The sequence below is a fragment of the Barnesiella sp. genome (assembly GCF_022723415.1).
Taxonomy (GTDB): Bacteria; Bacteroidota; Bacteroidia; order Bacteroidales; family Barnesiellaceae; genus Barnesiella; species Barnesiella intestinihominis.
The window spans coordinates 1-57,671 of record NZ_JAIJHU010000008.1 but is presented as its reverse complement, the minus strand read 5'-3'; the positions used below and the strand labels follow the sequence as shown (position 1 = coordinate 57,671).

Sequence of the window (57,671 nt, the reverse complement as noted above, 5' to 3'; positions counted from 1 at the left end):
GCAGGTTCAGTCAGAGGAATCACATGACGTTTGTTTGTTTTTATCATAATCTTCCGCAACTTTTTCCGGGCAAAATCGATATGTTTCCATTGCAGGGTCATCACATCCACCACACGAAGTCCGCAAGCGTGGAACGCAAAGAAAAACATTTCTAAAAATTCCCTTCTACGTGGTTCCTGACAGGTTTTGTAATATTCTAAAAGAGCAGACATTTGCTCTTTAGTCAGGCTTTTCCCGTCAAACTCAGCCTCTTCCTCTGAAAGTGAAACTTTTGTAACGATACGCATATCCTGAATCCTTGCATTCACGGCTGGATCTATCATGCTCATTTCACTCGCGTATGCACACGCTTTCAATATCGGTGTCAAGGCATGATTAATTGTCGCATCGCTATTCTGTTTGATTTCTTTGCGCCAAACGATATAACTGTCCAATAGTTCTGGTGTCATATCACCTACATATATTGCGTCCGAACGGTATGTGCCTTGTTTGGTTGCCCGTAAAAAAGCCTGAAAAATGTTCATGCAACTCTTTCCGTTCTCGTATCGGCTTCTACCGATTCTGTTCCTTGAATAATCCGAAGAAAGACGTTCCAATGTGAACTCCACAAAATCTTTTCCCTGATCACGACGTGCAAGAGGCTTGTCTGCAAGAAAACCGGAAACGACATCCGCTGTAATTTGGTTCGGATGTTTTTCGTTATACTCGGCAAGCTGCGAATCTATACGTTCGACACGTGCAAGCAGAAGTTGGTTCAGTCGTTTGAACTCACCACCATAGCTTGCACGGATTTCACCCCGTCCCTGATTGCCGTTCTGATTCCAGTCTGCAACCTTGACAAAGACATTTGTAGTCTTACGGATTATCTGCCTGTTCCAAGTATATTCCAACTCGACAGGATAGGCTTTATCTTTATCAACTTCTTTTGGTGTACGAAGTCGATATTTGCCCAACGGATATAGTCTTTTCGGTCTTCCCATACGCTTTTTCCTCCTTTTAGCAATATTCCTGAGGAGAAACAAAGATATGGAATTTTAGACAAACAAACTCCGTTTTTGAGAAGAAAAACCGCAATTTAGACAAACAAACCGCACTATCAAACACCCTAAAACACCAGCGCGACAAACAAATTTTCATTGTTTATCGCGCTGATATTTAATTGTTTAATCTATTCGAAAAGCGTCAATACTCCTCCTCGTTAAAGAAGAAGTCTTCTTTGCTGGGGTAATCGGGCCAAATATCTTCGATGCATTCGTAGGTTTCCCCCTCGTCTTCCATCTCTTGCAAGTTTTCAATAACTTCGAGAGGCGCCCCGGAACGCATAGCGTAGTCAATCAATTCCTCTTTTGTCGCAGGCCAAGGTGCGTCTTCGAGTTTCGATGCTAATTCTAATGTCCAGTACATAGTGATAAAAATTTAACGTTAAGTCCTCCTATAAAATTTTCGCAAAAGTAATTTATTTATTTTCATTTACAATCTTTATCCCAGAAAATTTCGTCTTGTTTTGCAGTGTAATTGTTAAATCTTGCTAAAACAAAAAAGTAGTCTGACAGACGATTGATGAATTTCATGATGTTTTCATCGACTAAAACTTCTTGAGCTACTTGGCAGATGCGGCGTTCGGCTCGACGGCAAACGGTTCGACAGATGTGTGCTTGGGCGGCAGCGGCGGTTCCGCCGGGTAGGAGGAATGCATGGAGCGGAGGAACGGTCGCATCCAATGTATCGATACGGTCTTCTATCCGAGCGATGTCTTCGGGACAAAGGCGGCTGGCTTCTCGGAGTTGTGTGAAGGACGTGTCGGTGGCGAGATAGGAGCCGATGACAAAGAGTTTATTTTGAATGAAGAGGAGCAGGGCATCGTCTTCGGACCGATTTCCTGTTTGTCGAAGGAGACCTATGTGGGCATTGAGTTCATCGACGGTTCCATAGGCTTCGAGCCTCGGATCGTTTTTGGTGGTACGTTGTCCTCCTACTAACGATGTCGTGCCTTTATCTCCGGTCATTGTGTATAGGTTGCTTTTTTTCATATCTTCGTTTTTGGGTATTAACGGTTATATCGTTCGAGAAGTTCGCAACAGGTTTTGGCATCCGGTACGATGTGGTAAAGATCCGGACGGTCGTATCGCAAGAAATTTTCTTTGCGCAGCAGTTCTATTTGCTGAATCAATGGGTTGAACAGACCTTGTGTGTTACAGATGATAACGGGTTTGTCGTGTGTGCCGAGCATTTTTGTCGTGAGGGCGTCGAAAAGTTCGTCGATAGTCCCTATTCCGCCGGGAAGGGCCACGAGTATGTCGCCTCGCTCGATGAGCAGCCGTTTACGTTCACCCATGCTGTCGGTTGTGACGAGGTCGGTGGGTTGTTGACTGGATCGACCCATTTCGGCGATATGCCGGGTGATGATGCCGAGTACTTGGCTTCCATTGTCGCGGACTTCCTTAGCGACGATTTCCATGAGGCCTCCGTTGGCCCCTCCGTATACTAATGTCTTGTGGTGTGTTCCTATCCATTGTCCTACTGTTTCGGCTTCGTTTTTATATATCGGAGCGACCGTGTCTGATGCAGAACAGAAAATGGTAATGTTTTGCATGTGTTTCTGTTTTTCTTTCAAAGGTAATGAAAATTCGGTATAACTCAATAAACTTGTTTCTCTTCTCGACTTGCACTATTTTTGCATGCTGCGAAAATAGGCTGCGTCTCGGTATAATCAAGTGAACTTGTTCTTACTCTTGACTTGCGCTATCTTTGCACCTCTTTAATACAGGGATATTTTATGGAAGAATTTCAAACACATACTTTACCGAACGGTCTCCGTCTGATTTACCGACCGACGCAATCGGCGGTTTCGTATTGCGGATTTACTGTCAATGCCGGGACTCGCGACGAGGACGAGGGTTACAGCGGATTGGCTCATTTTGTGGAACATACGATTTTTAAGGGGACGACTCATCGGCGTGCTTCGCATATTTTGAACCGCATGGAGGTTGTCGGCGGTGAGTTGAATGCTTATACGTCGAAAGAGGAGACGGTGGTGTATTCTGTTTTCCCCGGCGCTCATCTGGCTCGTGCCATGCAGTTACTCGGCGACCTTGTCGCAGATTCTCAGTTCCCGGAGAGAGAGTTGTGCAAGGAGCGTGAGGTCGTCGTCGACGAGATAAACTCTTATCGGGATACGCCTTCGGAGTTGATTTACGACGAGTTCGAGTCATCTCTTTTCGAGGGGTGTTCTTTGGGCCGGAATATTTTGGGAGACGTGGATTCTTTGACTCGAATCACATCGGACGTCGCCCGTCGTTTCCTGACGGATTATTATACGCCCGAAAATATGGTATTCTTTTTTATGGGTTCGACATCTTTCAATCGGGTGAGGGGGCTGGCGGAGCGCTATTTCGGTCATTTATGCCGTCCTAAGAAAGAGTTGTCTCGTGAGTTGCAACCGTTTGTCGAATCTTTTTCCCGGACGGTGAGCCGTGATACTCATCAGTCGCACGTCATTATAGGGGCGAGGGCGTATGATTTGTTCGACAAACGTCGCCGTCCGTTGCTGTTGTTGAATAATTTATTGGGTGGCCCGGGCATGAACAGCGTGTTGAATGTGAGCCTCCGGGAAAAGAGAGGGTATGTCTATACGGTGGAATCGTCTGTAACTTCGTATACCGATACGGGACTTTTTACAGTTTATTTCGGGACGGATCATCGTTATACTCAGCGATGTATCGATTTGGTGAAGAGGGAGTTGAAAAGGGTTAGAGAGCAAAGGCTTTCGCCGGCAAAGTTGGCTGCGGCCAAACGTCAGTTTATGGGGCAGATAGAGGTTTCTACCGATCATTCGGAGAATGTGGCGTTGGCTTTGGGAAAGAGTTTCCTCCGTTACGGTCGTTTCGATTCTTTGGAGGAGATTGCGTCTTTGATGGAGCGGATTACGGCCGATGATATTTTGGAAGTCGCTAACGAGTTGTTGTCGGAGGATCGTTTGTCTATGTTAATTTATGAGTAAGGCGTGGTTAATTTTTACAATTTCGGGCAGATGAAGTGTGGAGTTTTTGTATATTCGTATTTTCAAATATTATATTTTGAATGAAAATAGGTAATCTCGATTTTGGCAAGTATCCTTTGTTATTGGCTCCGATGGAAGATGTCACGGACGAGTCTTTCCGTTTGATGTGTAAGGAATTCGGAGCCGATATGGTCTACACGGAGTTCGTGTCGAGCGATGCTTTGGTAAGGAATATCAACAGTACCATGCGAAAATTGAGCATACAGGATGCGGAGAGACCTGTCGCCATACAGATTTACGGACGTTTTGTCGATGCGATGGTCGATGCGGCTCGTCGTTGCGAGGAGGCTAATCCCGACGTATTGGATATAAACTTCGGCTGTCCGGTAAAAAAGGTAGCCGGCAAAGGCGCCGGAGCCGGTATGTTGAGGGATATCCCGTTGATGTTGAAAATTACCCGAGCCGTGGTCGATGCCGTGAAAATACCGGTGACGGTAAAAACGAGGTTGGGTTGGGACCATGATTCGAAGATTATCGTCGATTTGGCCGAGCGGTTACAGGATTGCGGCATTGCTGCTTTGACCATACATGGACGTACGCGCAGCCAAATGTATACGGGCGAAGCCGATTGGACTTTGATCGGAGAGGTAAAAAACAATCCTCGCATGCGTATCCCCATTATCGGAAACGGAGATGTGACGACTCTCCAAATTGCCAAAGAGCGATTCGATCGTTACGGGGTCGATGCCGTTATGGTGGGTCGGGCGAGTTTCGGTTGTCCGTGGATTTTCAAGGAGATGAAATATTATTTGGAGACGGGCGAGCTTTTACCTCCTCTTTCGATTCACGAGAAGATGTCGGTTTTGAGGAGGCAGTTGCGTGAAAGTGTGGCTCGGTTGGACGAACGCCGGGGCATATTGCATATTCGCAGACATTTGGCGGCGACGCCGTTGTTTAAAGGCATTCCGAATTTCAGGGATACTCGCATAGCCATGTTACAAGCGAATACGGTCGATGAATTGACTGCTATTCTCGATAAGATAGAATGTGATATTTTACCAGAACAAATATAAAAAAGAGAGATATGAAAAAGGTATGGAGTATATTGGCGGTTTTATCGATGTCTCTTACCGCATTGCAGGCAGTAGAAACTTCTGTGAAACAGCTTTCGGTAGATGATTTTTATAAGATGAAGGTATATAACAATTTCGATGTGTCTTATCGTCAGAGTGCCGATTCGGCCGGTGTTATCGTGATAATGGCATCGACCGAGGATATTTCTCATGTCGAATGTGTATCGAAAAAAGGTCAGTTGACGATTAAGTATAAAGGCTCGTCGGATAAAGAGCAGATGCAGGGTGCTATTATCGTTTATTCCACGGCTTTGGAGTATGTTGAAAATAACGGATTGGGATCGATACAGATTGTTTCGCCTATATCGGGAGCGGCGTTTCAGGCCAAAGTACTGGGAAACGGTTCTATTTCGGCTCCGCAAATCGATTATGGCATTGTGAAAGCATCTGTATTGACCGGCAAAGGAAAAATTTCGCTGACGGGTAAATGCCGAGAAGCTGAGCTTTCTGTGACCGGGGCAGGGCAGATAGAAGCCGATAGATTAACCGCTCGCGATGTAACCTGTCGAATCCGGGGGGTAGGAGTAATCGGGTGTCATGCTACCCAGAAATTGACGGCAAAGGCTACCGGAAACGGTGAAGTGTATTATCGAGGGACCCCCGAAATCAAGAAACTTTCTCTGGGAGAGTTATCTGTCCGTTCGTTGGAGGGAAAATAAGTTGCGAAGGTTTTATTTGTATCGGGCGTGATCGCTTTCTACCAGTGTGAATGCCGAGCCTTTCCCGATCGATTGATAAATGTAGTCTTCGGAAATACGGTCGTATTGAGGGTTGATTTGGAAATGTCCGTCCGGGTCTATTAACCCGTATACTGTGCCGGTTTGTACCACGGCCAAGCCATCGAAAAACGGAAATGCTTTGGAAAATTGCCGTTTTATTTTCCATTCGCCTTTACGGTTTATATAACCCCATTTCCCTCGTATTTTGACAGGGGCCAAGTCTGTGTTTCCAAAAGATTCACTGTCTTCGAATCGTGGTTCGATAAATATGTTTCCTTTGTTGTCGCACCACCCCCATTTTTTATCTTTCTTTATCCGAAAGGTATTCCCGTCGGAGATGAGAGCATCGCATTCGATCGTCCACAGAGTATCGCCTTTGGTATCGATGACTTGAAACAGTCCCGATTTGGCGGACCGGACAACCGCATGCCCTTCTTTTGAGAAAGACTCGGCCGACGAGAATTGCGCCGGTATTCGTTCAATCCCTTTGGAATCGATATACCCCCATAGATTTTGCTCGTTTTTAACTGCGGCAAGACCCGATGAGAGCGGTTTTACATCTTTATAGAGCGGTTTAATAACGGGTGTTCCCGATTTGTCGATAAATCCCCATCGTTCTCCTTTTTTCTCTTTTTGGGCGAAAGCTGCCATTCCTTCACAAAAAATCATGACCTTCGAAGCACGGGTGAGAGTTAGTTGCAGTCTCCCTTTCGTATCTATGGCGCAAGGGGCTTCGTCGGGTCGTACTACCCAAGCCCGGTTTTCGTTGAAGATAGTTGCCCGGGTATATACCGCCGGATATTGAAGTTCACCGGAATCGTCGATATATCCCCATTTTTTATCCGATTGATTGCATATTAGCGCCATATTGTCGTAAAACAGGGAGGCATCGGAATATGCTCCGGTAAAATGCAAATTGTCTCCGTGGTCTATGTATTGACAGGAATCTTCGCTAAACACAGGTATGTATTTGGTATCGGACAGGAAATGAGAATCTTGTCCTCCGCATTGACAAAACAAGAAAATGCATGCAGCAGGTATGAAATGGAAATATTTCATGGCGAATATGTTTATTCACCGATTAAGTATAATATCATCTATGATATTTTTATCGGCGGAAGTTTATCGTAGGTTTCGATATATCGGCTTCTCTTTTCTGCGATAATATCTTTTATCGCGATGAGGATACCGGACTCTTCAACGTTTCCGAATTCGTCGTTAATGGCTGTACCAAACATTTTCATCGTGGGAGATAATCCCATATAGGCGTTGACTAACGGCGGAATGTTATACCCGAGTTTGCGTACTTCTTGATTTAGAATTTTGTAGTCTTCTTTAAAGTCGTCATAAATGAACAATTTGCTCATTTTTTCTTCGTCGGTGTCGGTTTGTAACGGGTGTTTAGGCCAAACGAGACGATCGGGGTCGGGAAAATGTTTGTTCAAAAAATAGAGTATCATGTTTCGTCCCTCTTGAGAGTAAGTGGGGTACATGGTTACTTTCCCGAAAAAGTATTCTATTTGAGGATAATCTACGGTCAGCGCTCCTAATCCGTCCCAAAGGTTATCGAGAGCGAATAATCCTTTCGCACCGGCTCTCGAAGATTGGTATTCGAGCGTAACGAAAGAACGGCCTAACTCGATTGTATGGGGCAGATAATCCTGTAAGAACTTCTGAGAAAATTCAAACAAATGAGATGTTGCGATACGGGGTCGCCCCATTTCGTCGTTACGAATATTTTCTCCTACGATGAAACGGTATCCTCCTATGATTTCTTCGGCATCGGGATTCCATACGATGAGTTGTTGGCAAGGCGGGTCCATAGTATCGAATTCGTCTATGTCGAGCGGTAATCCAGTGCCGCCTCCGGGGTAACGGAATGCTATTTCGCGCAACCTCCCGATTTCTCTCATAACATTGGGAGCATTATTGCAATCGATGATATATATTTTATTTCCGCCCTTGCGAGTATCCCGCATAAATCTGTCCGGGGTTAGTTCTGCTTTGATAAGTTCTTTATCAACGGGCGCAATAATGGGTTCCATGCTATTGATTCTTTTTTATCTGGTAGACTTTTTCTTTAACGATTTGGGCCCATTCTTGCAAACTTTTCGATTTATCGAAAGTTTGCCACGGGATAGGTTTGCCAATGTATATGTCGAATGTCTTGTTTTTGCTGTTAAACATTTCGTCGGGCAAATATATCAATTCTATATTAAATTTTAATCCGATACATTTACGTATTTGCGCAAATCGATAAAAAAAAGTGGAATTTCGTCCTTCGAAGTAGATGGGAATGATGTCTCGTTGAGATTGAACGGCCTTGGCGATAAATGTTTTTTTCCACTCCAAATCTTTTATTTTCCCGTGTTGCAGCCGAGAGCACAAGCCTGCCGGGAAAATGAGCATCTGCTCGTCCGATTCATAAGCATTATTGATTTGCAGACTGGATTCTTTGGCTTGGGAACCGTATTTGTTGATCGGTAGAAACACGGGCGCCAAAGGTTTGATATGCATGAGAAGATCGTTGACGAGAAATTTAATTTTTCCGCTGTAAAAATGTCCGAAGAAACGAATGAGCGCGACTCCGTCAAGGGCTCCCAACGGGTGATTCGATGCAAAAATGAAACGACCTTCGGGCGGGATATTTTCTTTCCCTATCACATTGATATGCACGTTCATATAAGAAAGCAAATCGTCGGCGAATTTTACACCGGTACTGTCTTTATATGTTTTGAGAATATAGTTTATTTCGTCTTGGTGGATTGTGCGTTCAAGGTAGCGAAAAAGAAATCCCGGAATTTTTTTTGCATATTTCGGAGCTTTCTCCTTGACGACTTTTTCTATGTCGATTTTTAAAGGCTCAGAACTCATATCATTTGTAAAAAGTGCATACAAAATTACTGTATTTTTTTTTGTTTTTGTGAGTTTGCGAGATGTTTTTGTTTGAGAGTCGAATCGCAGAGTTGTTTCTGATGATTGCGAGAGCCATGTCGATTTAAAGAAATACAGAAAAAAAGTCAAAAAGAGCACCTTTGGATTAGGGATTAATTTCTATCTTTACCCTGCGAAAAAACAAAGTTGAAGAACGATAGATAAATGGAGTTGCAATCGGCTGTATATCATGTGCCCGCACTGCTTGAAGAATGTATCGACGGATTGAATATCCAGCCGGGTGGAACTTATGTCGATGTTACGTTCGGCGGGGGCGGTCATTCTCGTGCCATTTTAGGACATTTAGGCGAATGTGGACGTTTGTTTTCTTTGGACCAAGATGAAGATGCCCGGCAGAATAGCCTCGATGATCCTCGATTTACGTTTGTCCATAGCAATTTCCGGTTTTTGAAAAACTTCATGCGTTATTACGGGGTGGAGCGAGTCGATGGAATTTTAGCCGATTTGGGAGTTTCTTTTCACCATTTCGATGATTCGGACCGGGGATTTTCCTTTCGTTTCGAAGGGCCTCTCGATATGCGAATGAATCGACGTTCGGGACAGACGGCGGCTCAATTGATAGCTACATGTAGCGAGGAAAAATTGGCCGATTTGTTTTTTTTGTATGGTGAATTGAAGAGCGCTCGGCGTATAGCGGCCGCAGTTGTTGCCGCTCGGTCATCGGCTCCCATAGAAACGACGGAGAGATTGTTGGAGGTAGTGCGGCCTTATATCAATCGGAAGCAGGAAAAAAAGGAATTGGCTCAGTTGTTTCAGGCTTTGCGGATAGAGGTAAACCAAGAAATGGAAAGTCTGCGCCGGTTGTTGGAACAGTCGGTAGAGTTACTTCCGCAGGGCGGCCGATTGGTGGTTCTTACGTACCATTCGTTGGAAGATCGCATGGTCAAGAATTTTATGAAGACGGGTAATGTGGAGGGGCGTGCCGAACAGGACTTTTTCGGTCGGATAAATGCTCCTCTTCGGCCGGTCAACAATAAAGTAATTGTTCCCGATGAAGCGGAAATAGAACGGAATCCGAGGTCGCGGAGCGCTAAACTGAGAATCGCAGAGAAGGTATAGATATGGCTAAAAAAGGGAAAAACGAGAAAGGCGGATTTATCAAATATCTGAAATTGCTTGTACAGGGGCGTATATTCTCTTTGGATTTTTTCAGATCTCATTGGGTATTTATCGCTTCGGTCGTTTTCCTTGTTTGGTTGTCGATCGCTAACCGATATGTTTGTCAGACAAAGGTCGAGACCATTAAAGATTTACGTTTTGAATTGTCTAATGCCAAGACGGAGCGAGTGCGTGCCACAGCCCGCTATATGGGGCTGGTGCGTCATTCCAGAATTATCGCCCTTGTCAATGAAAATAAATTGGGACTTGAAATACCAGATACTCCTCCCGTAAAATTAATACCGCAAGATGGAGACAAGGAATAGAAATCACATATTGTTGCGGTATGCTCTGGTGATTGTCGGGGTGCTCGTGTTCAGTGTCGCTATTGTGAAAAAAGCGGCCGATACATGTATTATACATGCTGATAAATGGAACGAGAAAGCCGCACGTATGCTTTCTGTCACTCATGAGGTAATGCCTGAGCGGGGCGATATTTTGGCTCAAAACGGCGAAGTGATGGCTACGAACATGACTTATTATCGTGCGTTAATCGATTTCGGCGTTCCCAAATTCAAGTCCAGAGAGTTCAATGACAGTCTGAAAACGTTGTGTAAACTATTGGGAAAATATTTCCCCGAAAGGACTCCTGCCGCTTATGAAAAGGCTATGCGAACTGCTTTTTTAAGAAAAAAACGTTATTTCGTATTGGTTCGGGAAATTACGGGAAGGGATTACGAACTGTTGAAGACGTTTCCCTTTTTACGGCATTCGACTCAGTATTCGGGATTTCATATAGACCCCGAGCGGGAGAAAATAGTCAAACGAGAGAAGCCTTACGGAACGATGGCTTCGCGTGCCATCGGAGGGCTGGACGAGACTTTTCACGGAAACAGCGGATTGGAAAAAGCATTGGATTCTTTGTTATATGGTATTCCGGGTAAAACCGTGAAAAAACAGATTCCGTCGGGTATGGTCGATTGGGTGGCCGAACCTCCTCGGCGGGGACTCGATGTGAAGACGACTATCGATGTGGATATACAGGATATAACGGAGCAGGCTTTATTGCAGACCATCGAAGAGACACAGCCGGAGTTTGCCGTTGCCATAGTGATGGAGGTGGCGACGGGTGATATAAAGGCCATGTCGAATTTGTCGAGATTGCCCGGAGGGGAATATGTAGAAACTGTGAATAATGCCGTGCAAGGTTATGAACCGGGTTCGGTGGTTAAACCTTTGTCGATGATGGTAGCACTCGACGACGGAGTTATCCGTCCCCATGATGTCGTAAACGGGCATGATGGAGTTTTCCGTTATCCGGCGGGAATGAAAGTCCGACCCATAACCGATACGCACGGTAGGGCTTCGATGACCGCTACCGAAGCGATGAAATATTCTTCCAATATAGGTCTGTCGGAAATTATACTGCGAGGATATGAACGTAATCCCGATGAATTTGTACAGCGCATTTATAAGTCGGGTTTTATGGAACCGTTCGATCTTTGCATACCGGGGGCGGCCCGTCCTACGATACGACATTTGAAATCGACGGTGCAAGATCGTATTAACCTGACTCGTATGTCGTATGGATATACGACAAAAATACCTCCCATTTATACGTTGGCATTGTATAATACCATCGCTAACGACGGGCAATTCGTGAAGCCCCGATTGGTAAAAGAGTTGATTCGGGACGGGGTAACCGATACGGTCTTCGATATTAGTTATATCCGAAAACAGGCATGTAAACCCGAAACGGCAAGAGCATTGAGAAATATGTTATATGCGGTCGTAAATGACGATGACGGGACCGGTCGTCGGGCTCGTTCGAAAAAAGTGACCATAGCCGGGAAGACAGGAACGGTGAGAACGATAGGTTCCGACGGGAAATACGAGACTCGTTATCGAATCACTTTTTGCGGTTTTTTCCCGTATGAAAATCCGCAGTACTCGTGTATCGTTCTTTTAGGAAAGCCCAATTTGCCGGGTATGCCTTCGGCCGGTTACTATTGTGGCGGCGTTTTGAAGAAGATAGCGGAGACGCTTTATTCCATGGGTCGCCTCGATGTGCCTATGGATATACCTTCGGATTCGACGAGCGTTCGGAGTCCGGCTATTTTAAAGGGGGATATTGCAGAGACAAGGCAAGTATTGCAGCATTTGGGAGTTCGGGGAGATGTGACCCAATGTCGCGATATGGAGGTCTATTGCGACAGTATGCCCGATGTCTGCGGTATGGGTGCGCGAGATGCATTGTATATATTGGAGCGTGAAGGATTGAATGTAAATATACAAGGTCGGGGAAAGGTGGTAGAGCAGTCTATCCCTTCGGGAAAAGTCATACAACCCGGTACGACGGTAATTTTAAAATTGAAATAGAAGGATATCGATGATATGAAAAATGTGGAATGTTTATTGTCGGGAATTAAGGTGGTGGAACGCAAAGGGGCGGTCGTGACAGAAGTCTCGGGAGTGGAATCGGATTCTCGTCAGGTAAAGAAAGATAACTTATTTGTTGCGGTGCGGGGAGCTTCGGTCGACGGTCATGATTTTATCGGCCAAGCTATTGCACAGGGGGCTGTTGTCGTTGTTTGCGAAGAGTTTCCCGAAAAGTCGGAGCCGCAAGTGTTGTATGTGAAAGTGGAAGACAGTGCGGTCGCATTCGGTTTGTTGGCAGCGGCATGGTATGGAAATCCTTCGAAAGAGTTGGTACTGGTGGGTGTCACCGGGACGAACGGGAAGACGACTACGGCGACATTGCTGTATGAAATGTTCCGTCTGTTCGGGTACAAGGTCGGTCTTTTATCTACCGTTTGCAATTATATAGACGACATCGCTGTTCCTGCAACTCATACGACCCCCGACCCTTTACACCTGCATCGTTTACTTCGTGAAATGGTCGATGCCGGCTGCGCATATGCGTTTATGGAGGTAAGTTCGCATTCGGCTGCGCAACATCGCATAGTCGGTCTCGATTTCAACGGGGCGATTTTTACGAATCTAACGAGAGACCACATCGATTATCATAAAACCGTCGAGGCTTATCTGAAAGCTAAAAAATCGTTTTTCGACGGGTTACCCAAAGGAGCATTCGCTTTGACTAACATCGACGATAAGTCGGGGTTAGTTATGTTGCAGAATACCAAAGCTGAAAAGCATACTTATTCGTTGCGGACTTTGGCCGATTTCAGAGTGCGGATCATAGAAAGTCGTATCGACGGCATGACTCTGGAAATAAACGGGAAAGAGGTGGAAGTGATGTTCGTCGGTAAATTCAATGCTTATAATTTACTGGCGGTTTATGGAGCGGCTTGTTTGTTGGGACAGGAGCCGGAAGAAGTTTTACGAAAGATGAGTTTATTGATTCCTGTCGCCGGAAGGTTCCAAACTCTTCATTCTTCAAAAGGTTATACCGCTATCGTGGATTATGCTCATACTCCCGATGCCTTGAACAATGTGTTGAGTTCCATTCGTGACGTCTTGGGAAATAGAGGACATATCATTACGGTTGTGGGAGCCGGTGGAAACAGGGATAAAGGGAAACGACCCATGATGGCTCGGGAAGCGGTGAATTTGAGCGATCGGGTAATATTGACATCGGATAATCCGCGGTTCGAAAACCCGAACGATATATTGAACGATATGTTGGAGGGCCTCGATGCCGAACAGCGTCGTAAAACTCTCGCTATCGTCGATCGCCGGGAAGCGATTCGCGCGGCTACGCAGTTTGCCCAACCGGGCGATGTCGTTTTGATTGCGGGCAAAGGGCATGAAGACTATCAGGAGATAGAGGGGGTGAAACACCATTTCGACGATAAGGAAGAAGTGGAAAAATTGTTCGCGGAAGAGAGAATTTAATAATAACTGTGAAATAGAAAGAGTATGCTGTATTATTTGTTTCAATACCTTGAATCTTCATTCGATTTTCCGGGGGCTCGATTGTTTTCCTACATATCTTTCCGGTCTGGGGTCGCTTTTATTTTGGCTTTGTTTATTGCTACCATTATCGGCCGGCGTATTATCAATAAGCTGCAAATTTTGCAAATCGGAGAGCTCGTGCGTGATCTCGGGTTGGAAGGACAAATGTCCAAGAAAGGCACGCCTACGATGGGTGGGATTATCATTATTATCGCTATATTGATACCTTGTTTGTTGGTCGGGAGACTGGGAAATATCTACATGATATTGATGTTGATTACGACCGTTTGGCTGGGAGCCATAGGTTTTTTGGACGACTATATCAAGGTGTTCAAGAAAGATAAGGAGGGGTTGCACGGGCGATTTAAAATAGTCGGACAGGTGGGACTCGGTCTTATCGTGGGATTGACGCTGTTTTTGAGTCCAGATGTAGTTATTCGCGAGAATGTGGCTGTGCAAACGCCGGGAGCAGATACCGAAGTGGTAAAATATGAATCGGAAAATATCAAGTCTACCCAGACGACCATTCCTTTTTTCAAGAATAATAATCTCGATTATGCCGATTTGGTCCCGTTTTTGGGCGAACATGCCCAGACCGGTGGTTGGGTTATTTTCATATTGCTTACGATTTTTGTGGTGACAGCCGTTTCGAACGGCGCGAACTTGACAGACGGTCTCGACGGTTTAGCGACGGGAACTTCGGCCATCATGGGTTTGACATTGGGCATATTGGCCTATCTGTCGGGGCATATAGCGTACGCATCGTATTTGAATATCATGTATATACCGGGGAGCGAGGAACTGGTCGTTTTCGCCAGCGCTTTTATGGGGGCGACAATCGGTTTTTTGTGGTATAATGCGTTCCCGGCTCAGGTGTTTATGGGCGATACGGGTAGCCTCACGTTGGGCGGTATTATTGCCGTGTTCGCTCTTTGTATACATAAGGAGTTGTTGATTCCGATTTTGTGTGCGATTTTCTTTGTGGAAGATTTGTCGGTAATGATACAGGTCGCTTATTTCAAGATTACGAAACGAAAATACGGAGAGGGTCGTCGGGTTTTCAAGATGACGCCTTTGCATCATCATTTTCAAAAACCGGGTAATGCAGGAATCAACGCTTTGATACAAAAACCGTTGCAAGCTGTGCCGGAGTCGAAGATCGTCGTTCGCTTCTGGATTGTTTGCATCATGCTTGCAGCCATTACGATAGTGACGCTGAAAATGCGATAGAAAGGGTTCTAAAATGGAAAAGAAAAAAAGAATTGTAGTGTTGGGTGCAGGAGAGAGTGGTGTCGGAGCCGCTGTGCTTGCCCAAGTGAAAGGGTTCGATGTATTTGTCTCGGATATGTCGGTTATCCAAGATAAATACAAAGAACAGCTCGATCGATATGAAATCCCCTTTGAAGAGGGGAAACATACCCCGGATTTGATATTGAACGCCGACGAGGTGGTCAAGAGTCCGGGTATTCCCGATAGGGCTCCCATGATAGCGGCTTTACGTGAAAAGAATATTCCTATTATTTCGGAAATAGAGTTTGCCGGTCGTTATACTCGTGCCCGCATGATTTGCATTACCGGGAGCAATGGGAAAACGACGACTACACTGTTGACTTATCATATTCTGAAAAGTGCCGGATTGAAAGTGGGACTTGCCGGTAATGTGGGGAAAAGTCTGGCCTTGCAGGTAGCGACTTGCGACTATGATTATTATGTCATCGAATTGAGTAGTTTTCAGTTGGATAATATGTATGATTTCAAAGCCCATATAGCTATCTTGTTGAACATTACACCGGATCATCTGGACCGGTACGATTATAAAATGGAGAACTATGTCGATGCCAAGTTTCGGATTATTCGAAATCAGACGGAAGACGATGCGTTTATCTATTGGAATGACGATCCCGTGATTACCGAGAAATTATCGCAGTTGCCTTTGAAGTCGCAGCGATACCCGTTTGCCGAAACTCACGAGCCGGGGACGCAAGCGTACACCGAAGACGGAGCTTTGACGATCGATACTCCTGAGGAAAAGTTGACGATGGAGACCGATGAACTGTCGTTACATGGAAGGCATAATTTGTATAACTCGATGGCAGCCGGTCTTTCGGCCTGCCTGTTGAATGTGAAGAAAGAGTATGTTCGCAAGGCATTGAGCGATTTCGAGTCGGTAGAGCATCGTCTCGAACGGGTGGCTTCGGTGCGGGGTGTACAATTTATCAATGATTCGAAAGCTACGAATGTTAATTCGTGCTGGTATGCTCTGGAAAGCATGAAAACACCTGTGGTACTTATTTTAGGGGGAAAAGATAAAGGAAATGATTATTCCGAGATAGAGCAATTGGTTCGGGACAAGGTGAAAGCCTTAGTCTTTTTGGGTGTGGACAATAGTAAGCTCCATGCTTTTTTCGAGGGAAAAGTACCTTATATAACCGAGGCGAGCTCTATGAAAGAGGCTGTGGATAAATCGTTTGCTTTGGCTACTCCGGGCGATACGGTTCTGCTGTCGCCTTGTTGCGCCAGCTTCGATTTGTTCAAAAGTTATGAGGACAGGGGTGACCAGTTCAAGGCTTGTGTTCGAGCTTTATAACCGTTATCGTTATGGAAATAGAAGTATCGGAAAAAGAGAAAAGGAGAAGCGACCCTTACATTTGGGGTATCATTATCATCTTGTATATCGTTTCGGTTGTCGAGGTTTACAGTGCGATAAGCCGGGAGATTACGGGTGGTGACGTATATTCTCCCATCATCAAACATATCATGCTTCTTTTCTCCGGCTTTGTCATTACTTATGTCACTTCCCAGATACATTATAAATGGTTTAAGGTCTTGGCCTATCTGATGATACCTTTGACGATCGTTCTTCTCGTGAGCATTCTTTTCTGGGGGGATACGATTAACGGGGCAAAACGTACGATCTCGGTATTGGGAGTATCTTTACAGGGTTCGGAAGTAGCCAAAGTTACGATTGTGTTGGCTATGGCGACCGTTTTGGCGAAGACCCAGATAAAGCGCGGGGTAAATATGAAGGGCGTTTTATGGGTGGTCGGTCTGGTGACGATATTCAGCGCTTTGCTGTTTACTCAGGGGCTGACCAACACGTTGCTATTTATCGGGATAAGTGTCTGCATGATGCTGATCGGGGGTGTCGAATTTTATAAATTGTTCGGTATCTTATTGGTGTATGTGGTCTTGGCTTTGGCTGTCATGCAGGCGAAAGATTTGATAACGGAAGTAAAAGCACAGCCGGAGACGCAGGAGGTAACGGTACAGGATAGAAACGAGGGAGATAAGGTGATCGTCCGGTCATCGACTTGGAAAAGCCGCTTGAAAGACTTTTTCGACCCTACTCCCGAGTATGAAAAAGAGACTACGCACAAGAACTTGCAGGAACATCGGGCGGCTATGGCTATGGCTCACGGTGGAATTACCGGAGTGGGACCCGGTAACAGTAGGGAATCGTCTCGGCTTCCGTTGGCGTTCTCGGACTATATTTATGCGATTATCATAGAAGATTTGGGATTTATCGTCGGTGGTATAGGCCTTTTGGTAGCTTATTTGATGATTTTGGCTCGTGCCGGTTTGATAGCTCGCCGGTGTACGAGGGCTTTCCCGGCATTGCTGGTCATGGGAATGGCGGTAATGATCGTGTTGCAGGCTTTGTTCAACATGGCTATCGTCGTGGGGGTTTTCCCGGTTTCGGGACAACCGTTACCATTGATTAGTAAGGGGGGAACTTCGATTTGGATGATGAGTTTCGGATTCGGTGTGATGTTGAGCGTGAGCCGTTATGCGGTGAAAGATTCCGGAAAGAAAATAAAAACAGAGAAAGAAAACGATTTACCGGAGGACTTGCAGGCTGCGAATCCTACCAATTTAGCATAGAAAGAATATGAAGCGAACGATAAGAGTTTTGATTAGCGGCGGAGGTACGGGGGGACATATTTTCCCGGCTATTTCTATCGCCAATGCAATAAAGGTGAAGTGCCCCGATGCCGAGATATTGTTCGTCGGAGCCGATAACCGTATGGAGATGGAGAAGGTTCCGGCTGCGGGATATCCGATTAAAGGTCTTCCTGTAAGCGGCTTTAACCGGAGTAATCCGTTGGCTAACTTCAAAGTGTTGTGGCGGCTGTGGAGAAGTCTGCGTATGGCTCGCCGTATCGTGCGGGATTTTCGTCCTGATGTGGCGGTAGGTGTGGGCGGATATGCCAGTGGTCCCACTTTGTGGGCAGCTGCGCATCGAGGTGTACCTACTCTCATTCAAGAACAAAACTCCTATGCGGGGGTCACGAATAAGTTGTTAGCATCGAAAGCACATACCATTTGTGTGGCATACGATGGTATGGAACGCTTTTTTCCTGCTGAAAAATTGGTGCTGACCGGCAATCCGGTACGGCAGGATTTGTGCAATGAGGCTTTAACTCGTACCGAGGCTGCCGCTTTCTTCGGCCTTGACCCGAATAAAAAAATTATTTTGTTGATAGGCGGTAGTTTGGGAGCTTTGACATTGAATACGGCTGTGGCAGAGTCTATTCCAGAGATTGTGAAAAGCGGAGTCCAGTTGATTTGGCAATGCGGAAAACGGTTCGACGAACGAGCTAAAATGGTATTGGAAGCAGCAGGCAATCCTACTTGTATTAAACAAATGCCGTTTATCGCACGCATGGATTTGGCCTACAAGGCAGCCGATTTGGTTATTTCGAGAGCGGGAGCCAGTTCCATATCGGAGCTTTGTTTACTTGGGAAACCTGTGATTTTAGTACCGTCGCCTAATGTGGCGGAAGATCATCAGACCAAAAATGCCGAAGCCTTGTCGTCGAAAGGCGCGGCGATTCTCGTGCGGGATGCCGAGGCTCGCCAACGGTTGATGCCTTGTGCTTTGTCGGTGGTTCACGATGAGGAATCTCTGACTTCGATGAACCGGGAAATTGCGGCGTTGGCGCAGCGTGATTCGGCAGCCCGGATAGCCGATATAATTTTTGATATAGTCAATAAAAAATGAAACAGTATACATCTCTTTATTTCGTAGGAGCCGGAGGTATCGGCATGAGTGCATTGGTCCGGTATTTTTTGGCGAAGGGATATAAAGTCGCGGGTTATGATCGCACGCAGTCACCCCTGACTACCGAACTTAAAGCCGAGGGGCTGGAAATCGTTTATGAAGAGTCGGTAGAGTCGATACCCGATTATTGCCGGAATCCCGAGACGACTTTGGTCGTTTATACTCCGGCGATTCCCGCAAGTCATGTCGGATTGGTTTATTTCAGGGAGCATGGTTTCCGAGTGGTAAAGCGTGCCGAGTTGTTGGGGCTGATTACGCAATCGAGCAAAGGCCTGTGCTTTGCCGGCACTCATGGCAAGACCACGACATCGAGTATGGCTGCTCATATCTTTCATGAATCTCCGATAGGTTGCAATGCGTTCTTGGGTGGTATTCTTCGTAATTATAACAGTAACCTTATCCTGTCGGAACAGTCGCCGTTTACGGTAATCGAGGCCGATGAATATGACCGTTCGTTCCATTGGCTGCATCCCTATATGGCTGTCGTTACGGCAACCGATCCCGATCATTTGGATATTTACGGAACCGAGGAGGCTTATTTGGAGAGTTTCGCTCGTTTCACTTCGTTGATACAGCCGGGTGGCTGTTTGATTATGAAGAAAGGTATCAAGCTGGTTCCCAGCGTAAAGGAGAATGTAAAAATATATACTTATTCGGCTCGTGACGGGGGTGATTTTCATGCCGGTAACATACGTATAGGCGACGGAACCATCGTGTTTGATTTTGTGATGCCGGAAGGGAGTGTCGCAGATATAGAGCTGGGTGTTCCCGTGGAGATAAATATCGAAAACGCAGTGGCTGCTATGGCGATAGCGTGGTTGAATGGGGTATCTGGCGACGATATGCGGAGAGCTATGGCCTCGTTCAAGGGAGCAAAACGCCGGTTCGAGTTTTGGGTGAGACGTCCCGACAGGGTAATGATAGACGACTATGCACATCACCCCGATGAATTGAAAGCTAGTATCCGTTCTGTGAAGGCTCTTTATCCCGGCCGTCGGTTGTCGGTGATTTTCCAGCCTCATCTGTACTCCCGTACTCGCGATTTCGCTCCACAGTTTGCCGAGGCGCTGTCCCTTGCCGACGAGGTTTTTCTGTTAGACATTTATCCGGCGAGAGAATTGCCGATACCGGGCGTAACTTCGAAACTTATTTTTGACAAGATAACATGCAGAAATAAAGAACTTTGTTTGCGTGAAAAGTTGTTAGAACGGATAAAAGAGTGTAACTTTGACATTTTATTGACGACGGGGGCCGGCGATATAGACCGTTTGCTCCCTGAAATAGCGGCAATCGTAGAGTCGAAATGAAAGTACTGTTGAGATTTTTGTTGATGGTAGTGTTGGTATCCTATCTGTTTGTCTCGTTCTTTTTTTTACGCTCCTATGCAGCGGAGGATAAATGCAGGGACTTACAAGTGGAGATAACCGACAGTGCTGTATTGCATTATATCTCACCAGCCGATGTATATAACTATATCGAGGATTTCGAGATGGATCCTTGCGGGAAGCCTTTGGGAGGAATCGATACTGAAAAGATGGAGCGTACACTTATGTCGAACGGGGTGTTGGGCTCGGTCGAATGTTATAAAAAAGTAGGCGGAACTGTGTGTGTGGAAGTGACACAGCGTGTCCCGATTATGCGGGTGATGGCTGACGACGGAAATTACTACGTCGATGCAGAGGGGCAGCGCATGGCTGTCAGGACTCAATATCAAGCGCATCTACCTTTGGTGACGGGACGAGTGGACAGTGTGTTGACCTATCGGGATATGTTGCCGTTGGCTCGGTATATTTATAATCATCGGTTTTGGAATGCTCAAATTGAACAAATTTATGTCAATGAGCGTCATGAAGTAGAGTTGGTTCCCAGAGTGGGAGGCCAAACCATTTTGTTGGGCTCGGTACAGGATTTTGAAACGAAATTGGATAACTTGATGCTGGTTTATAAAAAGGTATTCAGTAAAGCTGGTTGGGCGATGTACGATACGGTTTCGTTGAAATTTAAGAATCAAGTCGTTTGTACCCGAAAGAAAAAATGAAATAAAAGTAACAATATATATGGATACGGAAAGATACATAGTAGCTGTCGAGATAGGAAGCTCGAAGATTACAGGCGCGATAGGAACTCGTTCTCTGAAAGGAGTCGTTACTGTGCTGGGAGTAGATACCGAACCATTGACCGGGAGTGTGAAGCGAGGTTTCGTCGTTAATCCCGATGAAGTTTCATCGAAAGTGAAACGTTTGATACGGAAATTGAATAACCGTATAGGCGCTTCGAAAAAAATCAAACAGGTGTATGTGGGAATCGGGGGACAATCTTTACATGCCGAAGACCACATGATAAGCCGAGATTATCCCGAAGGAACTCCCATTACGGAGGACATTATCAAACGCTTGCAGGAGGAAGCCCGGGAAATGCCTATTGCCGGAGCCGATATATTGGAGGTCGTTCGTACCGGAGTACTTGTCGATGATAAACCTAAATCGGGCAGAGAAGAAATCGAGGGCTCGAATCTGAAAATGAGTTTGAAGTTGATCGTGGCTCGTGACGATTTGAAAAAAAGTGTGTCCCGTTGTTTCTCTGGCGAGCCTTCGATAGTGCGCTATATTCCTACTCCGTTGTCTACTGCTTATGTGGCGTTGAGTAACGAAGACCGCCAAGCTGGAGTCATGTTGGTCGATTTCGGTGCGGAAACGACGACAGTTTCGATTTATAAGGACGGGCTTTTGCGCTATCTTTCTACGATACCATTAGGAGGGTATAACATTACCCGCGATATTATGACATTGAAAGTTACCGAACCGGAGGCCGAGTCGTTTAAAGTGCGGTTGGGTTCTGCTAAGGTAATGGGTGAAGAATCGAACATTACGCTTCGGGGAGAGAGTTCGTCTGAAATAAAAAGTTTGGATTTGTCGAAGGTAGTCAAAGCTCGTATCGAGGAAATCGTGGCCAATGTCAATGCTCACTTCGAGTATGCGAAATGTGACCGTAAAAGTTTAGGAGCCGGTATGGTGATTGTGGGAGGTGCATCCAAACTGTCCAATCTGGCGGAACTTATCGCAGAGAAGTGCGATATTCGTGTGAGGAAAGGAGCTCTTCGTCAGGATATGTTGTTAGATGTGGCTTCTCAATCGAAGAGTGCTGACTATTTGCAGATTCTGGGGTTGCTTTATTGCGGAAAAGAGAATTGTGTCGAAGTTTTACCTAAGGTTGTCGATGAGCCGGAAGACGAGCCGCATGAAGAAGTAAAGCCGTTGAGCCCAAAGGAGAAAAGGGCGCAAGAGAAGGCACAGGAGAAAGCAGAACAAGAGCGTCGGAAACGGGAAGCCGCAGATGCAAAGCGAGAAGAAAAGGAACGTAAGAAGCGAGAAAAAGAGGAGAAAGTGAAGGGGCCGGGGCTCTTCGGAAAATTGAAAGAGATGGTGAAGAAGGCCGAAAACCTGCTCGATGATGAAAACGATAATTTTTAAATGGAGAACATCATGAACGAATTAGATATAAATAATCCTCAGTTACCCGATTTTATTGTTCCCGGAGCTGATGAAAAAAAACAGGACGAACCGGCAAAGATTAAAGTGATAGGTGTCGGCGGAGGCGGAGGAAATGCCGTGAACCATATGTACCATCAAGGTATAGGTGGTGTCAGTTTTGTTCTTTGTAATACCGATGCACAAGCGTTGCGAAATTCGCCTGTTCCTGTAAAAGTTCAGTTGGGTGCTAAGGGTGAGGGAGCCGGAAACATTCCGGAGGTCGCTAAGAAATTGGCCGAAGAGAGTGCCGCCGAAGTCGAAGCCTTGTTCGATGATAATACACGCATGGCCTTTATTACGGCCGGAATGGGCGGAGGAACCGGAACGGGAGCCGCTCCCGTGGTTGCCCGTATTGCTAAGGAGAAGGGTGTGCTTACAGTGGGCATCGTGACAATCCCGTTTCTCTTTGAAGGAGAACCGAAGATATTACAGGCTTTCGCCGGTGTGGAGGAAATGCGGAAGCATGTCGATGCTTTGTTGGTGATCAATAACGAGCGATTGTGTAAGATATATCCCGATCTTTCTTGGACGACCGCTTTCGCCAAAGCGGACGATTCGTTGTCGAATGCAGCCCGGAGTATAGCCGAGCTGGTGTCGAAAGATGGAAAAATCAATCTTGATTTCGCCGATGTACGCACGACGCTGAAAGACGGAGGAGCTGCTGTAATCAGTACCGGATCTGGCGAGGGTGAGCATCGCATGAGCCGTGCGATCCAAAATGCACTGACTTCTCCTCTTTTAAAAGAGAGCGATATTTATGGAGCGGAACGAGTACTGTTCAATCTCTATTTTTCACCCGAAGAGGGGGAGGAGCTTCGTATGCAGGAGTCCAAAGAGTTGAGCGAGTTTATGTTGCGTTTCAAGAAGAAAGTAAATGTTATTTGGGGATATACTCACGATTCTTCTTTGGGCAAGGCCGTGAAAATTACCATTTTGGCTACGGGATTCGAGGTATCTGACTTGACGTTCAAAGGGGAATATGGCGGTGATGCCGACGAGCATATCGCTCAATCGCAATATATTGTTTTGAAACCCGATCAACTCGATGATAACGATTTGTTAGAAAAGTTGGATAAGACACCCGCTTATGACCGTCCGAAAGATTTTCGCGATAATTTCGACGGTTCGGAGAAAAAAGAGGAGAGTAACGGTAGTGGCCGTCGTACCATAAGGTTTTAATCGAAAACTATAAAATAGATATAGGATTATGAATTTATTCGATCAGGTCAGCAACGACATTAAAAGTGCCATGCTGGCAAAAGACAAAGTGAGATTGGAAGCCCTGCGGGGAATTAAGAAAGAGTTTTTGGAGGCAAAAACAGCCAAAGGCGCCGACGGAGAATTGACGGACGACATGGCGATGAAGATATTGGCAAAGATGGTGAAGCAGAGGAAGGAAAGCGCTCAGATTTATACCGAGCAGAATCGTCCCGATTTGGCCGAACCGGAATTGGCCGAAGCAGCTGTCATAGAAACTTATTTGCCGAAGCAGATGACCGAGGAAGAGTTGACCGAAGCGTTGAAAGCGATTATCGCTCAGGTAGGAGCTACTACTCCGCAAGAGATGGGAAAGGTGATGGGAGTAGCTACCAAACAGTTGGCAGGGCGTGCCGATGGCCGCGCTATTTCTGCGAAAGTAAAAGAACTGTTGGCTTAATACAGAATAAATATTTGAATTGAACTATGCTTACACTAAGTGTTATTAAGGAGAATCCCGAAGAGGTGATTCGTCGTTTGGCAATTAAACATTTCGATGGCAAAGAAGCTATAAATCGGGTTCTTGAATTAGATAAAATACGTCGGGCATCTCAGGCCGAGTTGGACGGGAAGTTGGCCGAATTGAAAGTTTTGGCGGCTCAGACTGGACAGCTTATGAAAGCCGGTAAAAAAGAGGAAGCCGAAGCTGTGAAAATGAAGACAGCAACCATTAAAGAGTCTACCAAAGAGTTGGAAGAGTCGATGGTGTCGGCAGAAAAGGAGATTACCGATATTTTATTGACTGTTCCCAATTTGCCGTATGCCGGAGTACCCGAAGGTCGTACTGCCGAAGACAATATTGTGGAAAAGACCGGCGGAGTGATTCCCGAACTTCCCGCCGATGCGCTTCCGCACTGGGATTTGGCTAAGAAATACGATTTAATCGATTTCGAGTTGGGTGTGAAAATTACCGGTGCAGGATTCCCTGTGTATAAAGGCAAAGGCGCTCGGTTGCAACGGGCTTTGATTTCGTTCTTTTTGGATGCCGCTCGCGAGGCCGGTTACCTCGAAATACAACCTCCTTATGTCGTGAATGCCGCTTCCGGTTACGGTACAGGGCAATTACCCGACAAAGAGGGTCAAATGTATCATTGCAACGAAGACGATTTGTATCTTATTCCCACAGCCGAAGTTCCGGTGACGAACCTCTACCGTGACGTAATTTTCAATGAATCGGATCTACCGATTAAGAATACGGCTTATTCGGCTTGCTTCCGTCGTGAAGCTGGTTCGTACGGGAAAGACGTGAGGGGATTGAATCGTCTGCATCAGTTCGATAAAGTGGAGATCGTGCAGATACAACACCCCGACCATTCGTATGAAGCTTTGGAAGAGATGAAAGCTCATGTACAGAGTCTGGTGGAACGTCTCGAATTACCGTGGCATATTTTGCGTTTGTGTGGCGGCGATATGAGTTTTACCTCGGCCATAACATTCGATTTCGAAGTATATTCCGCCGCACAGAAGCGTTGGTTGGAAGTCAGCTCGGTATCCAATTTCGAAAGCTATCAGGCCAATCGGTTGAAATGCCGTTATCGTGGAGCCGATAAGAAAACGCATTTGTGCCATACGTTGAACGGTAGCGCTTTGGCATTGCCCCGTATCATGGCAGCCTTGTTGGAGAATAACCAGACCCCCAAAGGTATAAAGATACCCAAAGTGTTGGTTCCTTATTGCGGGTTCGATATTATCGATTAAGGATTGAATTAAATCGTATATAAAACGGGGCAGTATGAAAAAAAATCATACCGCCCCGTTTTATTGAATCCGGAAAATAACAGGGTTCTTTTGTTTGTATCTTGTAACCGTTCCTTTTACTTTCTGCCGAAATCGGCGGGGATTTCACCCCATTTCTCGGTATCCCATTTGATAATGGTATTGGCATAGACGTGAGTATGCAGCCAGCGTTCTGCCCGTGCGATAAGGTCGAATATGGGAGCATTGGCTGCGTTGGGGGCTAGTTTGGTCTTGCATTTTTTTTGTTTAATCCATAGTATGGCATTACGGCTGTCGGAATAGATGGGTATATCGGAGTCTCGCTGTTGCAAGTAGGCCAACCCATGAACGAGGGCGAGGAACTCTCCTATGTTGTTTGTACCTTGCTCCAAAGGGCCTACATGAAACAGTTCGATTCCCGATTTCGTGTCTACTCCCCGGTATTCCATTTTTCCGGGGTTTCCGCTACAAGCCGCATCGACCGATAGACTGTCGGCGATAACCGAAGGGGGTAAGATGGGAGCAGACAGTTTGTCACGGGAGTGTTCGCCTATTTTACGCATGACATCGAAATAATCGTCGGGGGCATTGCGGAAGGCTTCGGTAGCGGCTTCCAGACTGTCGAAACTTTTGTATTTCGCTCCTTTGAAATTGTCGACTTGTTCTTTGCATTCTTCCCAAGAATCGAAAATTCCACGGGCACGCCCTTCCCATACGACATAATATTTGTATTTGGCCATGATTCGGTTATCGTTATAAATGACGGGTACAAAAATATAAAAATTGTCGTATCTTTACGCACGTTAGCGGAGATAAGCCTGTGCGATGCTTCTTTTATGTTGCCGATAAGCCGATTCTCCGTGGCATAATCGAATAGCGATGGGAAGAATTGGTATATACGGAATTTTATCGGTAGTCTTGTTTGGCCTGATCGGGTGTGCTCCCGGCAAGAGCGACAAGGAGGAAAGTGTGCGTTTATATAAAGAAGCGATAGTTTTGCTGGGGAGCGATTCCGTGACTATCGATGATTGTCTGGCAGCCCAGAGATTATTGGAGCAAGCTCTTGATGCCGACAGCGAAAATATAGATGTATATTTCGGGAAGGTGTTGAACGAGTTGAATTTGTGGCGTCCGGACAGTGCTTACCGGACAGCTTCGGCCGCTATCGAAAAAATAGGAGAAACGGGGAAAAACCGTATGAAGGCTTATTTTTATACGGTAAAAGGGTTTATCGCTTATGACCGGGGTGACGAGGCAGATGCCGAGAAACAACTGTCGGAGGCCTTGTCTTTGTATGAGAGTTATTTAACGGAGGATCCGGCGAATATGGATTATCTGTTGAACAAATCGGTCTTGCTATCGGGATTGGAGGGGAAACAAACGGCTTTGGACTTTATTGCAAAGTCGCCTTTGAAAGAGGCGGATAAACAGGCGTTGATTCACTCTTTGTCGGAGTTTGAATTTCGACAGTTCGGAGAGACTTGGAGAGCGAAGCATGATGCTCTGGTCGCTAACGGGCAGACAGAGACAAATACGATATCGAATACTTTTAAGAAATGAAGCCTTTGTTTTTGGTTGGATACATGGCGGCAGGCAAGACGACATTGGGACGTCGGGCGGCTCAGCTTTTGAATGTCGAGTTTATCGACCTCGATGCTTATATCGAATCTAGATACAGGAAACGGGTATCCGATTTGTTTGCCGAACGGGGAGAAGAGGGTTTCAGGGATATAGAGCGTCGTATGTTGCATGAGGTAGCGGAGTTTGACAATGTGTTGGTCGCTACGGGCGGTGGCACGCCTTGTTTTTTCGATAACATGGAGTACATGCGTCACCGGGGAGTCACGATTTATTTGGCCGCTTCTGTACAGACGTTGTGCAGACGCTTGTCCCATGCAAAAGTAAAACGCCCGTTGGTGGCGGGTAAAACGCCGGAGGAACTGTATGAGTACATTACCGAGATGTTGAATCGTCGCGAGTCTTATTACCGGCAAGCCGATTATCGTTTCGATGCCGACGGGTATGAATCGCTCGATTCGGTCGACGAGGCTGTGCATCGGCTGGCTGTCTTGATGCAAAATCCTGCTTATGGAGATGGAGCTGATGAAATATAAATATATAATTCTGGTTTTTACCGAAGTATATTTGTAAATTCGTCTTTATAAATTTAAACTTCGTGGTTATGGCTGGTAGCTTTGCTTGTAAATCGAATGCAGGGGTCGCACCCCAAGAACAATTGTTGGGAACGATGGCCGGTAATAGACGTTTGTCCATAGGGTTACCGGCGGAACATAACGGAGGGGAAAAACGATTCCCTCTGACGCCCGAGGGGGTTGCCTTGTTGACCAAAGAGGGGTATCGCGTTTTTGTGGAAAGCGGAGCCGGCGAGGGTATCAAGTATTCCGATTTACATTATACCGAGGCTGGGGCGCAAGCGACAACAGCCTCAGAAGTTTTCAGATGCGATGTCGTTCTTAAAATTACTCCGTTGAATGAACAGGAGGCTGCTATGATACGTCCGGGGGTGTTTCTGCTCACGTTGTTGCAGCTTCAATATCAATCGGCTTCGGTCGTGCGCATATTGATGCAAAAGAAAGTTACGGCAGTCGCGATAGATTTGATAACCGATGAGCGAGGCCGTTATCTTTTTGCCGATATATTGGACGAAATTGACGGTCGTGCAGCCATTGTGTTGGCTTCGGAATTGTTGAGTAACCGGAGTGGAGGAAAGGGTGTTTTGTTGGGGGGCATCCCGGGGGTCGCCTCCTCGGAGGTTTTGATTATAGGAGGAGGCCTTGCAGGCCGTGCGGCGGCTCGTGCCGCTTGTGGATTGGGTGCTTTGGTGAGGGTATTCGATAATGATTTTTATCGTTTAAAAGCTACTCAGTTGGAAGTGAGTCCTTCTATCTTTACTTCCAATATGCACCCTCATGTCTTGGAAAACGCCATGCGCTCGGCCGATGTGGTTATTGGCACGGAAGTGCCGGAGGGAGGCCGTTTAGGAGTAAGCTATATCGAGATGATGAAACGAGGGGCATTGTTGTTCGATTTGTGTATGGATAAAGGAGGCTGTTTCGAAACGTCGAGTTGTAGCGAGGCTCCTTGTAATAAAGTGTATGAGCAATGCGGTGTTTTGCATTATTGCTTGTCGAGCGTTGGATCTGCCGTTGCCCGAACGGCATCGATGGCGTTGAGTAATTTATTAGTTCCGGTATTGATCGATTTGAATGACCCTGCCATGCTCTATGGCCATATTAAGTCGGACGAAAGACTTCGGAATGCCGTGTATTTGTTCGGTGGAAAGTTGACTTATAAGGAGTTGAGCATACGATTGGGATTGCCTTATTATGATATGGCTCTTTTTATGTCGATGTTTTGAAAAGATCTTTGTTTTTATCGGAACAGCTTTTAAAATGATGAATAGATAGGGAGCTTACATATTTCTATGAAAATATTTCAAATGCTTACAAAAAAACACTATCTTTGCTAAAATAGTAATATTGGAATTGAAATATATCATGTTGGATTAAAATTGTAATATAAACATGACGGAAAAAACAAAAGTGAAAGTATTGGAAGAAGTCGTGGTACGATTTTCCGGCGATTCCGGTGACGGAATGCAATTGGCCGGGAATATCTTTTCCAATGTTTCGGCCGGTATCGGTGATGAAATTTCTACATTCCCCGATTATCCGGCAGAGATACGTGCTCCGCAAGGAACGTTAGGGGGAGTGTCTGGTTTTCAGGTTCATATAGGGAAAGGTGTTCACACTCCGGGAGACTTGGCCGATGTATTGGTTGCCATGAATCCGGCAGCGTTAAAAACAAATGCTCGCTATGTGAAAAAAGGCGGTGTGGTGATTATCGACTCGGATAGCTTTCGGGCCAGCGATTTGGAGAAGGCGGCGTTTACGACGGACGATCCTATTCAAGAGGCGGGCCTTTCTCATGCACAAATCGTTCCGGTAGCGATTACCCAAATGGTGAAAGATTCATTGGCCGATTCAGGCTTAGACAACAAGTCTATCGTACGGTGTAAAAATATGTTTGCCTTAGGGCTTGTCTGTTGGTTGTTCGACCGTCCTTTGGAACAAGCTCAACATTTATTGAAAAATAAATTTGCCAAGAAGCCGGCTATCTATGAGGCTAATGCGAAAGTGATGCGCGACGGCTACAACTATGGTAATAACATACATGCTTCGGTTTCGACCTATCGAGTAGAGTCTGCGCAAGTGAAGCCCGGTATTTATACCGATGTGAACGGAAATACGGCTACCGCATGGGGGTTGATAGCCGCATCTGAAAAGTCGGGACTGCCTTTGTTCTTAGGAAGTTATCCCATTACCCCGGCCACAGATATTTTGCATGAGTTGGCCAAGCGGAAAGATTTAGGCGTAAAGGCTATTCAAGTGGAGGACGAGATAGCCGGTGTTTGTACGGCTATCGGGGCTTCGTTCGCCGGAAATTTGGCAGTGACTTCCACGTCGGGGCCCGGTTTGGCATTGAAGAGCGAGGGTATAGGTTTGGCCGTTATGGCGGAATTGCCTTTGGTCATTATTGATGTTCAGCGAGGTGGGCCGTCTACGGGATTGCCGACGAAAACCGAGCAGACCGATTTGTTGCAGGCTTTATACGGCCGGAATGGCGAGAGTCCGGTGGTAGTGGTGGCAGCCTCTACACCGACCGATTGTTTCGATATGGCATTTCAAGCGGCTAAAATCGCTTTGGAGCACATGACTCCCGTTATCTTGTTGACCGACGGATTTATTGGAAATGGCTCTTCGGCATGGCGTATTCCGGAAATCGATGAATATCCCGAGATAAAGCCCAATTATGTCATGCCGGAACAACAAGGTACGTGGAAACCATACGACCGTAACGAAAAAGCCGTACGTTATTGGGCGAAGCCCGGAACAGAGGGTTTCATGCACCGGCTCGGAGGATTGGAAAAGGATTATAAGACTAGCGCAATTTCTACTGACCCCATCAACCATGAAAAGATGGTTCGTGCCCGGCAGCAGAAAATCGACAGCATAGCCACCGATATTCCTTTGTTGAAAGTGTCGGGCGATTCTTCTGCCGATTTATTGGTTGTCAGTTGGGGCGGAACCTACGGGCATTTGTATTCTGCCGTGGAAGCTATGAATGCAGAAGGGAAACCTGTGGCTTTCGCTCATTTCAATTATATCAATCCGTTGCCCGCGAATACCGAGGAGATATTACGGCGATATAAAAAAGTGGTCGTTTGCGAGCTGAATAACGGGCAGTTTGCATCGTATTTGTCAGGGAAAGTTCCAGGTGTGAATTTCTTGCGATATAATAAAATTCAGGCACAGCCGTTCATGGTGAGTGAGTTGATGGCGCATTTTTCAAAGCTTTTGGAGGAATAGGATATGGAAGAACAAAAGGAATATACGGCAAAGGATTTTAAAAGCGACCAGTATGTACGTTGGTGTCCGGGTTGTGGAGACCATTCTATCGTGGCTGTGTTGCAGAGAGCTATGGCGACACTGGGAGTGCCTCCCCACGAAACGGTGGTGATTTCGGGTATCGGCTGTTCGTCGCGTTTGCCTTATTATATGAATGCCTATGGTTTTCATACGATTCATGGTCGTGCCGCAGCTGTGGCTACCGGGGTGAAGACGGCCAATCCCGATCTGACGGTATGGCAGATTTCGGGAGATGGCGACTGTCTGGCTATCGGTGGGAACCATTTTATTCATTCGGTACGTCGGAATGTGGATATCAATGTGGTCTTGATGAATAATAAGATATACGGTTTGACGAAAGGCCAATATTCCCCGACGAGCGACCGAGGTTTCGTTACTAAATCGTCTCCTTATGGAACGGTGGAAGATCCTTTCATTCCGGCAGAACTCGTTTTCGGGGCGAGAGGAACATTCTTCGCTCGTTCGCTCGATGTGGAGATGTCTGTTTCGCAAGAAGTATTGGTAGAAGCAGCCCGCCATAAAGGAACGTCGGTGGTGGAGCTGTTGCAGAATTGTGTGATTTTCAATAATAATATTCACAGTTATGTGGCTGATAAAGAGTTTCGTGCCGACCGGACTGTTCATTTGCGTCATGGTGAAAAGATGATTTTCGGGAAAGACAATAATCGAGGCCTCGTGTTGGACGGTTACAAATTAAAGGCTGTGACTATCGGGGAGAACGGTGTGACTCTCGATGATATTTTGGTACATGATGCCAAGTCTCCCGATAATTTCTTGCATCAAAGTCTTGCGATGATGGACGGACATGAACTGCCTTTGGCAATAGGTGTGATTCGTAATGTGGAGGCTCCCGTATATGACGAAGAGGTGGATAGACAAGTAAAAGAGGTAACCTCGAAAGTACCTTATTCCTCCTTGCGTGAATTTTTGTTGACCGGGGAGACTTGGGAAGTGAAATAATGTATTTTCCCCAAAAGGGTAATAGCACCCGAAAGACTGTCTGCATAGCCTTTCGGGTGCTATTGTTATATGTTTGATAGACAAGTCTTTTTAAGAAATTCAGAGCTTGACTGACTTGAAAATTTTTCTTAAATTTGTGTGGATAAATTGTGAAATAAGGGAATACGGATTGATTCATGATTGTTATTCCTGTCAAGAAAAGATATAGGTGTATTAAAAAATTGATTGAATGGTTGTAACGTTAATAATTTTAGCTTTATCGGCGGTGTTTTTCGTGAGTGGTAAAATACGCTCTGATGTGGTAGCCTTGTGCGCTTTGGTTTTGTTGTTGCTTTTCCATATTCTTACTCCCGATGAGGCGTTGTCTGGATTCTCCAATTCGGTCGTGATTATGATGATCGGTCTTTTCGTAGTAGGTGGTGCGATATTCCAAACCGGGTTGGCGAAGATGATAAGCGGAAAGATATTGCAGTTGGCAGGAAAGAGCGAGGCAAGACTTTTTATTTTGGTCATGCTGGTTACTTCGGCTATCGGAGCTTTTGTGAGTAATACGGGTACGGTGGCCTTGATGCTGCCTATTGTCGTGAGTCTGGCTGCCAACGCTCATATAAATTCAAGTCGCTTGCTTATGCCTTTGGCTTTTGCCAGCAGTATGGGAGGTATGATGACGTTGATAGGTACTCCGCCGAACCTTGTCATACAGAATGCCTTGACCAATGCCGGTTTTGAACCGCTTACTTTCTTTTCTTTCTTGCCGGTCGGTTTGATTTGTGTTTTTGTAGGAATGGTCGTATTGATGCCTTTGAGTAAAATTTTCCTGACCAAACGGGGAACCGAAAAGTCTGATGGTAAAAACAAGAATAAATCTTTGAACGAGTTGGCAAGAGAATATCAGCTTTCCGAGAATTTGTTTCGGATACAAATCCCCGAAAAATCGATAATTGCCGGCAAAACGATTGTCGAGTTGAATATTCGCCAACAATATCATTTGAATATATTGGAGGTACGGCGCACTGTTTCGTCGCAGTCCCGGTTGTTGAAAACGGTCAATCAGAAATTGGCCGATCCGGGTACTGTATTATGTTCCGGCGATGTGTTGTATGTGAATGGCGATTTCGAAAAAGTGAGGGAGTTTGTTTCTCGATTTTCTTTGGTATTATTGGATGCCCATACCATCGAAGACGGTAAGGGTAACTTGACTTCCGATTTGGCTTTTTATGACATAGGTATCGCCGAGATTGTCTTGATGCCCTCGTCACGTTTGTTGAAACAGACGGTTGGAGATTCGGGATTTCGGGAAAAATTCAATGTCAATGTATTGGGCATAAGGAGAAAGAACGATTATATATTGCATGATTTGAAAGATGTGAAGATGTTGTCGGGCGATGTTTTGCTCGTGCAAGGTACATGGAAGGATATAGCTCGGTTGAGTTCGGAAGATTCCGATTGGGTGGTACTCGGCCAGCCGTTGAGCGAAGCCGCGAAAGTTACTCTCGATTATAAAGCACCGATTGCTGCTGCGATTATGCTTTTAATGATTCTTATGATGGTGTTCGATTCTATACCAGTGGCTCCGGTTACGGCTGTGATGATTGCTGCGATACTTATGGTATTGACCGGTTGTTTCAGGAATGTGGAGGCAGCCTATAAAACAATTAACTGGGAGAGTGTCGTTCTTATCGCCGCCATGCTTCCCATGTCGTTGGCTTTGGAAAAGACGGGAGCATCGGAATATATATCGAATAGTTTGGTTAGTGGTTTGGGCGGTTACGGGCCTTTGGCTTTAATGGCTGGTATCTATTTTACGACTTCATTGATGACGATGTTCATCAGTAACACGGCAACAGCCGTTTTATTGGCTCCTATCGCCATGCAATCCGCATTACAGATCGGAGTGAGTCCTTATCCGTTTTTATTCGCTGTTGCCGTGGGGGCGAGCATGTGTTTCGCTTCTCCGTTTTCTACGCCACCCAATGCGCTGGTTATGCCTGCCGGTCAGTATACTTTCATGGATTATGTAAAGGTGGGTTTGCCTTTACAGATTATTATGGGGATAGTTATGATTTTTATTTTACCTTTGTTGTTCCCATTCTAAAAAAGAATTTATGTCCCGAAAAAAGCGTCTTGCCGTATTTGCCAGTGGAACCGGCAGTAATTTTGAAGCGATTGTGACTGCTTGCGAGCAGGGTAAGATCCCGGCCGAAACAGTGGCTTTGGTTTGCGATAAACCTTCGGCTCGTGTCGTAGAACGAGCTTCACGTCATGGTATGAAGTCTTTCACTTTCGACCCTAAGTCTTTTGCTTCTAAGGTCGAAATGGAGACCGTCATTGCCGATTTTCTCGATGAGAACGGGGTGGATTTGGTTTGTTTGGCCGGGTATATGCGGATTATTTCGGATACATTGTTATCGCGTTACGGCGGTAAGATTATTAATATACACCCTTCTTTGCTCCCCGCTTTTCCCGGAGCTCGTGCCGTAGAACAAGCTATGGAGTACGGGGTGAAAGTGTTCGGAGTAACTATTCATTATGTGGACCGTACGGTAGATGGCGGACGGATTATCGCCCAACGGGCTATCCCGTACGAAGGAAACGATATCGATGAGTTATTCGGACTCATTCATGCGGTCGAACATGAACTTTACCCGGAGACGATCGCTCGGTTGTTGTCTGTTTAATGTTTGCAACGAGTCTATGTTCAGTAGAAAATTCATGGGGATAGACTTGAATGTTGATGAATGAGAGGGACTTAATCCGCTAGCTATGAGGAGAAACGTTTCCGGTTAGGTTGAGCTTGTCCGGCTTTTGGAGAGGATAGTTTGCTATTGACCTCCTCCATTGCCGTGCCCCGTAGCCTTACGGGGTGTGGCATTAGCCATATAGGTGAGGTGTCACGAAGTGACGGAGGAGCTGGAAACAGTATTTCATCAGTCGGTTTATGTCGGGTCTTTAACCTCCTCGCCCTGTGGGCACTCCCCCTATATTCCCTTACGGGAACACAGGGGGGAGAGGTTGAGATGTATTCCTTTTTCTCCCTTGCTTCGATTTTATGAGCTACACAGAGAGAAAGGGGTGAAAGTGTCGTTTTGAACAGCTTTTTACCCTTTCGGAACTTTGTGGGTATTCTCCCTTCTCCCCAGCCGTGTTTCGTAGCATTATGGGGTGTTCTGTGAAATAGTATAGGGGGAAACACTGAACAATCCCCATTGATTATCGATTGAGCCCAAATCTATATAAACAAAGAGCCGCTATAAATTTTATAGCGGCTCTTTGTCGTATGGGCTTTTTATTTATGAACTTCTACCCGTTGTGTAGAGGGTTTAGTTGCATTGCGCTCCTCTGTGGCTTTTACGACGGCTTCGGCAAGTTGCTTGAAAGCTAATCCGGTAATGGTATCGTCGAGTGCCACGGGGTGTCCCGCATCACCGCTTTCGCAGATACTTTGTACAATAGGTATTTGTCCCAAAAGAGGAACTCCGGTTTCTTGGGCCAGTCGTTTCCCTCCGTCTTTACCGAACAGGTAGTATTTGTTTTCCGGGAGTTCGGCAGGAGTGAACCAACTCATGTTCTCGACCAATCCCAGTATAGGGACGTTTACCTTATCCCCGGTAAACATACTGATACCTTTCCGGGCATCGGCCAAAGCAACCTCTTGCGGAGTGGTTACCACAATCGCTCCGGTGATAGCGAGTGTCTGTACCAAAGTGAGGTGTATATCGCTGGTTCCCGGTGGCAAATCGAGCACAAAATAGTCGAGTTCGCCCCATGCGGCATCGGTGATGAGTTGTTTCAAAGCGTTACTTGCCATTCCTCCCCGCCAGAGTACGGCATCGTTTTTACGAACAAAAAAACCGATGGAAAGAATCTTCACGCCGTATCGCTCGACCGGGAGAATGAGGTCGCGTCCTCCGATGTTCTCGGTATAGACTTCGGTGTCTTCGATATTGAACATCGTGGGAGCCGAAGGGCCGAATATGTCGGCATCCAGCAGCCCGACTTTATACCCTTGGCGGGCCAACGCCACAGCTAAATTGGAGGCTATGGTAGATTTACCAACGCCGCCTTTTCCCGATGAAACGGCAATGATATTCTTTACATCGGGCAAGGGATTCTCGGGGTTCGGACGAGCTGTTTGTCTTGCCTTTACAGCTATATTTCCTTTGATATTTACTTCTGGACTTACGAAAGTGAGAATGGCAGTTTCGGCGGCTTTCACGACCGATCGGATAAAAGGATCGGTCGGCTTGTCGAAAATGATGGAGAAACTTACTTTGTTACCGTCGATACGAATGTCGTCTTCGATCATTTCATTAGCGACCAAATCTTTCCCGTTGCCCGGGTAACGCACTTTGGCGAGTGCGTCGAGTATTAGTTTCGGATATAGTTGCATATTGTCGTGTTATTTTGATGTTGTATTTTCTTGACTACTTTGTTTACCGCTACGTTTTCCCCGGTTGAAGCTCCGGTATGTGTCGTAAGGAATATCAACGTCGGGTTCGATGAATTGTTCACGGGGTTGGCAGACGAAACGAATATATTTGATATTCATGCCCCGTTCGAGCCACTGTTGCTCGTAGAAAGTTTTTATTTCCAGTATGTCGTCGGTTATTCCCGAATGGTAGAGATCGTCGGTCGAAACCTGTACGGGATAGCCGTTTGCTTTTACCATTTCACAAGTATAGGTGTACATGAACGGACTGTCGCTTTTCAGATGGATCAAACCTTCGGGCGATAGAATATTTTGGTATAGTTGCATAAACCGGGTAGAAGTGAGCCGCTTTCTCACTTTTTTCATTTGCGGGTCGGGGAAGGTAATCCATATTTCTGATACTTCACCTTTGACAAAAAAACGATCGATCAACTCTATATTGGTACGAAGAAAGGCTACGTTATTTATTCCTTCTTCGAGGGCCTGTTTGGCTCCACTCCACATGCGGGCTCCCTTTATATCTATTCCTATAAAGTTTTTTTGCGGGTAACGTTTTGCCAGACCTACGGCATATTCGCCTTTTCCACAGCCCAATTCAAGGACTATCGGATTTTCATTTTTGAAGAATTGTTTTCCCCATTTGCCTTGCATCTCAAATCCTTTTTCTTGTAGTGCAGAGAAAGGATATTGGAATACATGTGGGTAGCCTTGCAGGTCGTCGAATTTTTTCAGTTTATTTTTTCCCATTTTGAAATGAATATCGACAGGTTCTGGTTAATTGACTCTTCCTAATTTTAAATGATAGTATTTTCCTGATTCTATTTGTACAGAAAAGATAAATACTTCTCCCGAATACGATTGAGTATCGATTTTCGCTTCGGTCATTTTGCCTTGTTTTTGATATATTGTGCGTCCGTCGATTGTATACAGGGTTATGCGGTGCATGGGTTCGTACGAATTTACGATGAGCATTTTTTGCTCGAAATATGCTTTCAACGCCTTGTCGTCGATTTGTTGCTCATCTACCTCGGATAAATAACGAATGTCAAACTCTTTCCATTGAGGCGTGTTCAAATAGAGAGATAGACTTTCGTCGGGGATTCCCAGCCGGCAATCTTTTTGCGGAACATTTCGAAAGACATTTTCTCCCAGTATCGGAGGCTCGGTCGGATAGGATAACATAACATTCAATCTCGTGCAATTATCGAAGGCGTGGTCTCCGATGGTCTTGACTGTCGACGGTATTTTTGCGGAAAATAAATATTTCATACCATAGAACGGCCATCGACCTATTTTTTCAGTTCCTTCGGGCAGGAAAGAAAGTCCTGCGATCCTACTGCATCCGGCAAATGCATAATCGCCTATGGTTCGGACAGACTCTGGTAGAATACAGTCGGTGAGCGATGTGCAATAATAGAATGCGCCTTCTCCTATTTCTGTTATGGTATTGGGGGCTTGTATGGAGAGTAGTTTTGTACAATGGTCAAAGGTGTAAGGGGGCAGGTTTTCCAATGGACATTCTTTTATATCGACCTCTGTTAACGAGATACAGTGGGAGAAACAACCTTCGCCCATAGATTCTAGTTTTTGAGGGAGTGTTATTCCCGTCAGAGACGAGCATCCGGCAAAACATTCTTTGCCGATAGATTGTAACGAGGCGGGTAGGGTTATCGAGGATAAGGCGGTACAGTTGAGAAATGCTTGGTTCCCTATCGAACGAAGGACAGACAGGGAGAGGTCTATTCCGGTAAAAGAGGTGCATTGTTTGAATGCATATTCGCCTATTTTTTCCAATGTCTGTGGTAACGATGTGTTCAAAGAGAAACAGTCGCAAAAAGCGAATCCTGCTATTTCCTGTAAATTGTTTCCCCAATCTATGTTTTTTAGTTTAGTACAGCCTGCGAAAGCGCCTTTTCCTATTTTTTTTGTATTCTGGGGAAGCCGTACGGTCGTTAACTCTTGAAATCCGAAGAATGTGTTTGCTGGGATACAGTTGGCATCGAAACGGGTTTGATTTCCGAGGTAAATATCTCGACTTTCGAATGCATCTATCGTACAATCTGCAAGGTTTATGCCGGTTAAGTGAAATAGGGAGTCGTTTATGAAAGCAAAATCGCGAACGTCGATTGTTCCCGAGACGGTTAGATTCGTAATTGTCCGATGCTGTTCTTCGATGAGAGATTGTAGTTGTCCCGCTTCGGTGTGACAATTGTAATTTGTCGCCTGCAAATGTTTCCCGACGGATAGGAACAGAACGATATATAACAACTTTCTCATTGGAGTGACGGCGGGTTTGATTGTTTTATAAAAATAGAGAGAGATAGGAATAAGATAAAACGGACAAGCTCGTTTTTTATACCAAGTCGCACCCTATTTTTGTATTTGCAAAGATAGTATAAACGAATGTAGAAACAAATTTTATTTGTCGGGTCGGTATGTTCGGGTGTTTTTGTTTTGACAGACAGAATGTTGAGCCTGAATTTTTGAAAAAATGGAGACTATATTTGGGGGTAATCTTTAATCTCTTGATATGCGATAATGTGCGCCGCAGTCGAGTATGAAATCCAGTACATCTTTGAAAAGTTCTTCTACATGAGACGGCACAAATACATACGACGTGTCGCCGCAATGTTTGCATATGGTTTGGGGTAAGTCGGTTAATTTTACATTGAGTTGTTCCGACATAGCCATTGCTTCGTCTTTTTCGATTATCGCATAGGTATGATGTTGTACATTTTTATAATCGTAAAAGGTCAGACAGATGACCAGACTTTTAGTGTAGTTGAATCCGACCGTAAGTGTCGACCAAGTGTCGAAGTCCTCGTGGGACATGGCGATGGTTATTTCTTCCAATGTTGACATAATTTTCGTGAAAGTATTGTGGGCGAGCTATATATATTTCTCGTAGTCATTAAATGCGGCTGTCTATGCGTATAATGTTTTCGACAATGAACAGATCGCAAATTTCTTTTTTCTCGATTTCGATGTCGTCGTATTCTTTGTTTTCACTGCGTAGGATAACCCTATCGGGATTATCGTGTTTACGAATATATTTGACCATGCGGTAATCTTCCAGCAATATGACGTAGATTTGCCCCCAGAAGATAAGCTGGGGATTTTTTATTTCGCGGATTGCGATCATGTCACCATTGTTAATAACGGGTTTCATGCTGTCTCCGCTTACTTTGACAATGCTGCAATCGGGATTGATGAAAGGAACGTCTATACTGCCGATTACCAAATCCTCGGTAAACATGCGATCCCGCGCCAAATTACCGGCGGTTACGTCCAGACCGTATACTTTCGCCCCATTTCTTGCTTCTGGTATAATCGCTTCCGAGGGAAGAGTTAATGTGCGTATATGAGAGTGTGCATCGTTGTCTGAGGGACGAAACATATATCCTTTACCCGTACATAGCCATTCTTTCGATACGCCCAAGTCTGCGACGATTCTGTTGATAAGTGAGTCGCTGACAGGTAGTTTTCCGGTCAGGTGTTTCGAGAAGTTGGACGCATCGATCGATATGCGTTTGGCAAATTCCGACTGGGTTACTCCAAAGTTTTCCATTAATGTCTTGATTCTCTCTATTTTAGCTTCATTCTCCATAGTCGTTCACTTTTTTATTTTCATAATATGGTAAAATTACCATAAATAATTTGCTTTTCAATAAAAGTGGTAGTATATTTGTGTGGTTTTATTACCAAAACAAAGGTATAGACTTTTTTTGAAAAACAAAATAATAGATTAGTAATTAACATAGTTAGCCATGTTCCATCGGGGTATATTGCCTATAAAAATTGTAAACAAAAGGAGGAGATACACAGACAAAACGGGTAAATGCAGTGTGAATATACCCTGATGGAAGTGTGCTAACAGAATAGGAGAAGTTATGAGAACGATTGAATGGGAAGCTCCGGCTTTGGCATCATTAGCGGCAGCACATTGGTTGGTAGCTTATGAACGGGAAAATTCGCCACGAAAGAGGGTGAGGTATGAGAATGAAATAGAGTTCGACGGAGTGGCTTATATGTTGATGTGTGAAATCGAATTAGTGGAAAGAGAACATAAAGCGGTGTCGATGATGTGCGGTATAGAGCCTCAATATACCGATATGCCGGTAAGAATTATTGGAAATATGGGAAAGGCCATCGGCGAGATTTTGCCTGTGCTGAATAACTTTTTGGATAGTTACGGTGTTATATATGTATGATATAAACAGAGGGGTGATCCGAAAGGTGTGGCGTGGTATAAGAAGGATACTTTCGGGGTATATGACGAGGGTGTACCTGTCGGATTAAAGAAAAAGGCTGAACAAACTGTTCAGCCTTTTTCTTTTTTATCGGAGAAATAGAATTATCCGTTAACTTTTGCCATGTGGGCAATCAAATCGAGTACTTTGTTAGAATAACCGATTTCGTTGTCATACCAAGAAACGACTTTTACGAATGTGTCGGTCAGAGCTATACCAGCTTTTGCGTCGAAAATAGAAGTGCGAGTATCACCCAAGAAGTCAGAAGATACAACAGCGTCTTCGGTATAACCGAGAATGCCTTTCAATTCGCCTTCGGAAGCCTCTTTCATAGCAGCGCAGATTTCTGCATAAGTAGCCGGTTTAGCCAAGTTAACTGTTAAATCGACAACCGAAACGTCCAAAGTCGGAACACGCATAGACATACCTGTCAATTTTCCGTTCAAAGTGGGGATTACTTTTCCTACGGCTTTGGCAGCTCCCGTAGAAGAAGGAATGATGTTGCCAGAAGCGGCACGACCACCACGCCAGTCTTTCATAGAAGGACCGTCAACCGTTTTTTGAGTAGCGGTAGTAGAGTGAACGGTAGTCATCAAACCATCGAGAATACCGAATTTGTCGTTCAATACTTTGGCGATAGGAGCCAAGCAGTTGGTTGTACAAGAAGCATTGGAAACGAATTGAGTACCTTTAACGTAAGTATTTTCGTTAACACCGCAAACGAACATAGGAGTATCGTCTTTGGAAGGAGCGGACATAACTACGTATTTAGCACCGGCTTCGATATGAGCTTGAGCTTTTTCTTTGGTCAAGAAAAGACCGGTAGATTCTACAACATATTCAGCACCTACTTCATTCCATTTCAAATCGGCAGGATTCTTTTCGGCTGTAACACGAATAGTTTTTCCGTTTACAATCAATTGACTTTTTTCAACATTCGCTTCGATAGTTCCATCGAATTGTCCGTGCATAGTGTCATATTTCAACATGTATGCCAAATAGTCAACCGGGCAAAGGTCGTTAATACCTACGATTTGGATGTCGTTTCTTGTTTGTGCTGCACGGAAAACGAAACGTCCGATGCGGCCAAAACCATTGATACCTACTTTAATCATTGTAATAAAACTTTAAGTGTTTATTGAATAAAAAATAACATCTTACTTTTTTCTTCTTTTTTTGTTCTGCTTTCTTAAAAACATTTACATTTGTAATATTGTTTAACAACCACAAGGTGTCGCACAACAACTCATCAAAGCAAGCAGCGCAATTAAAAAGGCAATTTTGTATTTCATACAAGTATATTTTGTTCCTAAAATTGCGATACAAAGGTAAATATTTTTTTTGAATACAATGTATGTGAATGTGAAAATAAAAGAAAAATTTCTTTATTTGCATTGTGTTGAGTTTGAGTAATCTATCTAATATTAATAACTCGTACTATTATGAAAAGTTCATTTTTAGCAGACTTTAAAAAATTTGCCATGCGAGGCAATGTCATCGACATGGCTGTCGGTGTAATTATCGGTGGCGCTTTTGGAAAAATCGTATCTTCGGTTGTCGCCGATATCATCATGCCACCTCTCGGGTTACTGATCGGCGGTGTCAACTTTACAGATTTAAAATGGGTGATGAAAGGGCCTGAAGTAGTCGATGGGGTAGAACAGGCTGCGGTTACACTTAATTATGGTAATTTTTTACAAGCAACCTTCGACTTTTTGATTATTGCTTTTTCTATTTTCTTGTTTATTCGACTTTTGACGAAGTTAACGGAAAAGAAAAAGGAAGAACAAACGGCTCCTGCTCCTGCCCCGGCTCCTTCCGAAGAGGTGAAATTGTTGTCGGAAATTCGGGACTTGTTAAAGAAAAACGAAGAATGAGAAGGAGCTCGTTCTCTGCGAAAAATAATAATGCCGCTTTCTTATCAGAAGCGGCATTATTATTGATGACAGGTTTTATAAATTATCCTATGATATACTTGCTTTTGGGCAGGTAGGATAACAAATATACGAATATGTAAACCGTAATAAATGTACACACGGCGATCAAGGGAATTGTGACATAGGCCGCATCCGAGATAGACTTGAATAGTCCATAATAGAAATTTAGAAACAGAATGTGGGCTAAGTACATTCCATAGCTTTTTATCGATATATCCGACAGCAGTTTGCAGGCTGCATTTTTCCCTTTTAAAGATAATCGGCCGATTAGAGAGAAGAGGCCTAATGTCATCAGGAATACATTTACCGTACAGAATCCCCAACTAAGCTCCAATTCGGGCACAGTGGGAACCGTATCGATACGTGAACAGAAAATCCCGGCCGAGAGCGCGAAACCGACTATGAGTATTATCCAAGATAATGCCGCAGAAGGATAGCCGAATCTTTTCAGATAATATCCTAAAATGAAGTATCCGATGAATCCCGTGAAGTAATAGAGCAACGGTGTGTCGTTCCAGAATGCTTCGCCAAGCACTTCGGGATAAACTAAATGAATATACGGGAGAAAAGTTGTGATTATCCACAAGCCGAGATATCCTTCCAGTTCTCGTTTAGAAGCTTGTTGTAACCAGGGGGAAATAATCGGGGTTACCAGATAGAGCCCGATTAACATGTAAATATACCATAAATGACCTATTTCACACCCGAAATTCACAGGAATGTGTAAAATATTAAGTGCCATTTGGCTAAAAGAATCCCCACGGCTTAATACGTAGTATCCGGCATATAATACACACCATGCGATGAATGGATATACGATTCGGGTGAAACGCTTGCGAAAAAATGTAGAAATTTTGTCTTGCATAGGGAGTAACAAGAATCCCGACAGCATGACGAATAGAGGTACAGATGATCGGCATAATGTGGTTATGATACCAATCCAAAAAGTATTGCTTCCGGTAACAACCGTTCCTCCTTCTCCTATATAGTAAAATTCGCTGGCATGTTGTTGAATGACCAAGTAACAGGCAATAACTCTCAATAAATCGAGTGAATAATTGCGATTCTTAATCATGAAAATAATTGTTTATGAAATGTTCGTGATGAATTTTATCGAATAATTAGTTGAAACGTAGTTTTTCTCCAATGACAGTAGTTAGTATTGTTCTTTTTCATTGGGAAAATCTTGTGTTTTCACGTCTTTTACGTAGGCTTGTACCGCTTCGGTGATCGTTGTACTTAGATCGGCGTATCGACGAAGGAACCGTGGGGAAAAACCTTTGTTGATGCCTAACATGTCGTGCATGACGAGGACTTGTCCGTCTACACCACCACCGGCTCCGATACCGATGACCGGAATGGTTACTTCCTGAGCTACCCGGGTGGCCAATGCTGCCGGAATCTTTTCGAGAACAAGACTGAAACACCCTATCTCTTCGAGAAGATGAGCATCCTCGATGAGTTTATTGGCTTCTGCCTCTTCACGAGCACGAACGGTATATGTACCGAATTTGTTAATGGATTGTGGTGTCAGACCTAAATGCCCCATAACGGGTATCCCGGCACTGAGTATGCGCTCGATAGATTCACGGATTTCGGCTCCGCCTTCCATCTTTACACAGTCGGCATGCGTCTCTTTCATGATTCTGATTGCCGAGGCAACAGCTTCTTTGGAATTGCCCTGATAGGAGCCGAATGGCATATCGACGACGACTAAGGCACGTTTAACGGCTCTGACAACCGACTTCCCATGATAAATCATTTGGTCGAGAGTAATAGGTAAAGTCGTTACATTTCCGGCCATTACATTGGATGCCGAGTCGCCTACCAGAATGACATCGATTCCGGCTTGGTCTATAAGAGTCGCCATTGAAAAGTCATAGGCGGTTAACATCGAAATTTTTTCGCCGCGGAGTTTCATTTCCATCAGGCGGTGAGTCGTTACTTTACGAGTATCTTCGGTATATGTAGACATAATTTTGATTGTTTGAATTTCGGGACAAAGGTACACTCAAATTTTTATATTGCAACCTTTTTCACTTTTCAATCTTGTTTTCTGTATATTTGCATAAAGTGTAGAATGGATTGATTGTACGGGGCGATCCTCTTTGCGCCCGGAGGCGGAAACACAGATCGCACAGATATGATTGCGGTTTTTCTGTGATTACAGTCTGCCGATTCTATTTGTTTGAATGAGTGTTTATAGTATGGAGAAAGAAAAGTCGTCACGGGAAGTTCCCGGTTGGTTCAAGATTTTAATTCTTATAACGGCTTTGCCGGTTTTTGCGTGGCCGTGGTTGATGAACCGAGCAACGTTTGTATTTGTCGAAAAAGCCGCTGGCGATGCTTTACCTTGGGCTTTGGTCATGTTATTGCCTTTGTATGTGGTTTTATCTACGTGGATTAGTTATCGGGTGTATAGTACCCGACGAGAGATTTCGTGGATTTTACAAGGTTTGCAAATGCTGGTATATTTGGCCTTGTTTGTTTTGATTTTTTAATCCGTGATTACGGATTGTATAGATCGGGATTGGAAAAATTGATAATGTTCATTACCATTTCATAGGCTTGTTTGGCCGGGCTGTCTGGATTGATTTCTATGGCTTTCAGATAGTTCTCAATTGTGAGTTTCCAGTTTCCTTGTTTCCAAAAGACGAGTCCTTTCAAGTAGTATGCCTTGTCGTCTTTCGAGTGGTTCGAGAGCCATTCGTCGATGTATGCAAGAGCTTTTTCCAAATTGTTTTCTGCGATGAGCCGGTTTATTTTTTCTGAGTCCATTTGCTGCTTTCTTTTGGGCAAAGATAGTGTAAACCGAGGGCAGAAACAAATATACTTGTTGGCGTATGGATAATATGACAACGGGGAAGTCCTACTCTTAGGACTTCCCCGTTGTTTCAATTTGCATCTTTGATTAATGGGTTAGTTTTTCGGGTTTGGGTAGTTCTAATTCGTTCCCTTCGGGAGCCAAGATAAAACCTTTGTTGTTCCATGTGCGCAGATAGCCGCCGATGTTGTTGTTAATCATCAGTAGCTGGAATGCATGTTTGCCTTTTTGCAAAGCGATGGAATTACGTGTGCGAGAATGGCGTATGAGTTTACCGTCGTTACTGATGATGACCTTTCCGTCTATTCTCAGTTCGTCCATTTCGGAGGAAAAATAGTATATGCCATCGGCGGGAACTTCGAAGTAGCCGGTGTAGCAGTATGCTCCTTTGTCTTCGATATCCGGTTTGAATTCAAAATCTTTGACAATCTTCGGTGCACTCCAATGCGCTCCATCGAGGTCTTTTACAAAATAGAGGTTTCCCTCGGTACGTCTCAACTCGATACCGGGTTGGGTGCTTTTTTCGGTAGCCGGCATGAGCTTTTCGTGAACTACTTCGATAGAGCGTACCGGACTTAATTTCCCTGAGGGGAGCATAGTGGCTATTTTGACTGTTACATCTTTATTGAGATATAACGGCTTTTCGTATTTTGTCGAATTTGTTTGAGGATCACTTCCATCGGTCGTATATACCATAGAATAGTTACGGCTGTTGTGGAACGTCAGCGTGGTATTTTCGGTATATGCAATACGGTCGGCCATAGGGCCTTCGGGCATGGGTATGTGGTAGTTGATGTGGTGCATATCGAGTCGGATCAATTGATTGTCGAGCCGACGAGTGAAAGAGTTGTAATCTTTTTTCTCTTTGGGTGTCCAATCCAATTCTGCCAAAGCCAGCATGCGGGGATATAACAGGTATTCGGTATACTCGGGGGTTACGGCATATTCGGTCCACATGTTGCATTGTGCTCCTAAAACGTGGTGACGCAAATTTTCTGGAATTTTTGGAGATTTGGGGTCGTAGCTATAAGTCTTTTCGAGAGGGAGTCCGAATCTAATGGCAATGGGTTCGGTTTCGACAGCTCCTTGTCCATGATCTATATACATCCATTTGGAGGGTGTCATGATAACATCGTGTCCCATAGAAGCGGCGGCAATTCCTCCTTCTTCTCCTCTCCAAGACATCACTGTCGCCGATGGAGCCAGTCCTCCTTCGAGAATTTCGTCCCAGCCGATCATCGATTTTCCATGAGCAAGGATTATCTTTTCGATACGGTGAATGAAATAGCTTTGCAGTTCGTGGGCATCTTTCAAGTTTTCGTTTTTGATTCTTTTTTGGCATTTGGGGCATTCGTTCCATCTTACTTTGGGACATTCGTCACCGCCGATATGGAAGAATTTGCCGGGAAACAGAGGAATGACTTCTTCGAGAATGTCTTGTAAGAATTCAAAAGTTTTGTCATTCCCGGCGCAATATACGTTGTCTTCCACGCCCCATTTGTTGCGTAGTTCAAACGGGCCTCCTGTACATGAATATTCGGGGTATGCGGTCAAAGCGGCAAGTGCATGTCCGGGAAGTTCTACTTCGGGGATAACGGTAATGTACCGCTCTGCTGCGTAGGCAACGACTTCTTTGATTTGTTCCTGTGTGTAGAAGCCCCGATGTATGCTTCCATCGGCATTCCGGCGTACAGAGCCAACCTCGGCGAGACGGGGATATTTTTTTATTTCTATGGTCCACAGATGGTCGTCGGTCAAGTGCCAATGGAAATAATTCATTTTGAACATGGCCATGATGTCGAGTTGTTTTTTTACAAATTCCACGTCGTGGAAGTGGCGACATACGTCGAGCATCATACCTCGGTATCCATAGGCGGGTTCATCTTTGATTTCCACACAAGGGATTTCCCATGCTACGTTATCGATAATCGTTTCGCTCTCGATTTGGGGAGGAAGCAACTGCATAACCGATTGCATGCCATAAAAGATTCCTTGCGGAGTTTTGGCTTTGACAATTACCTTTTTGGGGGTTACTGTCAGTTGGTAGCCTTCGTTCCCTATTTTTAGCGACTTGTCTATTTGCAGACTGATAGCGTTTGAGCTTCCGCTGTTTTTTATATTTAGATTGTATCCTGTGGAGTATAGGATTTTTGACTGGAAATAGGCCGCTACTTTTTTTAAATCAGCTCTTTGGTTTTTCCCAATGGCAAAAGAGGTTTTGGAATTTAAAGTAAAATGTCCGTTTTTCTGAACCAAACTTTGGGGAGTGGGAGTGATGTCCAAATGGTTGTCTTGACCCATGATTACAGAACTCGATAGGACGAGAAGACAAATCCATAGGCAAGAAATAGAAAGTGCTCTTTTCATTATAAATAATTTTTATGAGATGAATAATAGGGTCGTTAGTTTTCTCCGTAGTTTACAGTAATGTTGATTACATTCATGTTGTTTACTTCTATTTCGACAGTTTGGTATCCCGATTTTTTGAAGATGAGATATTCGTGATTGCCGGTAGTGAATTTGAACTGACCTTTTGCGTCGGTAACAGCAATGGTTTTTCCGGTGCTTTTTTCAATAATCTGCATATCGGGAACGAGGGTAGCCTGCACGTCACGCACTTCTCCTTTCACTTCCATTTGGCGGGAACTTTTTTTGTTTTTAGGTTTTACGATTTCGTCATTCCCGATCGTCGATGGTTCTCCCGCCACGATAGTTTTCGACAAAATGATATTATTCGATGCTTGTCCTACTTCCAAAATGAACTCGCCGGCTTCGACGAAGCGTTGGTTTTTCTCGTCGACCAAATAGAGATCGGAGATGGGTACTTGAAGTTGTACGGTGCGGGTTTCACCGGGCGCTAATTCTATTTTTTTGAAGTCGCGCAGTTGTTTTACCGGTGTCACATAGGTACTGGCTTTGTCTCGGACATATAATTGAACTACTTCTTTACCGGTGTATTTCCCTGTATTTTTTACTTCTACTGTGGCGTGTATCGTGTCGTTCAATTCGTATTTGTCTTTGTCGGTGGAGAGATTCTTATAAACGAACGAGGTATAGGAAAGTCCGTATCCGAAACTATATAGAGCCGAAGGAGCCGAGAAAACATAGTCCCGTCCGGGTGAGTCGTAGCTTCCGGGGTTTTTGTAGAATCCACGGTCGGACGGCAGATAGTTGTAGTAGACAGGCAAATGTCCGGTGCTGCGAGGGAAAGAGAAAGTGAGTCTTCCCGAAGGAACGACTTCTCCGAATAGGATATCGGCAATGGAGTTTCCGGCTTGTTCACCGGCATACCATTGGACGAGTATAGCGGGCAAATTGTTCTTTTCCCATTCTATGACAAAAGGTTTTCCTGTTACCAATACAAGTATGACGGGAGTGCCGGTTCGATATACTTCGCGTATTAGTTGCGATTGCGCTCCGGTGAGGTTCAAATCGTTCAGGTCGAACCCTTCTCCGCAAGTGGAGCTTTTGTAGTCACGAGCCAAAGCGGCGCTGGCGCTACCGCCGAAAATTACGGCTACTTCGCTGTTTTTGGCGGCTTCGACCGCTTCGGCTATTCCCGATGTGTCCAATGATGTGAGACTGCAACCTTTGGCGTAGTGTATGGCGGTGTTTTTGTTTACCCGGTTCTTGATACCTTGTAGCGGGGTGACACCGTCTTTGTTGTTGCGGCTCCAAGTGTAATCTCCGAATTGGACTTGGTCGGCATTGGGCCCGATAATGGCGATCGATTTCAGGCTTTTGGCATCGAGCGGCAGTAGCTGGTTTTCGTTTTTCAGCAGAACGGTCGATTCGTCGGCAATCGTTTTGGCGAGTTTGACGCTTTCCGGGGAGTGTCGTTTACGGTTTTTGAAGGTTTTGCCGTAAGGGTCTTCAAAGAGTCCCATAGCGAATTTTGCGAATAAAACCCGGCGGACAGCCGTGTCGAGAATTTTTTCATCGAACTGGCCTTTTTCGATCAATCCTTTCAGGAAGGGATAGCATTTGCTCGATGCCTCGGCATCGAGCCCGGCAGAAATGGCTTGAATGGCGGCCTCAGAGGAGTTGCGGGCTGTGAAATGCAATGTTTTGAGCATTTCGATAGCACCCCAGTCGGAATATACATATCCTTTGAAGCCCCATTCGTCACGAAGTATGTCGGTAAGCAGATAATGTGATGCTGAGTTGGGTATATGGTTCCAAGAGTTATAGGTCGACATGACTGCCAATATTCCGGTGTTTTTAACAACCATTTCGAACGGTTTGAGATAGATTTCGTGCAAATCTCGTAATCCGCATTCTACCGAGGCTAAATTTAATCCGCTCAACGGGTTGCCGTGCGGGCCGTAATGCTTCAACATGGGCGATATGCCGTTTTCGAGATACCCCGAAACCTCCTCGATGCCGAAAAGGCCGCATAGATATGGGTCTTCCCCATAGGACTCTTCGACCCGTCCCCAACGTAAATCGCGCACTACGTCTATACAGGGGGATAGAACTTGTCGAAATCCCATGCTGTGGAGATCGTCGGAAATCATTTGCGTTTTCTTTCGTGCCAGTTCGGGATTAAAGGTGCTCCCCAAAGCGATGTTTTGGGGATATATGGTGGCTCCGTCGTGCACAGCACCGTGCAGAGATTCTGCAACTGTGAAGATGGGTATTCCCAACCGGGTTTTTTCTACCATGTATTTTTGAATGAGATACATGCTTTTAGCGCAATTGTCGCCGGTGAGGGGAAAGCCTTCGACAAATCCCCATGAAGTATTACCTGCCCAATCGGTCAGTTTTTTCATATCGAGCTCTTGCCCGTTAAAAATTTTCGAAGAGTGTATGTGCCGTATTTGTGCGATTTTTTCATCGACAGTCATGCGGTTCAGCAAGTCTTCTACGCGTTCCTCGATGGGGAGATTTTTGTTTTTGTATGGTAGGGATTGGGCTTTTGCCATATCGAGGGTCGATGTGGCGGTGAGAAGGGATAAAAAGGCTATAAAAATTTTGTGTCGCATAATGTGGTATGTTTTTAAGGATTCTGTTTCTGTAAAAAGACAACCGACATAGGCTTTTTTACATAGGAGAACCGGGATATTTAAATGTTTTTATAGGTTTGTTGTAATTCGATGAAGTATTTTTTATAGATTTCTTCAACAGCAGAAATCGCATTTCCGGTAGAGGTACTATCGTAGCGTGTATCGGAGTCGACCCAATTTTTTTCGATTTGGAAATAATCGGGTTCTTGTGCGGTTTCTCCTCTCAATAGAGCCAGTTTGTAGTCGACCCATGCTTCCCAACGAGGCAGATACATGTCTCTCATCAACCCGCTCCATTCTTTAAGGGCGTAATCGTGGAGTTTTGAGTCGTGGTTTGTCCAAGTGGTAATTTGTCTTTTTGCGTTTGCAACGAAACGCTCCTGTTCCTGAGGCGTACAAGCGGCGTTGCGTGCTTGGTTTATCCATGTTCCCACGTTGAACTCTTTGCGGGTGGACAATAGTTTGTCTTCGTCTCGAATGAGAGCGAGGAATTTGGAGGAATAGGCTTGAAATCCTTTTAAATCGTTTCGATAAAAGGCGTTTACCGCCTGTTTGTGAAGATATTTTGCGTAATCACCTAAAACTTGTCGTGTGAGATCTACCAAATCATATTGATAGGTTGCGGATTGTGCGAATTCGTGTCGGACATTATACATGCATTCCCATGCTGTAACGATTTCTGCGGGATCATAGAAAATCTCGGCAGTACCCCATGACGAGGCGTGTTTGATTGTATCGGAGGGGCGTGCACATATATAAGATTCGACGGGCCCTCCTATTTCATTGTGACATTCGTAAATGGTTTTCGACAGAATTTCCCAAGCTCGATTGCAGTTTGGATCGGCTTTACCGTACCGATATTGCGTATATTGGTTCACCCAGTCTTTTATATCGATGCTATCTTCTCTCCAAGCTATGTCGTATACCATGTCATATACGACGGGAATCGTACCGATTCCCTCGGGAGCTGTTCCTATTCCACATAGGTTTTTTCCCAACGGGTGGTTTTTGGCAAAGACTACACCAGAGGCATAACTGCTCATTTTGCCATGCAGCCCTGTTTTCCCGCCGAAATTGGGCAGTGCGCACCAAATCCAGTCGTGGTGCATGTGTCCTTCGGCTTTATAAAACAACGAGTTTTTTATGCCGCCCCATTGGGGACGCTCGCATGCCATGAGGTCGAGAATGATGGCCTCGCCATGTTCCAACCCTTCCAATAGGTCGCGCATGGGATTACGTTGCCAGCCTTGTATGATCCATACAGCTTCCGGGGTTTTGCGTCTCATGGCTTGCAGTATTTTTTTAGCTGCGGCTTTTACATCGATACCTTCCGACTGACCTCCTTCGTGGAATGGGTCTCCGGCGAAATAGACGGCTTTACCGAACAGTTTTTCCTGTTCGTCGTAGTATATGTCGGCGATTTTATCGAAAAGGGGATCGTTCGGATCTAGGAACGCAGGACGCTGATAGGTTTGCCATTCACCTTGTTCCTTGATGTTGGCTTCGGGGAATTTTTCTTTTAAACTGTTGGGAACCATGCCATAGAATCCCTGAAAGACGGGAGCCATACCCAACTCTCTCATGCGACGCAGCATTTTTTGTTGGAGGTCGGTTTGCCGGTCTATGAATTTTTGGGAAACGGGGCCACCGAAGCCTTCGAGATTACCCATGAGCCACCACGCTTCATAGCCGGCTCCGGGAAGGAATTCCGATATTTCTTTTTCGTTATATCCCAGTCTTTTGAGCGTGTTTTGCCAAACGGCGTACTGGCTGTTGACAGCCATGAGAGGGAGATTGACACCTTGCAGAGCCATGCGGTCTATTTCTTTTTCCCATTCTTCCCACCCCCAAAAAGCCATAGAGTAGCTATATGTGCAATAATTCAGATAATACCGCAGGGGTTGAGAGGCTTCGATATGAACCGGTTCACCGACTGCGGGCAGTGTATCGGGTATGGAAGCCAGATTATCGCCACACCAAGAAACAGAGGCATGGCAATAGTGGCGCAGGTAGTGGTTTAGTCCGCGTGCCATAGAGATTCCGTTATTCCCTTGTATCTCTATTTTATCGCCATTCTGCCTCAGTTCGAAGAAATCTTTTTCGGCAGGAACGAGCGTAAAGATGAAATCATCGGAGTGCGATGGCACAATGCGTCCGGCGAGCCGGGCGGCAGAGTCTGTATATTCCGGAGTCCGGGAGCAAGAGGTAATACATAAGGCTATGAGTCCTATGAATAAGAAACAGTGTCTTGACATGGCTTTATGAAAGTTTCAATTAAATTTATTTACATATAATGTCTGTGAATACAGGATAGTGGTCCGAAATTTCACCCAAATCTATCGTTTTTCCCTCGATATTTATTTCTCGCACGATTTTGCTGCCGACTATCTTTATCTTATTCTTCCCTTTTTTGCTCAATAAAATGAAGTCGATCAATGCGCCGTTGTCGGTTCTTCCGGGGATCGTGTTGCCGACCGTGTCGCTTGCAATGATAAAATCTTTTTGGTATAGAGGAAAAGATACATTGCTTCGCGACCAGCGGAAAGAGTCGTTGAGGTCTCCGGCCACGAATACGGGTTTTTTCATTTCGCGGGAGTCGTTGCAAATGATTTTAGTTCCTTGTCTGCGTTTTTCGTTATTGAGGTCGGAATGTGTGGCGATGAATACAAATTTTTCGAGTTCCAGTTGAATGGCCGCTCTCGGCTCGTCTCCCGGGAGATAAGCGATGTACCGGCTGACAATCGGCAGATTTTTTCTAACCAATGCGCCGCAACCGATGCTTCCCTTCTTGTCGAAGCGAGCCGCATTGGCATACACATCGGTATATTCGATTCCTGTATGTTTGGCTATTTCGTGCAGCAGATAACGGTTTCCCCGGCTTTGAGAGGCACTGTCCAATTCTTGCAAGGCGATGACGTCGGCATCCAAAGCTTTGATGACTTGTGCAAGTTTTTTCACGTTGCTTTCGTTGATTTCTCCCGGATCATAACCTCCTTTACAATAATGGGTGTTGTAAGTGAGTAGTCTGATTGCTCCCGGGGCTTTGGGATAGGACTGCGGTTTTACCGAGAACAATGTCCCGGCCAAAACGATAGAGAGTAATATTGCTTTCTTCATGATGTGTTTTATGTGTTTGTCGGCTGTTTTTGTAGGGATAAAAAGAACTCGAAGTTCATTTATATGGACTTTGATAATTGTATAAATAAGTTTAATAAGAATGACTTATCTCTTGATAATCTTTCCTTTGAATGTCGTGCCGTTATCTGCGAAAATTTCCACGATGTATATTCCGTTCGATAAAGAGGAGATGTCGACCGATGCCGTGCCGGGGTTGTTTGCCTCTAATTGTTTTTGACCGGTCATCGAGTAGATGTTTATTTTTCTGACGGGGGATTCGCTTTGAATGTTTAATGTGTTTTGTACTTGGGTGGGATATATTCGAATCGAATTGCTTCGGGTGGCATTTTCGATTCCGCTTAGCCCGGGAATCTCGATGTCTACATAAACGGGGTAGTGGTCGGATATCGATCCCAAGTCAATGACCGAACCGTTTACTTTCAATGTGCGGACAATGTGTGTCTCAACGATTTTAATTCCCGAGTCTTTATAATCTTTGAACAAGATATAATCGATGAGAGCCCCGTTGTCGGTCCGGCCCGGAATGGTGTTACCTTCCGTATCGCTGACGATAGAAAATTTATCGGCCAGTACGGGGAATGCGATTCCTCCGTTGCCCCATCGGTGAGAATCGTTCAAATCGCCGGCGAGGAAACAGGGTTTACGGATAAAGTCGGTTTCATTGACCAATGTACTTGCGCTTTGGGTTCTTTTTGCATTGTTCAGGTCGAGGTGGGTTCCCATGAATGTGAATTTCTCGAAATCCACCCGTACTGCGCTACGAGCTTCATCGCCTGCCAACGGGATAATCTTTTTCTTTACCACTTTCAAATCTTTTTTAAAGAGTAGTCCCGGACCTACTTTACCGCCATTGATGGGGGCTAAGCCTCCGAAGAAGTGCTGATAATCGAGTCCGGTGAATTCAGAGATTTGTTTTAACAGATCTCTCCTTCTACGGTCGCTCATGGCGCTGTCCAGTTCTTGCAGGGCAACCACATCGGGGTCGAGGGCTTCGATAACCGAGGCAAGGCGCTGAGTGTTGTAATCGTCGATAGAGCCGGGGTCGCTTCCTCCTTTGCAATAATGAGTGTTGTAGGTGAGCAGACGAATGACATTTTCTTTTTTGGGGTATGTCTGAGCGTTTAAACTGATGTTCAGACAGATAAAAAACGCGAGTAATAGAGTAATTTTTTTCATGATAGATGTTTTTGTTTTGAAAGCCGATGTGTTGTCGAAAAATTTTTGGCTATTTATATACAAGACAAATATATAGTGGAAAAGGGTAGTCTGCAAATTATTTTTTTTGAGAGGGGGCCGTCGGTCGTATCGGGGAATAATCGTTATTGGCGTTCTATGGCTGGGTGAAAGTATTGTGTTTTTGTTGGTGTTGTGGTTCAGTAGAAAATTCATGGGGATAGACTTGAATGTTAATGAATGAGAGGGGATAAAAGGTCGTTTATTTGTTCATTCTTCTCAACAGAGAGAAGAACGAACCAAGAAGCGCCGCCGCAGTTATCGGGCTTTTAGGCTCGTCGTTACAGTCGCCGCCGGGGGCTGCGGAACTCGCTTCGCTCGGACAGTCCTTGCCCTTTTTCTTCCGTCTCCCTTGCGTCTTCGCCGCCCGATAAAGGCAGAATCGGGGTTTGTGCTCTTGCTCGAATTTTAACCCCCTCGCCCTTCGGGCACTCCCCCTATATTCCTTTCCGGAACACAGGGGGAGAGGTTGAGATGTATTCCTCTTTCGCCCTTGCTCCGATTTTGTACAAAACACCCCGCCATGCTACGGGACACGGCAGGGGAGGAGGAGAATACCCCACAAAGCTCCGAAGGGATAAAACGGCTCAAAGTGATACTTTCAATCCTCTCCCTCTGCTCATCGCAGATGAGATAGGGGGAGTGCTCGCAGGGCGAGGGGGCTGAAAGTATCATATAATCTTTGATTGAGGGGGTAGAGGTATAAAAGGAGGATCCCCACTAATTATCAACTGAGCCCCTAATATCGCTAACGCAACGAACTATATTAAAAAATTCACAAAACGAGTAAAAATACAGGACAAACACGAACACTCCCCGCTAATTATCGGCTGAGCCGTGTTGTGTTCGGTTCGTTCTCTTTATGGGGAAAAAGATAACCGGCAAGATATGGAAAATATCTTGCCGGTTATTGTTATTGGAAGAAAAAATTGTTTTCTACTTACTTTTTAATAAACTTGGCTACCTTTTCACCGTTGGCGGTTACTACTTTGATGGTGTAGATACCGGGTGCGAGGTCTGCTATTTCGATAGTTTGAACGTTGTCTTTTACGCTTTTTACACAAGCTCCCGTAAGCGAGAAGATGTCTACGCTTTGTACTTCTTCGCCTTTAACCGTGATGTAATCGGCTGCCGGATTCGGTCCTACTGCAATACCGTTGTTTTCTACCTTGCTTATACCGGAGGTGTATTCACTGACTACTTTAACGAATACTGTTTTCAATACCAAAGCCGGGTATTTTTCGTTTGTCATTTCACAGCGGTATTCTTGATTCAGGTTCGATTCGTCGAAGCAGAACCAACCGTCGGAAGCATCGGGAGGCGTGATTTCTTCTCCATCGAGGTTTTTCCATGTGTAGGTCGTGATATTACCATCTACGTCATATTCGCTGGAAAGGTCGATATCTTCTCCTACGGCGATTTCGTATTCACCGTCGGCATTCATCTGTCCGATAGGATATCCGCCGGCAGCTTCCCATTGCAATTTGTATCCGCTACCCAATACTTTTCCGGTAGTAGGGTGTACCGGCAATGTAGAGAATGTGTAGTGGTTGTCTTCAATATTGAACAACCAATCGAGGAATTCGGCCGGACGACAATCTGTGAACAAGAGGGAGTTCTCGTCGGAGAATGCGTTTCTGTAACCGGCCAATTGACGACATTTTCCAGTGGATCCGCTCATATCCAATTGTTTGCAGTTTAAATTACGACGAACGTGCATATAACAGTCTTTGTCTTCGTTCGTCATTTGGATTCTTACAGTATCCAATTGGGTATCGGAGATGTGGACAACGGTAGCTTTACAATTGGTAAGAATGAAAGTTCCTTTTAAATTTTCAACGGCCGGCAGTACCGGATACCATTTGTTGTCTCCTTCGGAATTTGTCCAAGATAAAGAACTCGTTTTTCCATTGAACGGAGCACTGGCGTTCGCACATACTCCAAAAAGGGTTTCGACATATCCATTTGAGTAACTATGCCATATTTTTCCTTCTGCGTTTTTCCATGTATTCATGTCGTCCCAAGAGAATCCTTCGCGATTGATGTCGATACCCATTACTTCGGCATTGCATTTTCCTTCAATGGCAGAGGGCTGTTTGAAGAATGCCGCATACTCTTGGGTTTCTGTTGCGTCGAAATTGAATGTTTGAGTATCTTCTTGGGCGAAGCCAACCAAAGAAAAACAACATAAGAAAGCAGACATAGCGACTTTCTTACCTAAAAAAGTAAACTTTTCCATACTTAGAATTTTTTAGTTAATGATAAATTAATGTTTTGGGTGTTTATTATAAAGACAGATGTTTTTTGCGAGAGGGTAGTCTGTTGGTCTATTTTTTTTAATAGATTGTGAATTTTATATTTGGATAGAGAATGCAGGTGCAGAAGTTATGCTTCTGCACCTGCATTCCATGTTGTACACTTAGAAGTCCAGCCCGTCGTTCCAACCGGGGTTCTGTGTTAAAGCTCCGTTGGTGAGCGATCTTTCGGTGGTGGGTATCGGGAAGAAATAGTCTCTTTCTTCGTTCCACTGGCGGGGTTCTTTCTCGATGTCGTGGCAGATGATGTTGCCTTTGTCTCCATCGGTCAAGACGAACTCTTCGCCCAGCTTGTAGAATTTACGAATGTTCTTCACCGAAGGTTTTTTGCCTGTGTAGATGCAGATGTCCACTTTTTCTTTGTCACCTGCGATTCCATCGTTCATGTCGAACACGTCGTAGCGGTTGTCTCCCGATCCTTGCGTCAAACCGGGGAAGTACATGCCGAGGAACGGTTGCTCGAACATTTTTCCTTCTTTCCATCGGATAATGTCGTAATAACGGTGTCCTTCGAGGCAGAGTTCGATGGTGCGTTCGCGACGTATTTCGAGGATCACGCCTTTGTTAGGGCCGGTGACATTTCTATAACCGGTCTCGGGCGCACACAGATAGGGGTCGGGATTTGCGTTGGCGGCAAGCATGTCGATGTTGGGCATGCCCACGCGGTCGCGGATTTTCTTGATGGAGATTTTGAGATCCTCCTGTGTCAAGGTTCCTAACTCGGCTTTCGCTTCGGCATAG

General features: G+C 45.1%; 51 protein-coding genes (1 of these 51 running past the window's edge). 27 read left to right on the top strand and 24 right to left on the bottom strand.

Annotated features, from left to right (window positions below; translation table 11 throughout):
- The 4 genes from QVD32_RS03175 to QVD32_RS03160 form a co-directional block, all read right to left on the bottom strand.
- A protein-coding gene (locus QVD32_RS03175; RefSeq protein ID WP_118687076.1) for a tyrosine-type recombinase/integrase crosses the window boundary here: on the bottom strand, positions 1-980 show its 5' portion. 379 nt of this gene lie to the left of the window's left edge; 980 of the gene's 1,359 nt are visible here — the first part of the coding sequence; it begins with the start codon at positions 978-980; its stop codon lies beyond the left edge, outside the window.
- 202 nt (positions 981-1,182) lie between these two features.
- A complete protein-coding gene (locus tag QVD32_RS03170; RefSeq protein WP_008863178.1) occupies positions 1,183-1,404 on the bottom strand; it encodes a DUF2795 domain-containing protein in 222 nt (73 codons plus the stop codon).
- Positions 1,405-1,466: 62 nt separating this feature from the next.
- Positions 1,467-2,030: a cob(I)yrinic acid a,c-diamide adenosyltransferase gene (locus QVD32_RS03165; RefSeq protein WP_040296291.1), complete on the bottom strand. Its 564-nt coding sequence runs from the start codon at positions 2,028-2,030 to the stop codon at positions 1,467-1,469.
- Positions 2,031-2,047: 17 nt separating this feature from the next.
- Complete coding sequence (locus tag QVD32_RS03160; protein ID WP_118687077.1) at positions 2,048-2,593, bottom strand: LOG family protein; 546 nt, start codon at positions 2,591-2,593, stop codon at positions 2,048-2,050.
- A gap of 183 nt (positions 2,594-2,776) precedes the next feature.
- Between QVD32_RS03160 and QVD32_RS03155 the strand changes: the two genes are divergently transcribed.
- The 3 genes from QVD32_RS03155 (at position 2,777) to QVD32_RS03145 (ending at position 5,792) form a co-directional block, all read left to right on the top strand.
- The gene (locus tag QVD32_RS03155; RefSeq protein ID WP_118687078.1) at positions 2,777-4,000 is read left to right on the top strand and encodes a M16 family metallopeptidase; all 1,224 of its coding nucleotides are present in this window, start codon (positions 2,777-2,779) and stop codon (positions 3,998-4,000) included.
- A gap of 80 nt (positions 4,001-4,080) precedes the next feature.
- Positions 4,081-5,073, top strand: a complete 993-nt coding sequence (gene dusB / locus QVD32_RS03150) for a tRNA dihydrouridine synthase DusB (RefSeq protein ID WP_118687079.1) — start codon at positions 4,081-4,083, stop codon at positions 5,071-5,073.
- 11 nt (positions 5,074-5,084) lie between these two features.
- Positions 5,085-5,792: a GIN domain-containing protein gene (locus QVD32_RS03145; protein WP_008863183.1), complete on the top strand. Its 708-nt coding sequence runs from the start codon at positions 5,085-5,087 to the stop codon at positions 5,790-5,792.
- A 12-nt stretch (positions 5,793-5,804) separates the two neighbouring features.
- On the opposite strand, the gene QVD32_RS03140 is transcribed toward QVD32_RS03145, so the two are convergent.
- From QVD32_RS03140 to glsA, 3 genes are read right to left on the bottom strand one after another with little or no spacing between them, the layout of a single operon-like run.
- The gene (locus tag QVD32_RS03140; RefSeq protein WP_118687080.1) at positions 5,805-6,911 is read right to left on the bottom strand and encodes a WG repeat-containing protein; all 1,107 of its coding nucleotides are present in this window, start codon (positions 6,909-6,911) and stop codon (positions 5,805-5,807) included.
- Between the two features lie 38 nt (positions 6,912-6,949).
- Entirely contained in the window at positions 6,950-7,897 is a 948-nt protein-coding gene (gene glsB, locus QVD32_RS03135; protein ID WP_008863185.1) for a glycine N(alpha)-acyltransferase GlsB, read from the bottom strand.
- 1 nt (position 7,898) lies between these two features.
- On the bottom strand, positions 7,899-8,726 hold the full coding sequence (gene glsA / locus QVD32_RS03130) for a lyso-glycine lipid O-acyltransferase GlsA (protein WP_040296344.1): 828 nt from the start codon (positions 8,724-8,726) through the stop codon (positions 7,899-7,901).
- A gap of 225 nt (positions 8,727-8,951) precedes the next feature.
- Between glsA and rsmH the strand changes: the two genes are divergently transcribed.
- Genes rsmH through serS form a run of 14 tightly spaced genes read left to right on the top strand, consistent with a single transcriptional unit; the run spans position 8,952 to position 25,370 of the window.
- Positions 8,952-9,866, top strand: a complete 915-nt coding sequence (gene rsmH, locus QVD32_RS03125) for a 16S rRNA (cytosine(1402)-N(4))-methyltransferase RsmH (protein WP_021892393.1) — start codon at positions 8,952-8,954, stop codon at positions 9,864-9,866.
- A gap of 2 nt (positions 9,867-9,868) precedes the next feature.
- Positions 9,869-10,231 (top strand): FtsL-like putative cell division protein, encoded by a 363-nt coding sequence (locus tag QVD32_RS03120; RefSeq protein WP_021892392.1) that lies wholly within the window; start codon positions 9,869-9,871, stop codon positions 10,229-10,231.
- Positions 10,215-12,284 (top strand): PASTA domain-containing penicillin-binding protein, encoded by a 2,070-nt coding sequence (locus QVD32_RS03115; RefSeq protein ID WP_021892391.1) that lies wholly within the window; start codon positions 10,215-10,217, stop codon positions 12,282-12,284. The genes QVD32_RS03120 and QVD32_RS03115 overlap by 17 nt, the downstream gene beginning before the upstream one ends.
- A 15-nt stretch (positions 12,285-12,299) precedes the next feature.
- On the top strand, positions 12,300-13,763 hold the full coding sequence (locus QVD32_RS03110) for a UDP-N-acetylmuramoyl-L-alanyl-D-glutamate--2,6-diaminopimelate ligase (protein ID WP_021892390.1): 1,464 nt from the start codon (positions 12,300-12,302) through the stop codon (positions 13,761-13,763).
- 24 nt (positions 13,764-13,787) lie between these two features.
- Complete coding sequence (mraY, locus tag QVD32_RS03105) at positions 13,788-15,053, top strand: phospho-N-acetylmuramoyl-pentapeptide-transferase (RefSeq protein ID WP_046411154.1); 1,266 nt, start codon at positions 13,788-13,790, stop codon at positions 15,051-15,053.
- A 13-nt stretch (positions 15,054-15,066) separates the two neighbouring features.
- On the top strand, positions 15,067-16,410 hold the full coding sequence (murD, locus tag QVD32_RS03100) for a UDP-N-acetylmuramoyl-L-alanine--D-glutamate ligase (RefSeq protein WP_021892388.1): 1,344 nt from the start codon (positions 15,067-15,069) through the stop codon (positions 16,408-16,410).
- An 11-nt stretch (positions 16,411-16,421) separates the two neighbouring features.
- Entirely contained in the window at positions 16,422-17,705 is a 1,284-nt protein-coding gene (locus tag QVD32_RS03095; RefSeq protein WP_021892387.1) for an FtsW/RodA/SpoVE family cell cycle protein, read from the top strand.
- A gap of 7 nt (positions 17,706-17,712) precedes the next feature.
- Positions 17,713-18,825, top strand: a complete 1,113-nt coding sequence (murG, locus tag QVD32_RS03090; protein WP_021892386.1) for an undecaprenyldiphospho-muramoylpentapeptide beta-N-acetylglucosaminyltransferase — start codon at positions 17,713-17,715, stop codon at positions 18,823-18,825.
- Complete coding sequence (gene murC, locus QVD32_RS03085; protein ID WP_021892385.1) at positions 18,822-20,192, top strand: UDP-N-acetylmuramate--L-alanine ligase; 1,371 nt, start codon at positions 18,822-18,824, stop codon at positions 20,190-20,192. The genes murG and murC overlap by 4 nt, the downstream gene beginning before the upstream one ends.
- On the top strand, positions 20,189-20,923 hold the full coding sequence (locus QVD32_RS03080; RefSeq protein ID WP_021892384.1) for a cell division protein FtsQ/DivIB: 735 nt from the start codon (positions 20,189-20,191) through the stop codon (positions 20,921-20,923). Before murC ends, QVD32_RS03080 begins: the two co-directional genes overlap by 4 nt.
- Before the next feature lie 19 nt (positions 20,924-20,942).
- Positions 20,943-22,355 (top strand): cell division protein FtsA, encoded by a 1,413-nt coding sequence (locus tag QVD32_RS03075; RefSeq protein ID WP_021892383.1) that lies wholly within the window; start codon positions 20,943-20,945, stop codon positions 22,353-22,355.
- 12 nt (positions 22,356-22,367) lie between these two features.
- On the top strand, positions 22,368-23,594 hold the full coding sequence (ftsZ, locus tag QVD32_RS03070) for a cell division protein FtsZ (protein ID WP_021892382.1): 1,227 nt from the start codon (positions 22,368-22,370) through the stop codon (positions 23,592-23,594).
- Positions 23,595-23,622: 28 nt separating this feature from the next.
- Positions 23,623-24,072, top strand: a complete 450-nt coding sequence (locus QVD32_RS03065) for a GatB/YqeY domain-containing protein (RefSeq protein ID WP_021892381.1) — start codon at positions 23,623-23,625, stop codon at positions 24,070-24,072.
- Between the two features lie 26 nt (positions 24,073-24,098).
- Positions 24,099-25,370 (top strand): serine--tRNA ligase, encoded by a 1,272-nt coding sequence (gene serS, locus QVD32_RS03060; protein WP_021892380.1) that lies wholly within the window; start codon positions 24,099-24,101, stop codon positions 25,368-25,370.
- A gap of 116 nt (positions 25,371-25,486) precedes the next feature.
- Here the strand turns inward: serS and QVD32_RS03055 are convergent, their stop codons facing one another.
- Positions 25,487-26,128 carry a ribonuclease H1 domain-containing protein gene (locus tag QVD32_RS03055; RefSeq protein WP_021892379.1) on the bottom strand — a complete coding sequence of 214 codons (642 nt, stop codon included), beginning with the start codon at positions 26,126-26,128 and terminating at the stop codon, positions 25,487-25,489.
- A 139-nt stretch (positions 26,129-26,267) separates the two neighbouring features.
- Here QVD32_RS03055 and QVD32_RS03050 point away from each other — a divergent pair, with 139 nt between their 5' ends.
- The 7 genes from QVD32_RS03050 to purN all read left to right on the top strand — a co-directional run bounded on the left by QVD32_RS03050 (position 26,268) and on the right by purN (position 34,476).
- Positions 26,268-26,948 (top strand): tetratricopeptide repeat protein, encoded by a 681-nt coding sequence (locus QVD32_RS03050; protein WP_021892378.1) that lies wholly within the window; start codon positions 26,268-26,270, stop codon positions 26,946-26,948.
- Positions 26,945-27,502, top strand: coding sequence for a shikimate kinase (locus QVD32_RS03045; RefSeq protein ID WP_021892377.1), 558 nt, complete (start codon positions 26,945-26,947; stop codon positions 27,500-27,502). Before QVD32_RS03050 ends, QVD32_RS03045 begins: the two co-directional genes overlap by 4 nt.
- 68 nt (positions 27,503-27,570) lie before the next feature.
- Positions 27,571-28,767, top strand: a complete 1,197-nt coding sequence (locus QVD32_RS03040) for an alanine dehydrogenase (RefSeq protein ID WP_021892376.1) — start codon at positions 27,571-27,573, stop codon at positions 28,765-28,767.
- 166 nt (positions 28,768-28,933) lie between these two features.
- Positions 28,934-30,778, top strand: coding sequence for a 2-oxoacid:acceptor oxidoreductase subunit alpha (locus QVD32_RS03035; RefSeq protein ID WP_021892375.1), 1,845 nt, complete (start codon positions 28,934-28,936; stop codon positions 30,776-30,778).
- A gap of 3 nt (positions 30,779-30,781) precedes the next feature.
- Positions 30,782-31,798: a 2-oxoacid:ferredoxin oxidoreductase subunit beta gene (locus QVD32_RS03030; protein WP_021892374.1), complete on the top strand. Its 1,017-nt coding sequence runs from the start codon at positions 30,782-30,784 to the stop codon at positions 31,796-31,798.
- A 229-nt stretch (positions 31,799-32,027) separates the two neighbouring features.
- A complete protein-coding gene (locus QVD32_RS03025; RefSeq protein WP_021892373.1) occupies positions 32,028-33,893 on the top strand; it encodes an SLC13 family permease in 1,866 nt (621 codons plus the stop codon).
- A 10-nt stretch (positions 33,894-33,903) separates the two neighbouring features.
- Positions 33,904-34,476, top strand: coding sequence for a phosphoribosylglycinamide formyltransferase (purN, locus tag QVD32_RS03020; protein ID WP_021892372.1), 573 nt, complete (start codon positions 33,904-33,906; stop codon positions 34,474-34,476).
- 608 nt (positions 34,477-35,084) lie between these two features.
- Here purN and QVD32_RS03015 read toward each other — a convergent pair.
- From QVD32_RS03015 to QVD32_RS02995, 5 genes are all read right to left on the bottom strand, one after another.
- Positions 35,085-36,188, bottom strand: a complete 1,104-nt coding sequence (locus QVD32_RS03015) for an Mrp/NBP35 family ATP-binding protein (RefSeq protein ID WP_008863209.1) — start codon at positions 36,186-36,188, stop codon at positions 35,085-35,087.
- A 9-nt stretch (positions 36,189-36,197) separates the two neighbouring features.
- On the bottom strand, positions 36,198-36,974 hold the full coding sequence (gene trmB, locus QVD32_RS03010) for a tRNA (guanosine(46)-N7)-methyltransferase TrmB (protein ID WP_287710142.1): 777 nt from the start codon (positions 36,972-36,974) through the stop codon (positions 36,198-36,200).
- A gap of 27 nt (positions 36,975-37,001) precedes the next feature.
- Positions 37,002-38,504, bottom strand: a complete 1,503-nt coding sequence (locus tag QVD32_RS03005) for a leucine-rich repeat domain-containing protein (protein ID WP_021892370.1) — start codon at positions 38,502-38,504, stop codon at positions 37,002-37,004.
- Positions 38,505-38,744: 240 nt separating this feature from the next.
- Positions 38,745-39,089, bottom strand: coding sequence for a hypothetical protein (locus QVD32_RS03000; protein ID WP_021892369.1), 345 nt, complete (start codon positions 39,087-39,089; stop codon positions 38,745-38,747).
- Positions 39,090-39,138: 49 nt separating this feature from the next.
- Complete coding sequence (locus tag QVD32_RS02995; protein ID WP_008863213.1) at positions 39,139-39,834, bottom strand: LexA family transcriptional regulator; 696 nt, start codon at positions 39,832-39,834, stop codon at positions 39,139-39,141.
- Between the two features lie 283 nt (positions 39,835-40,117).
- On the opposite strand from QVD32_RS02995, the gene QVD32_RS02990 reads away from it, so the two are divergent.
- Complete coding sequence (locus QVD32_RS02990; RefSeq protein WP_021892368.1) at positions 40,118-40,438, top strand: hypothetical protein; 321 nt, start codon at positions 40,118-40,120, stop codon at positions 40,436-40,438.
- A 143-nt stretch (positions 40,439-40,581) separates the two neighbouring features.
- Here QVD32_RS02990 and gap read toward each other — a convergent pair whose 3' ends face one another.
- The gene (gene gap, locus QVD32_RS02985; RefSeq protein WP_008863215.1) at positions 40,582-41,592 is read right to left on the bottom strand and encodes a type I glyceraldehyde-3-phosphate dehydrogenase; all 1,011 of its coding nucleotides are present in this window, start codon (positions 41,590-41,592) and stop codon (positions 40,582-40,584) included.
- Between the two features lie 324 nt (positions 41,593-41,916).
- Here gap and mscL point away from each other — a divergent pair, with 324 nt between their 5' ends.
- Positions 41,917-42,354, top strand: coding sequence for a large-conductance mechanosensitive channel protein MscL (mscL, locus tag QVD32_RS02980; protein ID WP_046411115.1), 438 nt, complete (start codon positions 41,917-41,919; stop codon positions 42,352-42,354).
- Between the two features lie 82 nt (positions 42,355-42,436).
- Here the strand turns inward: mscL and QVD32_RS02975 are convergent, their stop codons facing one another.
- On the bottom strand, positions 42,437-43,489 hold the full coding sequence (locus QVD32_RS02975; protein ID WP_008863219.1) for an acyltransferase: 1,053 nt from the start codon (positions 43,487-43,489) through the stop codon (positions 42,437-42,439).
- Positions 43,490-43,570: 81 nt separating this feature from the next.
- Entirely contained in the window at positions 43,571-44,389 is an 819-nt protein-coding gene (gene panB / locus QVD32_RS02970; protein ID WP_008863220.1) for a 3-methyl-2-oxobutanoate hydroxymethyltransferase, read from the bottom strand.
- Positions 44,390-44,621: 232 nt separating this feature from the next.
- On the opposite strand from panB, the gene QVD32_RS02965 reads away from it, so the two are divergent.
- A complete protein-coding gene (locus QVD32_RS02965) occupies positions 44,622-44,915 on the top strand; it encodes a hypothetical protein (RefSeq protein ID WP_021892365.1) in 294 nt (97 codons plus the stop codon).
- Between the two features lie 7 nt (positions 44,916-44,922).
- On the opposite strand, the gene QVD32_RS02960 is transcribed toward QVD32_RS02965, so the two are convergent.
- From QVD32_RS02960 to QVD32_RS02925, 8 genes are all read right to left on the bottom strand, one after another.
- Positions 44,923-45,192: a tetratricopeptide repeat protein gene (locus QVD32_RS02960; protein WP_021892364.1), complete on the bottom strand. Its 270-nt coding sequence runs from the start codon at positions 45,190-45,192 to the stop codon at positions 44,923-44,925.
- 133 nt (positions 45,193-45,325) lie between these two features.
- Positions 45,326-47,605, bottom strand: coding sequence for a family 20 glycosylhydrolase (locus QVD32_RS02955; protein WP_118687082.1), 2,280 nt, complete (start codon positions 47,603-47,605; stop codon positions 45,326-45,328).
- 35 nt (positions 47,606-47,640) lie between these two features.
- Positions 47,641-50,223 (bottom strand): glycoside hydrolase family 3 C-terminal domain-containing protein, encoded by a 2,583-nt coding sequence (locus QVD32_RS02950; protein ID WP_008863224.1) that lies wholly within the window; start codon positions 50,221-50,223, stop codon positions 47,641-47,643.
- Between the two features lie 80 nt (positions 50,224-50,303).
- Positions 50,304-52,499, bottom strand: a complete 2,196-nt coding sequence (locus tag QVD32_RS02945; RefSeq protein WP_118687083.1) for an alpha-N-acetylglucosaminidase — start codon at positions 52,497-52,499, stop codon at positions 50,304-50,306.
- A gap of 25 nt (positions 52,500-52,524) precedes the next feature.
- The gene (locus QVD32_RS02940; protein ID WP_118687084.1) at positions 52,525-53,361 is read right to left on the bottom strand and encodes an endonuclease/exonuclease/phosphatase family protein; all 837 of its coding nucleotides are present in this window, start codon (positions 53,359-53,361) and stop codon (positions 52,525-52,527) included.
- 105 nt (positions 53,362-53,466) lie between these two features.
- Positions 53,467-54,558 (bottom strand): endonuclease/exonuclease/phosphatase family protein, encoded by a 1,092-nt coding sequence (locus tag QVD32_RS02935; RefSeq protein ID WP_118687116.1) that lies wholly within the window; start codon positions 54,556-54,558, stop codon positions 53,467-53,469.
- Positions 54,559-55,555: 997 nt separating this feature from the next.
- Positions 55,556-56,854 (bottom strand): T9SS type A sorting domain-containing protein, encoded by a 1,299-nt coding sequence (locus tag QVD32_RS02930; protein WP_118687086.1) that lies wholly within the window; start codon positions 56,852-56,854, stop codon positions 55,556-55,558.
- A 180-nt stretch (positions 56,855-57,034) separates the two neighbouring features.
- A partial coding sequence (locus QVD32_RS02925; protein ID WP_287710141.1) for a RagB/SusD family nutrient uptake outer membrane protein occupies positions 57,035-57,671 on the bottom strand: 637 nt, incomplete at its 5' end.

Coding starts and splice junctions, on each gene's coding strand:
- QVD32_RS03170 (WP_008863178.1), bottom strand. CDS start 1,404: ATGTACTGGACATTAGAATTAGCATCGAAACTCGAAGACGCACCTTGG.
- QVD32_RS03165 (WP_040296291.1), bottom strand. CDS start 2,030: ATGAAAAAAAGCAACCTATACACAATGACCGGAGATAAAGGCACGACA.
- QVD32_RS03160 (WP_118687077.1), bottom strand. CDS start 2,593: ATGCAAAACATTACCATTTTCTGTTCTGCATCAGACACGGTCGCTCCG.
- QVD32_RS03155 (WP_118687078.1), top strand. CDS start 2,777: ATGGAAGAATTTCAAACACATACTTTACCGAACGGTCTCCGTCTGATT.
- dusB (WP_118687079.1), top strand. CDS start 4,081: ATGAAAATAGGTAATCTCGATTTTGGCAAGTATCCTTTGTTATTGGCT.
- QVD32_RS03145 (WP_008863183.1), top strand. CDS start 5,085: ATGAAAAAGGTATGGAGTATATTGGCGGTTTTATCGATGTCTCTTACC.
- QVD32_RS03140 (WP_118687080.1), bottom strand. CDS start 6,911: ATGAAATATTTCCATTTCATACCTGCTGCATGCATTTTCTTGTTTTGT.
- glsB (WP_008863185.1), bottom strand. CDS start 7,897: ATGGAACCCATTATTGCGCCCGTTGATAAAGAACTTATCAAAGCAGAA.
- glsA (WP_040296344.1), bottom strand. CDS start 8,726: ATGAGTTCTGAGCCTTTAAAAATCGACATAGAAAAAGTCGTCAAGGAG.
- rsmH (WP_021892393.1), top strand. CDS start 8,952: ATGGAGTTGCAATCGGCTGTATATCATGTGCCCGCACTGCTTGAAGAA.
- QVD32_RS03120 (WP_021892392.1), top strand. CDS start 9,869: ATGGCTAAAAAAGGGAAAAACGAGAAAGGCGGATTTATCAAATATCTG.
- QVD32_RS03115 (WP_021892391.1), top strand. CDS start 10,215: ATGGAGACAAGGAATAGAAATCACATATTGTTGCGGTATGCTCTGGTG.
- QVD32_RS03110 (WP_021892390.1), top strand. CDS start 12,300: ATGAAAAATGTGGAATGTTTATTGTCGGGAATTAAGGTGGTGGAACGC.
- mraY (WP_046411154.1), top strand. CDS start 13,788: ATGCTGTATTATTTGTTTCAATACCTTGAATCTTCATTCGATTTTCCG.
- murD (WP_021892388.1), top strand. CDS start 15,067: ATGGAAAAGAAAAAAAGAATTGTAGTGTTGGGTGCAGGAGAGAGTGGT.
- QVD32_RS03095 (WP_021892387.1), top strand. CDS start 16,422: ATGGAAATAGAAGTATCGGAAAAAGAGAAAAGGAGAAGCGACCCTTAC.
- murG (WP_021892386.1), top strand. CDS start 17,713: ATGAAGCGAACGATAAGAGTTTTGATTAGCGGCGGAGGTACGGGGGGA.
- murC (WP_021892385.1), top strand. CDS start 18,822: ATGAAACAGTATACATCTCTTTATTTCGTAGGAGCCGGAGGTATCGGC.
- QVD32_RS03080 (WP_021892384.1), top strand. CDS start 20,189: ATGAAAGTACTGTTGAGATTTTTGTTGATGGTAGTGTTGGTATCCTAT.
- QVD32_RS03075 (WP_021892383.1), top strand. CDS start 20,943: ATGGATACGGAAAGATACATAGTAGCTGTCGAGATAGGAAGCTCGAAG.
- ftsZ (WP_021892382.1), top strand. CDS start 22,368: ATGAACGAATTAGATATAAATAATCCTCAGTTACCCGATTTTATTGTT.
- QVD32_RS03065 (WP_021892381.1), top strand. CDS start 23,623: ATGAATTTATTCGATCAGGTCAGCAACGACATTAAAAGTGCCATGCTG.
- serS (WP_021892380.1), top strand. CDS start 24,099: ATGCTTACACTAAGTGTTATTAAGGAGAATCCCGAAGAGGTGATTCGT.
- QVD32_RS03055 (WP_021892379.1), bottom strand. CDS start 26,128: ATGGCCAAATACAAATATTATGTCGTATGGGAAGGGCGTGCCCGTGGA.
- QVD32_RS03050 (WP_021892378.1), top strand. CDS start 26,268: ATGGGAAGAATTGGTATATACGGAATTTTATCGGTAGTCTTGTTTGGC.
- QVD32_RS03045 (WP_021892377.1), top strand. CDS start 26,945: ATGAAGCCTTTGTTTTTGGTTGGATACATGGCGGCAGGCAAGACGACA.
- QVD32_RS03040 (WP_021892376.1), top strand. CDS start 27,571: ATGGCTGGTAGCTTTGCTTGTAAATCGAATGCAGGGGTCGCACCCCAA.
- QVD32_RS03035 (WP_021892375.1), top strand. CDS start 28,934: ATGACGGAAAAAACAAAAGTGAAAGTATTGGAAGAAGTCGTGGTACGA.
- QVD32_RS03030 (WP_021892374.1), top strand. CDS start 30,782: ATGGAAGAACAAAAGGAATATACGGCAAAGGATTTTAAAAGCGACCAG.
- QVD32_RS03025 (WP_021892373.1), top strand. CDS start 32,028: ATGGTTGTAACGTTAATAATTTTAGCTTTATCGGCGGTGTTTTTCGTG.
- purN (WP_021892372.1), top strand. CDS start 33,904: ATGTCCCGAAAAAAGCGTCTTGCCGTATTTGCCAGTGGAACCGGCAGT.
- QVD32_RS03015 (WP_008863209.1), bottom strand. CDS start 36,188: ATGCAACTATATCCGAAACTAATACTCGACGCACTCGCCAAAGTGCGT.
- trmB (WP_287710142.1), bottom strand. CDS start 36,974: ATGGGAAAAAATAAACTGAAAAAATTCGACGACCTGCAAGGCTACCCA.
- QVD32_RS03005 (WP_021892370.1), bottom strand. CDS start 38,504: ATGAGAAAGTTGTTATATATCGTTCTGTTCCTATCCGTCGGGAAACAT.
- QVD32_RS03000 (WP_021892369.1), bottom strand. CDS start 39,089: ATGTCAACATTGGAAGAAATAACCATCGCCATGTCCCACGAGGACTTC.
- QVD32_RS02995 (WP_008863213.1), bottom strand. CDS start 39,834: ATGGAGAATGAAGCTAAAATAGAGAGAATCAAGACATTAATGGAAAAC.
- QVD32_RS02990 (WP_021892368.1), top strand. CDS start 40,118: ATGAGAACGATTGAATGGGAAGCTCCGGCTTTGGCATCATTAGCGGCA.
- gap (WP_008863215.1), bottom strand. CDS start 41,592: ATGATTAAAGTAGGTATCAATGGTTTTGGCCGCATCGGACGTTTCGTT.
- QVD32_RS02975 (WP_008863219.1), bottom strand. CDS start 43,489: ATGATTAAGAATCGCAATTATTCACTCGATTTATTGAGAGTTATTGCC.
- panB (WP_008863220.1), bottom strand. CDS start 44,389: ATGTCTACATATACCGAAGATACTCGTAAAGTAACGACTCACCGCCTG.
- QVD32_RS02965 (WP_021892365.1), top strand. CDS start 44,622: ATGGAGAAAGAAAAGTCGTCACGGGAAGTTCCCGGTTGGTTCAAGATT.
- QVD32_RS02960 (WP_021892364.1), bottom strand. CDS start 45,192: ATGGACTCAGAAAAAATAAACCGGCTCATCGCAGAAAACAATTTGGAA.
- QVD32_RS02955 (WP_118687082.1), bottom strand. CDS start 47,605: ATGAAAAGAGCACTTTCTATTTCTTGCCTATGGATTTGTCTTCTCGTC.
- QVD32_RS02950 (WP_008863224.1), bottom strand. CDS start 50,223: ATGCGACACAAAATTTTTATAGCCTTTTTATCCCTTCTCACCGCCACA.
- QVD32_RS02945 (WP_118687083.1), bottom strand. CDS start 52,499: ATGTCAAGACACTGTTTCTTATTCATAGGACTCATAGCCTTATGTATT.
- QVD32_RS02940 (WP_118687084.1), bottom strand. CDS start 53,361: ATGAAGAAAGCAATATTACTCTCTATCGTTTTGGCCGGGACATTGTTC.
- QVD32_RS02935 (WP_118687116.1), bottom strand. CDS start 54,558: ATGAAAAAAATTACTCTATTACTCGCGTTTTTTATCTGTCTGAACATC.
- QVD32_RS02930 (WP_118687086.1), bottom strand. CDS start 56,854: ATGGAAAAGTTTACTTTTTTAGGTAAGAAAGTCGCTATGTCTGCTTTC.